The 46,030-nt window shown below is 67.5% G+C and carries 43 protein-coding genes and 2 tRNA genes; 15 read left to right on the top strand and 30 right to left on the bottom strand.

Annotation, left to right across the window (positions count from 1 at the left end; genetic code table 11):
• Positions 1–1,827: RNA degradosome polyphosphate kinase (locus tag GOPIP_RS17285; protein WP_006371037.1), on the top strand; the 1,827-nt coding region annotated here is incomplete at its 5' end.
• Between the two features lie 177 nt (positions 1,828–2,004).
• Entirely contained in the window at positions 2,005–2,943 is a 939-nt protein-coding gene (locus GOPIP_RS17280; RefSeq protein ID WP_006371036.1) for a bifunctional NUDIX hydrolase/histidine phosphatase family protein, read from the top strand.
• A gap of 137 nt (positions 2,944–3,080) precedes the next feature.
• Here the strand turns inward: GOPIP_RS17280 and GOPIP_RS17275 are convergent, their stop codons facing one another.
• The 3 genes from GOPIP_RS17275 to leuC form a co-directional block, all read right to left on the bottom strand.
• On the bottom strand, positions 3,081–3,680 hold the full coding sequence (locus tag GOPIP_RS17275; protein ID WP_006371035.1) for an HU family DNA-binding protein: 600 nt from the start codon (positions 3,678–3,680) through the stop codon (positions 3,081–3,083).
• Between the two features lie 189 nt (positions 3,681–3,869).
• The gene (gene leuD, locus GOPIP_RS17270) at positions 3,870–4,463 is read right to left on the bottom strand and encodes a 3-isopropylmalate dehydratase small subunit (RefSeq protein ID WP_006371034.1); all 594 of its coding nucleotides are present in this window, start codon (positions 4,461–4,463) and stop codon (positions 3,870–3,872) included.
• Between the two features lie 80 nt (positions 4,464–4,543).
• The gene (gene leuC / locus GOPIP_RS17265; RefSeq protein ID WP_006371033.1) at positions 4,544–6,022 is read right to left on the bottom strand and encodes a 3-isopropylmalate dehydratase large subunit; all 1,479 of its coding nucleotides are present in this window, start codon (positions 6,020–6,022) and stop codon (positions 4,544–4,546) included.
• A gap of 106 nt (positions 6,023–6,128) precedes the next feature.
• Between leuC and GOPIP_RS17260 the strand changes: the two genes are divergently transcribed.
• Positions 6,129–6,860, top strand: coding sequence for an IclR family transcriptional regulator (locus tag GOPIP_RS17260; protein WP_006371032.1), 732 nt, complete (start codon positions 6,129–6,131; stop codon positions 6,858–6,860).
• A gap of 113 nt (positions 6,861–6,973) precedes the next feature.
• Complete coding sequence (locus tag GOPIP_RS17255) at positions 6,974–7,471, top strand: PPOX class F420-dependent oxidoreductase (RefSeq protein ID WP_006371031.1); 498 nt, start codon at positions 6,974–6,976, stop codon at positions 7,469–7,471.
• Between the two features lie 89 nt (positions 7,472–7,560).
• Here the strand turns inward: GOPIP_RS17255 and GOPIP_RS17250 are convergent.
• From GOPIP_RS17250 to GOPIP_RS17230, 5 genes are all read right to left on the bottom strand, one after another.
• Positions 7,561–7,633 (bottom strand) — tRNA-Glu (locus GOPIP_RS17250).
• 17 nt (positions 7,634–7,650) lie between these two features.
• Positions 7,651–7,722: transfer RNA gene (locus GOPIP_RS17245), tRNA-Gln, on the bottom strand.
• 84 nt (positions 7,723–7,806) lie between these two features.
• Positions 7,807–9,315, bottom strand: a complete 1,509-nt coding sequence (gltX, locus tag GOPIP_RS17240) for a glutamate--tRNA ligase (protein WP_006371030.1) — start codon at positions 9,313–9,315, stop codon at positions 7,807–7,809.
• 34 nt (positions 9,316–9,349) lie between these two features.
• Complete coding sequence (locus tag GOPIP_RS17235) at positions 9,350–10,174, bottom strand: alpha/beta fold hydrolase (RefSeq protein ID WP_006371029.1); 825 nt, start codon at positions 10,172–10,174, stop codon at positions 9,350–9,352.
• Positions 10,171–10,944 carry a fumarylacetoacetate hydrolase family protein gene (locus GOPIP_RS17230; RefSeq protein WP_006371028.1) on the bottom strand — a complete coding sequence of 258 codons (774 nt, stop codon included), beginning with the start codon at positions 10,942–10,944 and terminating at the stop codon, positions 10,171–10,173. The genes GOPIP_RS17235 and GOPIP_RS17230 overlap by 4 nt, the downstream gene beginning before the upstream one ends.
• A 139-nt stretch (positions 10,945–11,083) precedes the next feature.
• Here GOPIP_RS17230 and GOPIP_RS17225 point away from each other — a divergent pair, with 139 nt between their 5' ends.
• Entirely contained in the window at positions 11,084–12,304 is a 1,221-nt protein-coding gene (locus GOPIP_RS17225; protein ID WP_020170782.1) for an MFS transporter, read from the top strand.
• A 7-nt stretch (positions 12,305–12,311) separates the two neighbouring features.
• Here the strand turns inward: GOPIP_RS17225 and GOPIP_RS17220 are convergent, their stop codons facing one another.
• The 4 genes from GOPIP_RS17220 to serA form a co-directional block, all read right to left on the bottom strand.
• Positions 12,312–13,304 carry a hypothetical protein gene (locus GOPIP_RS17220; protein ID WP_006371026.1) on the bottom strand — a complete coding sequence of 331 codons (993 nt, stop codon included), beginning with the start codon at positions 13,302–13,304 and terminating at the stop codon, positions 12,312–12,314.
• Positions 13,301–13,651 (bottom strand): GntR family transcriptional regulator, encoded by a 351-nt coding sequence (locus GOPIP_RS17215; protein WP_014360520.1) that lies wholly within the window; start codon positions 13,649–13,651, stop codon positions 13,301–13,303. The genes GOPIP_RS17220 and GOPIP_RS17215 overlap by 4 nt, the downstream gene beginning before the upstream one ends.
• A gap of 180 nt (positions 13,652–13,831) precedes the next feature.
• Complete coding sequence (locus tag GOPIP_RS17210; protein WP_006371024.1) at positions 13,832–14,842, bottom strand: 3-isopropylmalate dehydrogenase; 1,011 nt, start codon at positions 14,840–14,842, stop codon at positions 13,832–13,834.
• A complete protein-coding gene (gene serA / locus GOPIP_RS17205; protein ID WP_006371023.1) occupies positions 14,839–16,434 on the bottom strand; it encodes a phosphoglycerate dehydrogenase in 1,596 nt (531 codons plus the stop codon). The genes GOPIP_RS17210 and serA overlap by 4 nt, the downstream gene beginning before the upstream one ends.
• A 295-nt stretch (positions 16,435–16,729) precedes the next feature.
• Here serA and GOPIP_RS17200 point away from each other — a divergent pair, with 295 nt between their 5' ends.
• Positions 16,730–17,395, top strand: a complete 666-nt coding sequence (locus GOPIP_RS17200) for a chymotrypsin family serine protease (RefSeq protein WP_006371022.1) — start codon at positions 16,730–16,732, stop codon at positions 17,393–17,395.
• A 93-nt stretch (positions 17,396–17,488) separates the two neighbouring features.
• On the opposite strand, the gene GOPIP_RS17195 is transcribed toward GOPIP_RS17200, so the two are convergent.
• The 6 genes from GOPIP_RS17195 to GOPIP_RS17170 form a co-directional block, all read right to left on the bottom strand.
• Positions 17,489–17,887, bottom strand: a complete 399-nt coding sequence (locus GOPIP_RS17195; RefSeq protein ID WP_006371021.1) for a hypothetical protein — start codon at positions 17,885–17,887, stop codon at positions 17,489–17,491.
• Positions 17,880–20,006, bottom strand: coding sequence for a hypothetical protein (locus GOPIP_RS17190; RefSeq protein WP_035728300.1), 2,127 nt, complete (start codon positions 20,004–20,006; stop codon positions 17,880–17,882). Before GOPIP_RS17190 ends, GOPIP_RS17195 begins: the two co-directional genes overlap by 8 nt.
• Positions 20,003–20,302, bottom strand: a complete 300-nt coding sequence (locus GOPIP_RS17185) for a hypothetical protein (RefSeq protein ID WP_006371019.1) — start codon at positions 20,300–20,302, stop codon at positions 20,003–20,005. The genes GOPIP_RS17190 and GOPIP_RS17185 overlap by 4 nt, the downstream gene beginning before the upstream one ends.
• Before the next feature lie 151 nt (positions 20,303–20,453).
• A complete protein-coding gene (gene ilvC / locus GOPIP_RS17180) occupies positions 20,454–21,467 on the bottom strand; it encodes a ketol-acid reductoisomerase (RefSeq protein ID WP_006371018.1) in 1,014 nt (337 codons plus the stop codon).
• 78 nt (positions 21,468–21,545) lie between these two features.
• Positions 21,546–22,046 (bottom strand): acetolactate synthase small subunit, encoded by a 501-nt coding sequence (ilvN, locus tag GOPIP_RS17175; RefSeq protein ID WP_006371017.1) that lies wholly within the window; start codon positions 22,044–22,046, stop codon positions 21,546–21,548.
• Positions 22,043–23,974: an acetolactate synthase large subunit gene (locus tag GOPIP_RS17170; protein ID WP_170320224.1), complete on the bottom strand. Its 1,932-nt coding sequence runs from the start codon at positions 23,972–23,974 to the stop codon at positions 22,043–22,045. Before GOPIP_RS17170 ends, ilvN begins: the two co-directional genes overlap by 4 nt.
• Positions 23,975–24,342: 368 nt before the next feature.
• Here GOPIP_RS17170 and GOPIP_RS17165 point away from each other — a divergent pair, with 368 nt between their 5' ends.
• Together GOPIP_RS17165 and ilvD are read left to right on the top strand one after the other, a co-directional pair.
• On the top strand, positions 24,343–24,849 hold the full coding sequence (locus GOPIP_RS17165) for a PH domain-containing protein (protein WP_014360527.1): 507 nt from the start codon (positions 24,343–24,345) through the stop codon (positions 24,847–24,849).
• Between the two features lie 240 nt (positions 24,850–25,089).
• Entirely contained in the window at positions 25,090–26,934 is a 1,845-nt protein-coding gene (ilvD, locus tag GOPIP_RS17160) for a dihydroxy-acid dehydratase (protein ID WP_006371014.1), read from the top strand.
• 87 nt (positions 26,935–27,021) lie between these two features.
• Here ilvD and GOPIP_RS17155 read toward each other — a convergent pair whose 3' ends face one another.
• Positions 27,022–28,356 (bottom strand): DoxX family protein, encoded by a 1,335-nt coding sequence (locus GOPIP_RS17155; RefSeq protein WP_006371013.1) that lies wholly within the window; start codon positions 28,354–28,356, stop codon positions 27,022–27,024.
• Between the two features lie 139 nt (positions 28,357–28,495).
• Between GOPIP_RS17155 and GOPIP_RS17150 the strand changes: the two genes are divergently transcribed.
• Positions 28,496–29,635 carry a PQQ-dependent sugar dehydrogenase gene (locus tag GOPIP_RS17150; RefSeq protein ID WP_006371012.1) on the top strand — a complete coding sequence of 380 codons (1,140 nt, stop codon included), beginning with the start codon at positions 28,496–28,498 and terminating at the stop codon, positions 29,633–29,635.
• Positions 29,636–29,654: 19 nt separating this feature from the next.
• Here GOPIP_RS17150 and gatB read toward each other — a convergent pair whose 3' ends face one another.
• Complete coding sequence (gene gatB / locus GOPIP_RS17145) at positions 29,655–31,157, bottom strand: Asp-tRNA(Asn)/Glu-tRNA(Gln) amidotransferase subunit GatB (RefSeq protein WP_035728298.1); 1,503 nt, start codon at positions 31,155–31,157, stop codon at positions 29,655–29,657.
• Positions 31,158–31,285: 128 nt separating this feature from the next.
• Between gatB and GOPIP_RS17140 the strand changes: the two genes are divergently transcribed.
• Positions 31,286–31,513, top strand: coding sequence for a PspC domain-containing protein (locus GOPIP_RS17140; RefSeq protein WP_006371010.1), 228 nt, complete (start codon positions 31,286–31,288; stop codon positions 31,511–31,513).
• 13 nt (positions 31,514–31,526) lie between these two features.
• On the opposite strand, the gene GOPIP_RS17135 is transcribed toward GOPIP_RS17140, so the two are convergent.
• The 3 genes from GOPIP_RS17135 to GOPIP_RS17125 all read right to left on the bottom strand — a co-directional run bounded on the left by GOPIP_RS17135 (position 31,527) and on the right by GOPIP_RS17125 (position 34,694).
• A complete protein-coding gene (locus GOPIP_RS17135) occupies positions 31,527–32,561 on the bottom strand; it encodes a 6-phosphofructokinase (protein ID WP_006371009.1) in 1,035 nt (344 codons plus the stop codon).
• Positions 32,562–32,692: 131 nt separating this feature from the next.
• Positions 32,693–33,376 (bottom strand): LuxR C-terminal-related transcriptional regulator, encoded by a 684-nt coding sequence (locus GOPIP_RS17130; RefSeq protein WP_006371008.1) that lies wholly within the window; start codon positions 33,374–33,376, stop codon positions 32,693–32,695.
• 10 nt (positions 33,377–33,386) lie between these two features.
• Positions 33,387–34,694, bottom strand: coding sequence for a sensor histidine kinase (locus tag GOPIP_RS17125; protein WP_035728295.1), 1,308 nt, complete (start codon positions 34,692–34,694; stop codon positions 33,387–33,389).
• Positions 34,695–34,871: 177 nt separating this feature from the next.
• Between GOPIP_RS17125 and GOPIP_RS17120 the strand changes: the two genes are divergently transcribed.
• Together GOPIP_RS17120 and GOPIP_RS17115 are read left to right on the top strand one after the other, a co-directional pair.
• Positions 34,872–35,498 (top strand): hypothetical protein, encoded by a 627-nt coding sequence (locus GOPIP_RS17120; RefSeq protein ID WP_043456569.1) that lies wholly within the window; start codon positions 34,872–34,874, stop codon positions 35,496–35,498.
• A complete protein-coding gene (locus tag GOPIP_RS17115; protein ID WP_006371004.1) occupies positions 35,495–36,712 on the top strand; it encodes an alpha/beta-hydrolase family protein in 1,218 nt (405 codons plus the stop codon). Before GOPIP_RS17120 ends, GOPIP_RS17115 begins: the two co-directional genes overlap by 4 nt.
• 10 nt (positions 36,713–36,722) lie before the next feature.
• Here GOPIP_RS17115 and gatA read toward each other — a convergent pair whose 3' ends face one another.
• The 3 genes from gatA to GOPIP_RS17100 all read right to left on the bottom strand — a co-directional run bounded on the left by gatA (position 36,723) and on the right by GOPIP_RS17100 (position 39,293).
• A complete protein-coding gene (gene gatA, locus GOPIP_RS17110; protein ID WP_006371003.1) occupies positions 36,723–38,216 on the bottom strand; it encodes an Asp-tRNA(Asn)/Glu-tRNA(Gln) amidotransferase subunit GatA in 1,494 nt (497 codons plus the stop codon).
• On the bottom strand, positions 38,213–38,572 hold the full coding sequence (gene gatC, locus GOPIP_RS17105) for an Asp-tRNA(Asn)/Glu-tRNA(Gln) amidotransferase subunit GatC (RefSeq protein WP_006371002.1): 360 nt from the start codon (positions 38,570–38,572) through the stop codon (positions 38,213–38,215). Before gatC ends, gatA begins: the two co-directional genes overlap by 4 nt.
• A 109-nt stretch (positions 38,573–38,681) precedes the next feature.
• On the bottom strand, positions 38,682–39,293 hold the full coding sequence (locus GOPIP_RS17100; RefSeq protein WP_006371001.1) for an antibiotic biosynthesis monooxygenase: 612 nt from the start codon (positions 39,291–39,293) through the stop codon (positions 38,682–38,684).
• A 247-nt stretch (positions 39,294–39,540) separates the two neighbouring features.
• Here GOPIP_RS17100 and GOPIP_RS17095 point away from each other — a divergent pair, with 247 nt between their 5' ends.
• Together GOPIP_RS17095 and GOPIP_RS17090 are read left to right on the top strand one after the other, a co-directional pair.
• A complete protein-coding gene (locus tag GOPIP_RS17095; protein WP_006371000.1) occupies positions 39,541–40,209 on the top strand; it encodes an ACT domain-containing protein in 669 nt (222 codons plus the stop codon).
• Between the two features lie 6 nt (positions 40,210–40,215).
• Positions 40,216–40,725, top strand: a complete 510-nt coding sequence (locus tag GOPIP_RS17090) for an O-acetyl-ADP-ribose deacetylase (protein WP_006370999.1) — start codon at positions 40,216–40,218, stop codon at positions 40,723–40,725.
• A 26-nt stretch (positions 40,726–40,751) separates the two neighbouring features.
• Here the strand turns inward: GOPIP_RS17090 and GOPIP_RS17085 are convergent, their stop codons facing one another.
• Entirely contained in the window at positions 40,752–41,102 is a 351-nt protein-coding gene (locus GOPIP_RS17085) for a nuclear transport factor 2 family protein (RefSeq protein ID WP_006370998.1), read from the bottom strand.
• A 40-nt stretch (positions 41,103–41,142) separates the two neighbouring features.
• A complete protein-coding gene (locus GOPIP_RS17080; protein WP_006370997.1) occupies positions 41,143–41,925 on the bottom strand; it encodes an SDR family oxidoreductase in 783 nt (260 codons plus the stop codon).
• Positions 41,926–41,963: 38 nt separating this feature from the next.
• Here GOPIP_RS17080 and GOPIP_RS17075 point away from each other — a divergent pair, with 38 nt between their 5' ends.
• A complete protein-coding gene (locus tag GOPIP_RS17075) occupies positions 41,964–42,983 on the top strand; it encodes a LysR family transcriptional regulator (RefSeq protein ID WP_006370996.1) in 1,020 nt (339 codons plus the stop codon).
• Here GOPIP_RS17075 and ligA read toward each other — a convergent pair.
• A complete protein-coding gene (gene ligA / locus GOPIP_RS17070) occupies positions 42,943–45,024 on the bottom strand; it encodes an NAD-dependent DNA ligase LigA (RefSeq protein ID WP_020170767.1) in 2,082 nt (693 codons plus the stop codon). The genes GOPIP_RS17075 and ligA overlap by 41 nt on opposite strands.
• Positions 45,025–45,316: 292 nt before the next feature.
• The coding region (locus GOPIP_RS17065) for an HNH endonuclease signature motif containing protein (RefSeq protein WP_035728302.1) at positions 45,317–46,030 on the bottom strand (714 nt) is incomplete at its 5' end.

Below are 46,030 nucleotides of genomic sequence, written 5' to 3'. Positions count from 1 at the left end.
GCCGACCGGCATGCCCGCGTGTTCCTCGATTCGGTACGACCCGACTTGGCGGACAACGGAATTCACGTGGTGTCGTGGTCGGAGCTCGATGCCGATCAGCAGAAGCGGATGGTGGAGCACTTCCACGAGCAGGTCTTCCCGGTACTCACCCCGCTCGCCGTCGATCCGGCCCATCCGTTCCCCTACATCTCCGGGCTGTCGCTGAATCTGGCGGTGACGGTGAAGGACACGAACGAGGGCGGCGAGCACTTCGCGCGAGTCAAGGTGCCCGACAACGTCAATCGTTTCGTCCGCGTCGACCAGCTCGCTCCCGGGTCGGCGGTGGCCGACGGCCGCGGCCACCACCCCGCCGTGCTGTTGCCGATGGAAAACCTCATCGCCGCGAATCTGGAACATCTGTTCCCGGAGATGCAGATCGTCGAGCATCACGTCTTCCGGATCACCCGCAACGCCGATTTCGAGGTCGAGGAGGATCGCGACGAGGACCTGTTGCAGGCTCTCGAACGCGAACTCGCCCGTCGCCGTTTCGGTTCACCGGTGCGTCTCGAGGTCGCCGACGACATGAGCGAGCACATGCTCGAGTTGCTGCTGCGGGAACTCGACGTCAATCCGGCCGACGTCATCCAGGTACCCGGATTGCTCGACCTGTCCTCGCTGTTCGAGATCTACGGTCTGGATCGTCCGCACCTGAAGGATCGTCCGTTCGTTCCCGCAACACATCCGGCGTTCGGTGAACGCGAGACGCCCAAGAGTGTCTTCTCCACCCTGCGCGAAGGCGATGTGCTCGTCCATCATCCCTATGACTCGTTCTCGACCAGCGTTCAGCGGTTCATCGAACAGGCTGCTGCCGATCCGCACGTGTTGGCGATCAAGCAGACGCTGTACCGCACGTCGGGTGATTCGCCGATCGTCAACGCGCTCATCGACGCCGCCGAAGCGGGCAAGCAGGTCGTGGCGCTCGTGGAGATCAAGGCACGTTTCGACGAACAGGCCAACATCAAGTGGGCGCGTCAACTCGAGCAGGCCGGTGTCCACGTCGTCTATGGTCTGGTCGGCCTGAAGACGCACTGCAAGACCTGCCTGGTGGTGCGGCGTGAGGGTTCGACGATCAAGCGCTACTGCCACATCGGAACCGGCAACTACAATCCGAAGACCGCCCGGCTGTACGAGGACGTCGGGTTGCTCACCGCCGCACCGGATATCGGCGCCGACCTGACCGATCTGTTCAACACGCTGACCGGTTACTCGCGCAAGACCGAGTACCGCAACATCTTGGTCGCCCCGAACGGCATCCGTTCGGGAATCGTCGATCGGATCGATCGGGAGATCCTCGCTCATCACGAGGGCGACGAGCGCGCGCGGATTCGTTTGAAGGCCAACGCACTCGTCGACGAGCAGGTCATCGACGCCCTGTATCGGGCCTCGCAGAGCGGGGTTCCGGTGGAGATCGTGGTACGCGGGATCTGCGCATTGCGGCCGGGGATGCCGGGTGTGAGTGACAACATCGTGGTGCGCTCGATCCTGGGACAGTTCCTGGAGCATTCGCGCATCATGCATTTCGGGGCGCAGGACGAGTACTGGATCGGCAGCGCGGACATGATGCACCGCAACCTCGATCGTCGGATCGAGGTGATGGTGCAGGTGCGCGATGAGCGCCTCACCGGTGAACTCGCCGACATCTTCTCCTCCGCCCTCGATCCGCGAACCCGGTGCTGGGTGCTGCATTCCGACGGTAGCTGGGTGGCCTCCCCCGCCGCGGGTGAAGAGGTGCGCGATCATCAGCGACAGATGATGCGGCGGAATCGCCGCCGGGACTCGGGCGCATGATCCCGCCGGGACTCGGGCGCATGATCCCGCCGGGACTCGGGCGCATGATCCCGCCGGGACTCGGGCGCATGATCCTGCCGGGGTGGGTCGACACCGTCCGGTAACCGTGGTCGGTTACGATCGCCCGCGTCCCAGGGGTTCACGGGTGTCGACAAGAGCAGAGGTGTACACGAGGCGATGTCCAAGTCGGGCAAGTCGGATTCGCAGAAGAGCGCTCCCGCCAGGACCGTTTGGGCGGCCGGTGGGGTGTTGTGGCGCCGATCGAAGGGGACGGTGCAGATCGGGGTGGTGCACCGCCCGCGGTATGACGATTGGACGTTGCCCAAGGGCAAGCTCGACGCCGGTGAGACCCTGATCGATACCGCTGTCCGGGAGATCGACGAGGAGACCGGGCATGTGGTGCGTCTGGGTCGGCTGCTGACGACGGTGTCCTACGATCTGCCGCACGGCCGCAAGCATGTCCGGTACTGGTCGGCGGAGTCGGTGGGTGGGCGCTTCGAGGCCAATCATGAGGTCGACGAGCTGGATTGGTTGTCGACGGAGCAGGCGGCGGATCGCCTGAGCTATCGGCTGGATCGTTCCGTGCTGGAGGAGTTCACGCGGTTACCCGTCGAGCTCACGACGTTGCTGCTGGTGCGGCATGCGCGTGCGGGCAGTCGTTCTCGGTATCGGGGTGAGGACCGGACGCGCCCTCTCGACGCGGTGGGTCGGGAGCAGGCGCGGGCGCTGGTGCCCTTACTGGCGGCGTTCGGGGTGACCGAATTGCACAGTGCGAACCCGGTCCGTTGCGTCGAGACTCTCGCCCCGACCCGAGATCGTCTCGGGGGCACCATCATCGAGGAACCCACGTTGTCGGAGGCGGCCTATGCCGACGACCCGGCGCCGGCCCGTGCGCGGATCAGGGAACTCGCCGAGCCCGGGGATGGGCGGGTGCGTGCGGTGTGTAGTCAGGGCAAGGTGATTCCGCCGCTGATGCAGTGGTGGGCCGAGCACGACGGTCTCACTTTGCCGAAGGCGCGCAACCGCAAGGGAAGTGTGTGGGTGCTCTCGGCACTCGCCGGCACTCTGGTGGCGGCCGACCACATCGATTCTCCTCTCCCGCGTCTCGATCACTGAGCCGAAGGCGACTCGATCACTGAGCCGACCGCGACTCGTCGATGGCGGGGCCCCACACAGCAACTCACCCCTGACGAGGGAAGTTCGTCAGGGGTGAGTGCGATCGTGGTCGCCCCGGGTGTGCCCCGGTTGCGGGCTCAGCGCCGGGTGGTCTTCTTGGCGGGGGCCTTCTTGGCGGCGGTCTTCTTGGCGGGAGCCTTCTTTGCCGCGGTCTTCTTGGCGGGAGCCTTCTTGGCCGCCGTCTTCTTCGCTGCAGTGGTCTTGGCCGGCGCCTTCTTGGCGGCGGTCTTGGTTGCAGTGGTCTTGGCCGGGGCCTTCTTGGCGGCGGTCTTCTTGGCGGGAGCTTTCTTTGCCGCGGTCTTCTTGGCCGGGGCCTTCTTCGCCGCGGTCTTCTTCGCGGCGGTGGTGGTGCCCGCACCGCTTCCGCGCTTGACGGCCGGACCGGTCGCCGAGAGCTTCTGCTTGCCGGCGACGACGGCCTTGAACTGCGCGCCCGGACGGAACGCCGGAACCGAGGTGGCGCGCACCTTCACGGTCTCACCGGTACGCGGGTTGCGTGCGACGCGCGGTGCGCGACGACGCTTCTCGAAGACACCGAACCCGGTGATGGTGACACTCTCGCCGCGGTTCACCGCGCGGACGATGGTGTCGACGATCAGCTCGACCGCTTCGGTCGCGGTCTTGCGATCAGCGTCGAGCTTCTTGGTCAGCTCATCGATGAGCTCTGCCTTGTTCATTGATATACCTCCGCAAGCTGTTCTGGCCGTATCTGATATAGCCAGCTAACCCCACACGGTAAACGTCCGAGGCGAAAACGTCCATCTTCCACGCCAATCGACGGGACGTGTTGCGAAAATTTCAGGCCGCTAACACGTTCCGTCGATGGCGTTCGGGGCTTGCCGAGAGGTCGAACCCGGGAGCAGAACTCAGGCCGGCAGGGTCACCGGCTTGAAGGCGGGCCGCCCGTTCTCGTACTCGGAAATCGCGTCTACCTGCCGTAATGTCAGGCCGATGTCGTCGAGGCCCTCCATCAGACGCCACCGCGTGTAGTCATCAATTGTCAACGGCACCACGAGGTCTGCTGCGGTCACCGTCCGCTCGGGAAGGCTCACAGTCACTTCGAGGCCGGGCTGCTCCTCGAGTCGCTTCCACAGCAGTTCGACGTCGGATTGCTCGACCTGGGCGGCCACCAGGCCCGCTTTGCCCGCGTTACCCCGGAAGATGTCGGCGAACCGGGAGGAGATGACCACCCGAAAACCGAAGTCCGACAGCGCCCAGACGGCATGTTCGCGCGACGACCCGGTCCCGAAGTCGGGTCCGGCGACCAGGACCGAACCGCGATTCCAGGGTTCGGCGTTGAGGATGAAGTCCGGATCGGAGCGCCAGCCGGCGAAGAGTCCGTCCTCGAATCCGGTTCGGGTGACCCGTTTGAGGTAGACGGCGGGGATGATCTGGTCGGTGTCGACGTTGCTGCGGCGCAACGGCACGCCGATCCCGGTGTGCTCGATGAAGGGTTCCATGATGTGACTCCGGTCTGTGAATGAGAGGTGTGGCGGGCACTCGCCGGGAGTTCCCGCCGAAGGCCAAGACTTCTGGGGCGCTACAGGTCTGCGGGCGAGGACAAGGTGCCGCGCACCGCGGTGGCGGCGGCCACGGCCGGTGAGACGAGGTGAGTTCGCCCACCCTTACCCTGCCGGCCCTCGAAGTTGCGGTTGGAGGTCGAGGCACAGCGCTGACCCGGGGCGAGTTGGTCGGGGTTCATCCCGAGGCACATCGAGCATCCGGCCTGACGCCACTCGGCGCCTGCGGCAGTGAAGATCTCACCGAGACCCTCCTCCTCGGCCTGTGCACGCACGCGCATCGACCCGGGCACCACCAGCATCCGGAGTCCGTCTGCCACTTTGCGGCCCTTGAGGATTTCGGCAACGGCACGCAGATCCTCGATCCGTCCATTGGTGCACGAGCCCACGAACACGGTGTCGACGGCCACCTCGCGCAGCGGGGTGCCGGGCGTGAGGTCCATGTATTGCAGCGCCTTGGCTGCTGCGCCGGAGGCGGTTTCGTCGCCCATGTCGGCCGGATCGGGCACCGTCGCCGACAGTGGCGCGCCCTGGCCGGGATTGGTTCCCCAGGTCACGAACGGAGAGAGCGTGGCGGCGTCGATGCGGACCTCGGCGTCGAACTCCGCGCCGGGATCGGTGCGCAACGAATCCCAATAGGCCACCGCCGCATCCCAGTCGGCGCCGGTGGGGGCGTTGGGGCGGCCCCGCAGGTACTCGTAGGTGACGGCGTCGGGCGCGATCATCCCGGCGCGGGCGCCGGCCTCGATCGACATGTTGCAGATGGTCATCCGCGCTTCCATCGACAGTTTCTCGATGGCCGAGCCGCGGTATTCGAGGACGTAGCCCTGCCCGCCGCCGGTACCGATCTCGGCGATGACGGCCAGGATGAGGTCCTTGCTCGTGACGCCGGTCGGCAGATCACCGTCGACGGTGATGGCCATGGTCTTGAAGGGACGCAGGGAGAGCGTCTGGGTCGCGAGGACGTGCTCGACCTCGGAGGTGCCGATTCCCATTGCCAGCGCACCGAATGCGCCGTGGGTCGAGGTGTGCGAGTCGCCGCAGACCACCGTCATACCCGGCTGGGTCAGTCCCAGTTGCGGGCCGACGACGTGCACGATGCCCTGCTCGGCATCTCCCATGGGGTGCAGCCGGATACCGAATTCCTCGCAATTACGACGCAGGGTCTCGACCTGCGTGCGCGACACCGGGTCGGCGATGAGGTCGGTCTTGATCGTCGGGACGTTGTGATCCTCGGTGGCGATCGTCAGGTCGGGCCGGCGCACGGGACGGCCGGCGAGCCGCAGACCGTCGAAGGCCTGTGGACTGGTGACCTCGTGGACCAGATGGAGATCGATGTAGATCAGGTCGGGTTTCGACGCCCCGTCCCCGCGGACGACGACGTGGTCGTCCCAGACCTTCTCGGCGAGAGTGCGTGGCCCCGTTGGGGTGTTCGGGGTGTCCGCAGCGCTGTATGTCGCGCCCGCAGGGCTGTTCGATCCGGCTGGGTTGTTCGTCATGGCTGCACTCGCATCCGTCTCTGGCAAAGTCGCTGTCGGCGACCGGAATGGGCTGCGGATCACCGACCGACGTGCATCTCAGTATTTGGACAGCTAGTATCGTCCTATGGGAAAGGATAGCGCATCGGAGCCCAGCAGCGGAATCGGTGTCCTCGACAAGTCGGTCACCGTCCTGCGCGCCATCGCCGAGACCCCGTGCAATCTCACGGAATTGTGCGAACGCACCAGCCTGCCCCGGGCCACCGCGCATCGACTCGCGGTGGGACTCGAGACGCACCGCCTGCTCGCACGCAACGCCGCCGGCCGCTGGTATCCCGGGCCGGCCTTGGGCGAACTCGCCTCCTCGGCACATGATCCGGTGCGCGAGGCCGCACTGATGGTGCTGCCGCGACTGCGGGAGATCACCGGCGAATCGGTCCAGGTGTATCGCCGCGAAGGCTCCGAGCGGGTGTGTATCGCGGCGATGGAACCACCGACCGGCCTGCGGGACACCGTCCCGGTGGGCACCCGGTTCCCGATGACCGCCGGGTCGGCCGCGAAGGTCCTCGCGGCGTGGGCCGACACGAGCACACAGCGACACCTCTTGGCCGACAGTGCCTTCAGCGACCGCTCACTGCACGACATCCGACGACGCGGGTGGGCACAGAGTGCCGGTGAGCGTGCGGCGGGCGTCGCCAGCGTCTCGGCCCCGGTACGCGATGCGGCAGGCGAAGTCGTTGCCGCGATCTCGGTTTCGGGGCCGATCGACCGGATGGGACGCCGGCCCGGGGCCCGCTGGGCCGCGGATCTTCTTGCCGCCGCCGACGCCATCCACAAGAGGTTGGTGTCGGCCCGATAGGGCCACTGGGTTAGCGTCGGTGAGGAACCACAGGCACGAACCACACAGAGATGAACCACAGGAATCCGCGGACGGGTTTCCGGTCGCGGGCATGAGGAGGAAGTGACCGGGCAATGGGCACAAACCAGCGCACCCAGATCGTGATGAGTCCCGACGAGATCGAGGAGTTCATCGCCCGCAGCCGAACCGCCACCCTCGCCACGACCGGACCCGACGGCAGCATTCATCTCGTTGCCATGTGGTACGGGATCATCGACGGCGAGATCTGGTTCGAGACGAAGGCCAAGTCGCAGAAGGCCGTCAATCTCCGGCGCAACAATCGGTGTTCGGTTCTCATCGAGGACGGCGACACCTACGACACCTTGCGCGGCGTGGCCATCGAGGGCACCGCGGAGATCCTCGACGACGCCGATTCCTGCCTGCAGGTGGGTATCTCGGTGTGGGAGCGATACACCGCCCCGTACACCGAGGAATCCAAACCCTTCGTCGAGCAGATGATGAACAAGCGCGTCGCGGTACGCATCACCGGAAGCCGGACGCGCTCCTGGGATCACCGCAAGCTCGGTCTGCCACAGACGCCGGTGTCCGGATCGACGGCCCAGTATCTGTAGGCGCCGCTGCCTCCGGCGTCGATAACATCCCCGGCTGCACAAGCGAAAGGCGCCCTCCCCGGGATTACCGGGAAGGGCGCCTTTCTCTGTAGCCCCGACGGGATTCGAACCCGCGCTACCGCCTTGAGAGGGCGGCGTCCTAGGCCGCTAGACGACGGGGCCATAGACCTTGGTGGTCGCTGGGGTACCAGGACTCGAACCTAGAATGGCGGTACCAGAAACCGCTGTGTTGCCAATTACACCATACCCCAAGGTTTTCTCTTTTCCTCTCGGAAAAGAACCTGCGATAGATTAGCAGAGCACTACCCCTGGACCACAAATCGCCTGGTCAGTGGCTACTTTGCCGCCAACTCCCGGGCCGCGCGCAGACGCGCGAGGCTCACGTCGCGGCCCAGCAGTTCCATCGACTCGAACAGCGGCGGCGAGACCTGCGACCCGGTCACCGCAACCCGCACCGGACCGAACGCCTTGCGCGGTTTGAGGCCCAGATCGTCCACCAGCGCGGCGTTGAGGGCGTCGTGCAGTGCGGGCGTCTGCCACGACGACAGACCCTCCACGGCGGCGATGGTGGCGTCGAGGACCGGCACCGCGTCGGCACCGAGATTCTTGGCGGCGGCCTTCTCGTCAATGGTGAACTCCGCGTCGGAGACGTAGCAGAACGACATCAATGCCCACGCGTCGCCCAACACCTGGATTCGGGTCTGCACGAGTTCGGCGAGGGCGGTGAAGGTGGCGTCGTCGATCGGCTCCGACAGGTGACCGCGCTCGATGAGGTAGGCCTTGAGCCGCGCGGCGAAATCACCGAGTTCGAGCATCCGGATGTGCTCGGCGTTGATCGCGTCGGCCTTCTTCTGGTCGAACCGCGCGGGATTGGAGTTGACGTCGCGGACATCGAATTTGTCGATCATCTGCTCCAGGGTGAACACATCGGTCTCGTGCGAGTACCCCCAGCCGAGCAGCGCGAGGTAGTTCAGCAGACCCTCCGGCAGGAATCCGCGGTCCCGGTGATGGAACAGGTTGGACTGCGGATCGCGTTTGGAGAGTTTCTTGTTGCCCTCCCCCATGACGAACGGCAGATGCCCGAAGACGGGCACCGCCTCGGCCACCCCGATCCGGATCAGCGCCTCGTACAACGCGATCTGGCGCGGGGTGGACGAGAACAGGTCCTCGCCGCGCAACACATGGGTGATCCGCATCATCGCGTCGTCGACGGGATTGACGAGGGTGTAGAGCGGATCGCCGTTCGCACGGGTCAACGCGAAGTCGGGAACGGTACTCGACTTGATCGTCGTGGCGCCGCGGACGAGATCGTCCCAGGTGATGTCACGGTCGGGCATGCGAAGGCGCACAACGGGATTGCGGCCCTCGGCGCGATAGGCGGCACGCTGTTCGTCGGTGAGGTCGCGATCGAAGTTGTCGTAACCGAGCTTAGGGTCCCGGCCGGCCGCGCGATGCCGTGCCTCGACCTCCTCCGGGGTCGAGAACGCCTCGTAGGCCTCACCCGCCGCCAACAGACGCGCCACCACGTCGAGGTGGATTCCACGACGCTCCGATTGCCGGTACGGACCGTACGGTCCGCCGACCTCGGGGCCCTCGTCCCAGTCGAGTCCGAGCCATCGCAACGATTCCAGGATCGCGTCGTAGGACTCCTGGCTGTCGCGGGCGGCGTCGGTGTCCTCGATGCGGAAGACGAAGGTGCCCTTGTCGTGTCGCGCCTGCGCGAAGTTGAACAGCGCGGTGCGCACCATCCCGACGTGCGGGGTACCCGTGGGGGACGGGCAGAATCGGACGCGCACGGCGTCGGAGCCTGCGGGATCGGGGCGGGCGGAATCGGTACTGGCCATGCGGCTCAGCGTATCGAACCGACCACCCGGGGAGTCAGTCCCGGTGGCGGTCGCAGAAGTCGACGATGAGCCGATTCACCTCAGCCGGCTGTTCGAGATAACCGAAGTGCCCGGCCTTGGCCACCTCGGCGTACTCGGCTCCCGGGATCACCTCGGCCACCTCGCGTGCCAGCTTGACCGGCAACGTGCGATCGTCGGCGAATCCGACGACGAGCGCGGGCCGGGTGATGCGCCGGTATGCGTCGAGACGATTGGCCTCCCGGTGGTGCAGTCCGAGCTGAGCACGCACCCCGGGGGTCACGGTCTGCGGTGAGAACCCGATGATGTCGAGCCAGTCCTGTGCGGCCCGATCGTCGTCGAGGGTGTGCGGCGACAGGTTGAGGTGCGCGGTGATGGCGGCCTCGTACTCCGGAGGCAGGGTGATCTTCTGGTCGTAGAGCGCGCGCTCGCCGGCCGAGATCGCTTCCTGCAGCGGCGTGCTGCGGCCGTAGGTGGCCAACATCACCGCGCCGCGGACGAGGTCGGGCCGCGCCAGGGTGAGTTCCTGGGTGATGCGGGCACCCAACGAGGTCCCCACGACGAAAGCCGGTCCACCGAGATGCTCGATGAGTCCGGCGGTGTCGGCCACCATGTCCTCGAGCGTGAACCCGGCGGCGCACTCCGAGGACGGGGCGATGCCACGGTTGTCGAACAGGGCGACACGATAGCCGGCCTTGCGCAGGGCCGGCTCCTGATTTGCCTTCCACACCCGGCCCGGGCTGCCGGTGCCCATCACCATCACGACGAGCGGACCCTCGCCGGCGACCTCGTAGGACAGGTCGATCCCGTTGATCCGTGCGGTGCTCACCGGTGCCGTCACGGCTTGTCCACCACCGGATTGCTCAGTGTGCCCAGACCTTCGACGGTCACCGAAACCCGTTGTCCGGCAACCATCGGACCCACCCCCTCTGGGGTGCCGGTGAGGATTACGTCACCGGGCAGCAGCGTCATCACCCGGGAGATCCACTCGACGATGGCGCCGATGTCGTGCAGCATCAACGAGGTTCGGCTGCGCTGGCGCACCTCGCCGTCGAGTTCGGTGCGGATCTCGGCATCCGACGGATCGAAGGCGGTGTCGATCCACGGCCCCAGCGGGCAGAAGGTGTCATACCCCTTGCCGCGTGTCCACTGTCCGTCGGCCTGCTGCTGATCGCGGGCGGTCACGTCGTTGGCGACGGTGTATCCGAGGATGACCCCGGCCGCCTCGGAGGCCTTGACGTCCTTGCACGGACGACCGATCACCGCGGCAAGCTCACCCTCGAAATCGACACGGTCCGAGGACGGCGGGCGCACGATGGGGACCTCCGGCCCGATGATCGAGGTGTTCGGTTTGAGGAAGATCACCGGGTTCTCGGGAGCCGAGCCCCCCATCTCGGCCGCATGCGCGGCGTAGTTCTTGCCGATGCAGATGACCTTCGTCGCCAGGATCGGCGCGAGCAATCGGACATCGGCCAGCGGCCAACTCCGACCGGTGAACGTCGGGGTGCCGAAGGGATGCTCGGCGATCTCCTTGGCGACGACACCGTCACCGGAATCCTCGAGCGAGACAAAGGCGACACCATCGGGACTGGCGATTCGACCAAGACGCATGGCCCGAGGGTATCGCACCGGCATTGTCCACACTTCGGGACGTCGATTGGCATCCCGACGATCACGGGTTCTAAAATATGGGAGTCAATTCTCATATTATGAGACACGACCAGACCCGAGAGAGCTTCGAGGAGGCGACATGAATTCCCCCGACACCATCGGCACCACCCGCAGGTGGGCGATGCTCGCGTGTTCGCTGATCGCCGCGATGACCACGACCTGTGTGGTGTCCGGGATCGCCTACCTCATCCCCGCCCTGCACGCCGAGGGCATGAGCGTGTCGCGGGCGTCGGTGCTCGCCGCGGTTCCCACGGTCGGATTGATGATGGCCATCATCGGCTGGGGCAGCCTGCTCGATCGCCACGGCGAACGCGTGATCCTGACGATCTCGCTGTCGCTGACCTTGATGGCGGCGATCGCGACGGCAGTGGCGGCATGGCGATCGGCCCCGTTCACCGTGTTGGCGGCGTTGCTCTTCCTCGGCGGCCTGAGCTCCGGTGCCGCCAACGGCGCCAGCGGCCGGATCGTGGTCGGCTGGTTCCCCGCGGCCCAACGCGGCACGGCCATGGGCGTCCGGCAGATGGCCCAACCCCTGGGAATCGCGGTGTGCGCGTTGAGCATGCCCGCGATCGCCCAACACCGCGGCATCGCCGCAGCGCTGGTGGTCCCCATCGTGGTGACCGCGCTCGGGTTGCTCGCGTGCGTCCTGGGCATCGTCGACCCGCCGTCGGCTCGCTCGATCACCGCCGCACCAGCACGAAACCCGTACCGCGACAGCTGGTTCCTGGCACGCGTACACGCCGTCAGCGTGCTCCTGGTGATCCCGCAGTCGATGCTGTGGACCTTCGTGCCGACCTGGCTCATCGTGGCCCGCCACTGGTCTCCGGCCACGGCCGGTGTCCTCGTGACGATCACTCAGACGCTCGGCGCGCTGGGGCGCATCGCGGCCGGGCGATGGTCGGACGCATGGTTGTCCCGCATGCGGCCGATCCGGCTGATCGCCGTGGTCGCCGGTGTCGCGATGGGCGTTCTGGCACTGACCGATTGGGCCGACAGTCCGGTGTGCGTGGTTGTCATGATGGTGGCCTCGATCGTCTCCGTCGCCGACAACGGCCTGGCCTTCACCGCGATCGCCGAATTCGCCGGGCCGCGCTGGAGCGGACGTGGTCTCGGCATCCAGAACACCGCACAGTATCTGGCCACCGCCGCCACCACCCCGCTGTTCGGCGCCCTGATCACCGCGGTCGGCTTCCCGCTGGCCTTCGCCGCGAGTGCGGTGGCTCCGGTGATCGCGGCACCGTTGGTTCCGCGCGACCAGCTCCCGCAGCCGGAGCCGGTGTCGGTCGACACGCCCGGCTGAGAGTCGCTCAGCCCGGCAGACGTTGGGCGAGCACTGCATTGATCAGGCCGGCCGCGGTCGCGGCATCGTCGACGACGACGAAGTCGCGCCGGCCGTCGGTGCGAGTCACCATCACGGCCTCACCGGAGCGCACCACGAATCCCCACGCGCCCTTGCCCTCTCCCCGGATGGCCAGACGGCGGCCGTAACCGCCGGTGTCGCGCAAAGCGTGCACCGTGATGACCTCGGCACGGACGATGTCGGCCATGGCGATCTCCTGACGCGGCCACGGCAGCGCGCCGCGCACCGTCATCGCACTGCGATCGATCCGCACCCGCACGGTTCCCATCAGGACGGCGCCGAGGACGATCAGGGCGGGAACCACCAGCAGCCACCACACCCCGGTCACCGCGGTGATGATGACCAGCACCACCGCGGTGGCGGCCAAGAGGACGTCGGCGACCACCGAATTCCCCACCGAGCGTTGCCAATAGAAGCGTTCTCCGGAAGCGAGGTCTTCGGCGGGGACCGCACCCACGGGCCCGCCAACCGCGGTGGCCCACTGCGGGATGAGAACCCAACTCGCCGCCGCGACGACCGCCGCGATCGCAAGGGTGAGCAGGATCGGCACCACCGGTGTGGCAACGTCGTGGACGTCGGCCACTCCCCGCTGACCTGCCGCCACCGCGGGGATCACCCCGGCGATCGCGACCACGAGAAAGTTGATCAGCGCCACGCTCGCCCGGACCTGCCGGGGATGTGACATCGCGAGGGACGCCACGGTGTTCAGCGCAGCGGCGAGCACACACACGACCACCACCGTCACGATCGCGCCGGCGATGCTGCTCGTGCCGTCGACTCCCCCGGTACCCCAATGTGACGCCATCGGATCGGGAAGATCGCCACGCCATGCCGACAGCAACGACACTGCGACACCCAGCATGACGACTGACGGGACCACGCCCACCAGCGCGCACCGAAATCGTTGTTCCCGAGTGGGTTTCGACGCTGTCGCGGTCATGACATCCTCCTGGTGATCTCTGCCGACAATTCCGTGGGTCCGAGTCCCCACCGCTGCGCCACCCCGATGAGCCGATCGAGGGCCTCACCGATCTCGGCCTGTTCCGGCGCGCGATCGGACACCACCGCGCCCCGCCCGCGACGCAGTTCGACGAGCCCCTCATCCCGCAGGATCTGATAGCCGCGCAGCACCGTGTGGACGTTCACGTCCAACGAGGCGGCCAGTTCCCGCGCTGCGGGCAGCCGTTCACCGGCGCCGATGTCACCGCGGACGATGGCGCCGCGAACCGACGCCGCGATCTGGGCAAAGATCGGCGAACGATCGGTGGGATCGACTCGGATGAACACACTCTGATTGTATAGTTCTATTGAAACTAGAACAAGTGACGCCCGAGATCCCCATTCCACGGTCTCCGTCGGAGACCCCTCACGCCGACCACAGATGACGGTGGCCCGGTCCGGGGGTGGGGTCTCCTCGACCACCACACCACCGGACCGGGCCACCGGGCAAGTGCAGAATCCTATGCGCTACAAGCGCTCTCGAATACGCTTACCGATCTCCGAGGTCGACAGCTCCTGGCCGTCGCGGTCGAGCAGATCGTCGGCGACGGCCTGTTCAACACGTCGAGCGCCCTCGGCATCGTCGAGGTGATCGAGGAGCAGCGCCACCGACAGGATGGCGGCGGTGGGGTCCGCCTTGCCCTGACCGGCGATGTCGGGGGCGCTGCCGTGCACCGGTTCGAACATCGACGGATTGGTCCGCGTGGCATCGATGTTGCCCGACGCGGCGAGCCCGATCCCACCGGAGACCGCGGCCGCGATGTCGGTGATGATGTCGCCGAACAGGTTGTCGGTGACGATCACGTCGAACCGTCCGGGGTCGGTGACGAGGTAGATCGTCGCGGCGTCGACGTGGCAGTAGTCGGTGGTGACATCGGGGTACTCGGCACCGATCTCCGCGACCGCCCGACTCCACAACGATCCGGCGAAGGTCAGCACATTGGTCTTGTGGACCAATGTGAGGTGTTTGCGCCTGCGGCTCGCCCGCTCGAAGGCATCCCGGACGACGCGCTCGACGCCGAAGCGGGTGTTGACGCTGACCTCGGTGGCGACCTCGTGCGGGGTGCCCACACGGATCGAGCCACCGTTGCCGGTGTAGGGGCCTTCGGTGCCCTCACGGACGACGACGAAATCGATGTCGGGGTCCCCGGCGAGCGGCGAACTCACTCCGGGTAGCCGGCGCGAGGGCCGCAGGTTCACATGGTGATCGAGCGCGAAACGCATGGAGAGCAGCAGTCCGCGTTCGAGGACCCCCGACGGCACCGACGGATCACCGATCGCGCCGAGCAGGATCGCGTCGTGCTCGCGCAACGAATCCAGATCGGCCTCGGTCAGCAATTCACCGTTGCGGTGATAGCGCCGGGCACCGAGGTCGTACTCGGTGGTCTCGACGTCGGGAGTCACCACCCGCAGCACCTCGAGTGCCTCGGCGATGACCTCGGGGCCGATTCCGTCCCCGGCGATGACGGCGAGCTTCATGACAGATCCACCTGTTCGATCAGAGTTGCACCGACTGCGGACTCGATGGCCTCGACCACCGAGTCGTCGACCTCGCGGCTGACCCGCAAGATCATGGTGGCACCGGCACCTGCGGCGTCCTGGGAGAGCGCTGCGGCCAGGATGTCGATGCCCGCGTCGCCGAGCAGCGTACCGATCTTGCCCAGCGAGCCCGGCTGATCGGTGTAACTCACCAGGAGGTTGAGGCCCTCGGCGCGCATGTCGAAGTTGCGTCCGTTGATGTTGACGATCTTCTCCACCTGCCGCGGCTCCGACAGCGACCCGGCCACGTTGTGGACCGAGCCGTCGGCGAAGACCGCCTTGACGTCGACCACGCTGCGGTGATTGGGGCTCTCGGTGGCGGTGGTCACCTCGCTGGTGACACCGCGCTCCTGCGCCACCTTCGGGGCGTTGACGAAGGTGATCGGCTCGGTCAGGGCGGCCTCGAACAGGCCGCGCAGCGCCGACAACCCCAGCACGTCGACGTTGCTCGCGGCGAGTTCGCCGCGCACGTCGACGACCAGTGACGTCGGCAGTTCGGAGCTGATCGCCCCGACGAGCACACCGAGCTTGCGGGCCATCTCCAGCCACGGGGCGACCTCTTCGTCGACCGTGCCGCCGACGATGTTGACCGCGTCCGGGACGAAGTGGCCGGCCAGTGCCAGCCGCACACTCTTGGCGACATCGGTACCCGCGCGGTCCTGGGCCTCGCTGGTCGAGGCACCCAGGTGCGGTGTCACCACGACCTGCGGCAGCTCGAACAGCGGCGAGTCGGTGCACGGTTCGGTGGCGAAGACATCGAGGCCGGCGCCGCGGACCTGTCCGGCGACGATCGCGTCGGCCAGCGCCTGCTCGTCGATGAGCCCGCCACGGGCGGCGTTGACGATGATCACGCCCTTCTTGGTGCGGGCCAGCTGGTCGGCGCCGATGAGGCCGAGGGTCTCGGGCGTCTTGGGCAGATGCACCGTGATGAAGTCGGCGCGCTCGAGAAGCTCGTCGAGCGAGACCAATTCGATGCCGAGCTGGGCCGCACGCGCCGGCGACACGTAGGGGTCGTAGGCGATCACGTGGGTCTCGAAGGCGGCCAGTCGAGCAGCGACGAGCTGGCCGATCCGGCCGAGTCCGACCACGCCGACGGTCTTGTCGAAGATCTCGACACCGTTGAATGACGAACGCTTCCAGGTGTGTTCACGCAGGGTCGCATCGGCGGCCGGGATCTGACGGGCCGCCGAGAGCATCAGCGAGATGGCGTGCTCGGCGGCGGTGTGGATGTTGGAGGTGGGCGCGTTGACCACCATCACGCCGCGCTCGGTGGCGGCCGGCACGTCGACATTGTCGAGGCCGACGCCTGCGCGCGCGATGATCTTCAGTTTCTTGCCCGCGTCGAGGACCTCGGCGTCGACGGTGGTGGCCGAACGCACCAGGATCGCGTCGGCGTCGACGACGGCTTCGAGCAGTTTCGGGCGATCGGGTCCGTCCACCCAGCGCACCTCGACCCCGTCGCCGAGGGCTTCCACGGTCGAGGGGGCCAGTTTGTCGGCGATGAGAACGACCGGCAGGCCAGCTGAGGTCACAGTTTTTCTCCAGAATCGGTGGCGAGATCGGGCGCGATGCCGTAACGGCATCCGCAAGTCAGCTTAGAGACCTCTCCTGATGCGGCGAACAGCCGGGCGTCGACGCGACCGAGCGGCACAGGGTGGACGTGTACATTGTGAGCGGCATTACGGAAGTGTTGCGATGCGGCGGCAGAGTGTCGCCGAACCGCGGCACCCGTCGAATCCGCCGGTACGGTGGCGCTTCGGGTGATGTGTCAACAATCGATTCGGCGGTCGAGAAGCCGCGCCGGTCGGGTAGCAGAGTGGAGTATGGATGAAGAAGAAGCTGACAGTACTGTTGGCTGTCCTGGCAGCGACGGTACTCGCCGGCTGGGGGGCTCCCGGCGCCGCACAGGCGGCACCGGCGAAGATCTTCCTCGGCGGTGGATCAGGAATCCTGATCCTGCAGGGCGGTGACTCCGCCAAGGCGTGCACCCTGACCACGATCGGTCATGCGAAGACCGGTCAACTGATCGGCATCACCGCAGGACACTGCGGCCAGCCCGGGCAGCAGGTCCTCTCCGAGACGTTCCAGGATCGCGGTCAGGCCGGTGTGGTGACCTATTCCGACCCGAAGGACGATGTCGCGATCATCGAGTTCGACCCGTCGCGCGTCGTACCGCTGCGCACCGTGCGGTCGGTGACGATCCGCGGGATCGACACCCGCCCGATCGGTTTCCCGACCGTGGCGTGCAAGGAAGGCCGCACCACCGGCAGCACCTGCGGTGTCGCCTGGTTCTCCGACGGCGACGTGCACTTCTCCCAGATGTGCGTCATCGAGGGTGATTCCGGCAGCCCGGTGGTCGTCGGCGACAAACTCGTGGGCATGGTCAACGCCTACTACTTCCTCGGCTGCCTCGGCCCCGAGACCGGCACCAACATCGGGCCGATCCTCAACTACGTGAACCACACCAAGTACAAGGGCTTCTCGGTCTACTGACCCTGAACTCGCTCCATCGAGTGCGCCCCCTCCCCACCTCGGGAGGGGGCGCACTCGTCTGTGGGGTCGGGCGTGCGTGCAGATCTCGCCGATTCATCCGCCGGTACCGTGTCGTCGGCGATGATCGGCCATCTCGGCGTCGAATTCGCGCCGCGTCAGCTCGGCGATGCGCCGATGGTCCTCGGCGTCGATTCCGCCTGATCTCCACGACCATCCACCATTCTCGATCCAGTCGTCGAGAGCGGCGTCGATGCGCCGGCGCAGCTCCGCGTCACGGACTCGCCGGTCACGCCAGAACAGTGCATGGTCATCGGGGCGCCAGGTGCTCGGCAACGGAAGGACGGCGTCGATCAGGCCCGCTTCGACCCCTGTGACGCCGTCGAGTCCGGCGACCATGCTCCGGATCTCCTCGGTGCGTTCGGGCTCGTGCGCCAGATCTCGCAGCACCGCAACGTATTCCGGAGGCAACGGTGAGTGGGCCCGATCAGACATCGGCTCGACCGTCGTCGACGAGTGATCCGTCACGCAGGCGCCGCAACACCCGGGCGTCGGCGAGTTCATCGCGCAGTTCCGGATGCCGCCGGTAGAAGTCCAGAAGCCAGAAGGTCGTCGGCGCTCCGAGCCGCACGACGTTCAGGCGTAGCCGCGGTTCCTCGTCCGCGCCGATGGCCAGCCATGCGTCGGCACCCCTGCGACGTCTGCCCACATCGGTGGGCATCGGCTCGGTGCGTTCGAGGTCGGTCCAGGCGATCGCGCCCCGTGGACCGAGTCTCTTGCCGACGACCAGGGCGTGCGGGGTCAGCACCAGAGGGTCGGGCCGGCGCCGAACCATTTCCCAGACGAGACCGACCGCACCGGTGACAGCGACGGCCAGAAAGGTGAACGGCGAGACCGGCCGCGGCGAGTGTTGCACGAAGGAGAGATCGAGTTCTCCGGAGCACACGGCGTAGAACGCCCCGGCACCGCCGAGGGCGAACGCCGCCGGCAACGCAATGTCCACCGCACGTTCGCGGTCATCGACACGAATCACCAATGCCGCCCCCGCGATTCGCACGCCGCGGAGGTCCGGTCGGGTCGCGCCCGTGCGCATCCACCGGAGTTCTTCGGACAACAGCAGCAGGGCGACCCCCGCGGCGCCGGACGCGGCCGCCACCGCCACGACGACGCTGCCGCCGAAAGCCGACATCACCGACGCCCCCGCGAAGATCGAGCAGACAACAGCCCAGAAGACCCTGCCCACCCACAGACGCCACCGCGCTCCCTGCCAGGCACGTGGGCATCGATGGTATGCAGGCCGCTTGCCGACCACCTCGAGATTCCTCATCGACACAGCACCTGCCCCACGATGTTGCCCACCGTGGACCCCCCCAAGACTCACGATTGCGCCGGTCCAGAAGGCCCGCAGCGGACTCATCTCCGGGGCCAATGCCAGCAGTGCCAGATCGGCGCCCAACCCGACACCGCCGGCCACGCCTGCCACACACCGTTCGTAGCCGTTCTCCGCCGTGGCGACCCCCATCGCCGTACCGAGCAGCGTCAGACCCGGCCCGGCCGCTTTCGCACCGATCTCCAGGCGCGCAACCTGGGCCTGGGTGAGGTAGGGAAGCCCGCGTGCCACGGCGGATTCGGTCGCGGACATGCCACCCGCGGCCAGGGCGATCGCATAGTCACGGGAGGACGGGATGGGGAAGGTGATCCCGTCGACGACCGCCTCGGTCGTACCGTCGGGGCGCTCGGTCACGACGGCGGGCGACTTGCCCGGACGAGTCAACGACACGGTTGCCGTGCCATCGCCCGCGACGGTGCGCGTGGCGGTCAGAACACCTTCCGGACTGCGGAATTCGGTCCGGTTCACTCCGGGACCGCTGGTGTAGGTCTGCCGGGAGCCGTCGAGCATCCTCACCGTCGTCGTCGTGGTGTCACCGGCGGTGGTGGTCTCGGTCTCGACGACCGTACCGGTCATGTGCTCGAGCAGTCGCGCACGTTGCAGGCCGCGGCCGAACTCGGGGTTGGTGCCTCCGGTGTTGTCACCGTGCGGGGCTTCGGTGAAGTCCTTGGGCGCGTGGGGATCCGCGTCGATCTCGGGAAGGGCCAGGCCGAGACCATCGCCCATCAGTTTTCGGCGCACAAACGCGCCGATGTCGTGATCGGCTCGGCTCAGGTCGACCAGGGCGGGATTGAGTTGCACCTGAAAGGTGTCGGCGACGGTCGCCAGCGTCGCGGCCAACGTCGCCGGGTAGTTCTTGACGCGCGGCAGCACGAGCCAGTCATCGGTGACGAACAGGTCGCCGGATTCGATGACCGTCAACAGGTTTCGAATCCTCGACGCCGCCGCGGTGAGGTCCGGAGCGGACCGGGCGACACCGATCGCCGAGTTGCGCGCGACGGCGCTCAGCGCGGTGGCCCGGCGGCAGCCGACGTCGGTCGCCGTCTCACCGGACTGCGCGGCCACGCCGGACCACAGACCGTCTTGCGCCACACGCGAGATGGCGTACCGGGCGCCCGAGACCTCGTCGTCGAGTGCTTCGCCGCTGTCTCCCAGCGTGTGGCCGGCAGCCCCCACCGATTCGGTCCGCCAGGTGTCGAACACCGTGCGGCTGGGAATCATCACGCCCTCCCGGGGGCAGGGACGCGACCGAACCGGTCGGCCAGTGCGGCATCGGAGGTCTCGTACTCACCGGCCGCGGTGTACACGGCCGCCGACACCTGCTCGAAGTAGTGGCCCACACCGGCCAACAACGGCCGCATCGCCGAGGCGGCGGTCTGTGCGGCGTACGCCGTGGTGGAGCCGGGCATCAGGGCCGCGAGGGCGTCGAAGTGGTGCGGCATGGGCGACGCGGAGCACTGTGCACCTACCTCATCGACCCGAGTGGCGAACTGCCGCAACGCTTCCGGATTGACATCCATGACTCTCCCCCATCACGATCGACACCGATGGGCCAAGCGTAGAACAGATGCATCGACGGGCCGAGAATTCATCCACAGCCCACTCGCCTGCCGCCCGAGACGAACGTGGCCCCGTTCCCATCGGGAACGGGGCCACGAATCACGCTTGTGTTCAGGCGGTTTCGGTGATCGGGCGATCCACCCAGCTCATCAGGTCGCGCAGCTTCTTGCCGGTGACCTCGATCGGGTGCTCGGCATTCTTCTTACGCAGGTCCTCGAGCTCCTTGTTGCCGCCCTCGACGTTGGCGACGAGACGCTTGACGAAGCTCCCGTCCTGGATGTCGGAGAGGATGGCGCGCATCCGGTCCTTGGTGTCGGCGTCGATGACCCGCGGACCCGAGAGGTAACCACCGAACTCGGCGGTGTCGCTGACCGAGTAGTTCATGCGGGCGATGCCGCCCTCGTAGATCAGATCGACGATGAGCTTGAGCTCGTGCAGCACCTCGAAGTAGGCCATCTCCGGGGCGTAACCCGCCTCGACCATCACCTCGAAGCCGGTCTTGATCAGTTCCTCGGTGCCGCCGCACAGCACGGCCTGCTCGCCGAAGAGATCGGTCTCGGTCTCCTCCTTGAAGGTGGTCTTGATGACGCCGGCACGGCCGCCACCGATCGCACTCGCGTAGCTGAGCGCCAGCGCCTGACCCTCACCCTTCGGATCCTGGTCGATCGCGATCAGGCAGGGCACACCCTTGCCGTCGACGAACTGCCGGCGCACGAGGTGACCGGGGCCCTTCGGGGCGACCATGCCGACGGTGACGTTGGCCGGCGGCTTGATCAGACCAAAGTGGATGTTGAGACCGTGGCCGAAGAACAGCGCGTCGCCGTCCTTGAGGTTGGGCTCGATGTCCTCGGTGAAGATCTGCGCCTGGCTGGTGTCGGGGGCCAGCATCATGATCACGTCGGCCCAGGCGGCGGCCTCGGCGGCGGTCATCACCTTCAGGCCCTGCTCGGCGGCCTTCTCCCGCGACTTGCTGCCCTCGCGCAGGCCGATCGCGACGTCGACACCCGAATCACGCAGCGACAGCGAATGCGCATGCCCCTGGCTGCCGTAGCCGATCACCGCGACCTTGCGGCCCTGGATGAGCGACAGATCGGCGTCGTCGTCATAGAACAATTCGATCGCCACAGTTGACTTCCCTTCGATATGTGTTGTGCCCCAAACGAATCGGTTATCCCGCGTGGGGCGCGTTGTGACTTGCGTGCGTCAGCGGTTGGCCGACATGCTCTTCGGGCCGCGTCCCAGGGTGACCGCGCCGGATTGCGCGATCTCCCGGATGCCGTACGGATCGAGCATCCGCAGCAGCGCCTCGAGTTTCTCGGCGGTGCCGGTCGCCTCCACGGTCAGCGACTCCGGGGAGACGTCGATCACCTTGGCGCGGAACAGATTCACGACCTCGATGACCTCCGAGCGCACCGTGGAGTCGGCGCGCACCTTGACCATCATCAGCTCACGTGAGACCGAGCTCGACGGGTCCTGCTCGACGATCTTGATCACGTTGATCAGCTTGTTGAGCTGCTTGGTGACCTGCTCGAGCGGGAAGTCCTCGACGGAGACCATGATCGTCATCCGCGAGACACCCTTGAGCTCGGTGGGCCCCACGGCGAGGGACTCGATGTTGAATCCGCGCCGGGAGAACAATCCCGACACGCGGGCCAGGACGCCCGGACGGTCCTCGACGAGGACGCTGAGGGTATGGGTACTCACTTCTGCTCGCCCTCCTGGCCGAGATTGGTGCTCTGATTGACCACTTCGTGGATGTCGGCGGGATCGGAGGCCGACGCATCGTCGTCGAACAGCGGCCGGATGTCGCGGGCCGCCATGATCTCGTCATTGCCGGTTCCGGCAGCCACCATCGGCCACACCTGCGCGTCGGCACCGACGATGAAATCGATGACGACCGGGCGGTCGTTGATCTCGCGGGCCTTGGCGATGACCTCGTCGACCTCTGCCTCGTTCTCCACCCGGAACGCCGCACAGCCCAGCGCCTCGGCCAACTTGACGAAGTCGGGGATGCGCATCGAGTGGGTCGCCAGGTCGGTGTTGGAGTAGCGCTCCTCGTAGAAGAGGGTCTGCCACTGCCGCACCATGCCGAGGTTGCCGTTGTTGATCAGGGCAACCTTGATCGGGATGCCCTCGATCGCACACGTGGCCAGCTCCTGATTGGTCATCTGGAAGCAGCCGTCGCCGTCGATGGCCCACACCTCGGTGTCGGGCGCGGCCATCTTGGCACCCATCGCGGCGGGCACCGCGTACCCCATCGTGCCGAGTCCGCCGGAGTTGAGCCAGGTCCGCGGCTTCTCGTAGGAGATGAACTGCGCCGCCCACATCTGGTGCTGACCGACGCCTGCGCAGTACACGGCGTCGGGGCCGGCGAGCTTGCCGATCTGGGAGATCACGAACTCCGGCGACATCGAGCCGTCGGCGGGACGGTCGTAACTCAGCGGATAGGTACGGCGGATGCCGTCGAGGTAGTCCCACCACTCCTCGAGCTCCGGCGTGGTGCCGGTGGTGGCCCGTTCGGCACGCAGTGTGTCGAGCAGATCGAGGATGACCGCTTTGCAGTCGCCGACGATCGGCACGTCCGCGTGGCGGTTCTTGCCGATCTCCGCCGGGTCGATGTCGGCGTGAATGACCTTGGCGCCTTGGGCGAATGACGAGAGCTGGCCGGTCACCCGGTCATCGAAGCGGGCGCCGAGCGTGATCAGCAGGTCGCTGCGCTGCAACGCGGCGACGGCCGCGACGGTGCCGTGCATCCCCGGCATGCCCAGGTGCTGCGGATGCGAGTCGGGGAACGCGCCGCGCGCCATCAGGGTGGTGACGACGGGGATGCCGGTGAGCTCGGCGAGTTCGAGCAACTCCGCCGAGGCGTTGGCCTTGATGACCCCGCCGCCGACGTAGAGCACCGGGTTCTTGGCGGCGTTGATCATCCGCGCCGCCTCCCGCACCTGCTTGCCGTGCGGCTTGGTCACCGGCCGGTAGCCGGGCAGGTCGATCTGCGGCGGCCACGAGAAGGTCGTTTGGGCCTGGAGGATGTCCTTGGGGATGTCGACCAGCACCGCACCGGGACGACCGCTCTCGGCGATGTGGAAGGCCTCGGCGATGACCCGCGGGATGTCGATCGCGTTGTACACCAAGAAGTTGTGCTTGGTGACCGGCATGGTGATACCGGAGATGTCGGCCTCCTGGAAGGCGTCGGTGCCGATGAGCGCGCGACCGACCTGGCCGGTGATCGCGACGACGGGCACCGAGTCCATCTGCGCGTCGGCGAGCGGGGTGACGAGGTTGGTGGCGCCGGGACCCGACGTCGCCATCATCACCCCGGCGCGGCCGGTGACCTGTGCATAACCGGTGGCCGCGTGTCCCGCCCCCTGCTCGTGACGGACGAGCACGTGGCGGACCTTGCGCGAATCGAGCAGCGGGTCGTACACCGGGAGCACCGCACCGCCGGGAATACCGAAGACCACCTCGACACCGAGTTCTTCCAGCGAACGGACCACCGACTGCGCGCCGCTGACGCGCTCGGGGGCGACGGTGTTCTGCCGTACCGCGCGGAGGCTGCCCGCCGCCGGCGATTCCTGACGCGACCCGGCGCCCGGAGTGGTCGTGTCCGTACGTGCTGTTGGTGCGCTCACTGCACGGTCCTTCGTGTTCATGGTCGACGGTCGTCGTTCTCAGTCGCAGGTGGACTGCCGTACTGGTCTGTACTACCGCTCAACCGGGGATTCGGGGTCAATGGGGGTGGGCAACAAAAAACCCCCGACAGCGGTTGCTGTTCGAGGGTGGCGCGTCGATGCTTGGAGGTCGATGAAGTGACCGGTCAGGCGACGACGCGCCGGCCGATTACTACGAGAAGCTCGTTGTGCATCACGTCAATCACGGTAGGACTGCAGATAGTGCAGAGTCAAACTCGTCTCCCCCGCGTCCCAGATCCTGGGAAATCACTGGTCCTCGGCACCCCCGCACGTCAAGAGCACCGACGCCCGGATGCCACAATGGGATCGTGACTCGTTCTTCCTCCGGCGCTCGGTCGTCCACCCCGTCCTCGTCCGATTCGGCACGGTCGACCCCGGCGGAGTCGACCACGGCAACATCGTCGGAGCAGACGTCCGACGCCGTCGCGTTGCCGCAGGAGTTCAAGGTCAGCAAGCTCGCCTATTTCGCCGTGCCCGCGACCTTCCTGGTGGTGCTGATCCTGGCCGGCACCAGCCTCGCGTGGTTCGGCTGGACCTTCGCGGTCCCGGTCCTGCTCGCGGTGTGGATCTGGCGCATCAAGACCGTGGTGACCGAGGACGGGCTGCGCGCGGTCGGCACCTTCGGTTCCAGGGAGGTCGCCTGGCCCGACATCGAGGGCCTGCAGTTCAGCCGGTGGGGCCCGGTGCGGGCGGTGCTCACCGACGGCGATCGTGTCCGCCTGCCCGCCATCACCTTCCAGGACATGCCGCGACTCTCGGCGGCCAGCGCCGGCCGGATTCCCGACCCCTTCGCCGCCGCCCGCGACGCACGCTGAGGCGAGCGGGAACTGTTTTGTTCGCGCACGTCAGCGAGGAGTACCGTGGACGCGGCTGATCGTCCACGCCATCGTGTCGACGGTCGCGGTCAGCGCCGGCGGCGAGGAAACAAGCCCACCCCCACCTCCTGAGTCGGACCCGCTCGCGAACACCCTCGAGCGGTTCGCGCGCTGACCCCACGTCAGTGCCGTGTGCGTCCGCAATGCGGGCGCCCAAGCGAACCCGATCGAGGAAACCCCATGCCACCCTTGCGGTCCCGAACCACCACCGTCGGACGCGAAGCCGCCGGCGCCCGCTCCCTGTGGCGCGCCACCGGAATGACCGACGACGACTTCGGCAAGCCGATCGTCGCGATCGCCAACTCCTACACGCAGTTCGTCCCTGGGCACGTTCATCTCAAGGACGTGGGTGAGATCGTGGCCGAGGCCGTCCGCGCCGCCGGCGGGGTGCCCCGCGAGTTCCACACGATCGCCGTCGACGACGGGATCGCGATGGGCCACGGCGGCATGCTCTACTCGCTGCCGAGCCGCGAGATCATCGCCGACAGCGTCGAATACATGGTCAACGCCCACACCGCCGACGCCCTGGTGTGTATCTCCAACTGCGACAAGATCACCCCGGGCATGCTCAATGCCGCGATGCGCCTGAACATCCCGACGGTCTTCGTCTCCGGTGGACCGATGGAGGCGGGCAAGGCCGTCGTCGTCGACGGCGTCGCGCATGCGCCCACCGACCTCATCACCGCCATCTCGGCGTCGGCCAACAGCGACGTCGACGAGGCCGGGCTCGGCGAGGTCGAGCGCTCGGCGTGCCCGACCTGCGGGTCGTGCTCGGGCATGTTCACCGCCAACTCGATGAACTGCCTCACCGAGGCGCTGGGTCTGGCCCTGCCGGGCAACGGTTCGACCCTGGCCACCCACGAGGCCCGTCGGGCGCTGTTCTCCCGAGCCGGTCGTGTCGTCGTCGAGGCCGCCCAGAAGTGGTACCGCGACGACGATGCCTCGGTGCTGCCCCGCAGCATCGCGGGCCCGACCGCCTTCCGCAACGCCATGGCCCTCGACGTCGCCATGGGCGGGTCGACGAACACCGTGCTGCACATCCTCGCCGCCGCGCAGGAGGGTGAGGTCGCCGATTTCGATCTGTCTGTCATCGACGAGATCAGCCGCGGAGTGCCCTGCCTGTCGAAGGTCGCGCCCAATTCGGACTATCACATGGAAGACGTGCACCGGGCCGGTGGCATCCCGGCCATCCTCGGCGAACTGCGTCGTGCCGGGCTGATCGACGACTCGGCGCCGACCGTGCACTCCCCGAGTATCGCGGCGTTCCTCGACGACTGGGACATCCGCGGCGGCAAGGCGACCGACGAGGCCATCGAACTGTTCCATGCCGCGCCGGGCGGGGTGCGTACCACCACCCCGTTCTCGACCGCCAACCGGTGGGACGAGCTCGACACCGACGCCCACGGCGGCTGCATCCGCGACAAGGACCACGCCTACACCGTCGAGGGTGGGCTCTGTGTGCTGCGCGGCAACCTCGCGCAGGACGGTGCCGTCCTCAAAACCGCGGGGATCGACGAGGATCTGTGGCACTTCGAGGGCCCGGCGCGCGTCGTGGAATCCCAGGAGGAGGCCGTGCAGGTCATCCTGTCCAAGACGCTGCAGGCCGGCGAGGTGCTCGTCGTCCGCTACGAAGGGCCGTCCGGCGGGCCGGGCATGCAGGAGATGCTGCACCCGACGGCCTTCATGAAGGGCACCGGGATGGGCAAGAAGTGCGGCCTGATCACCGACGGCCGGTTCTCCGGCGGCTCGTCGGGTCTGTCGGTCGGTCACATCTCCCCGGAGGCGGCCGCCGGCGGCGTCATCGGGCTCATCGAGGACGGCGACCCGATCGTCATCGACGTCAAGACGCGACAGCTCGCCGTTCTCGTCGACGACGAGGTGCTCGCGGAGCGCCGCGCCAAGATGGAGGCCTCCGAACGGCCGTGGCAGCCCAAGGACCGGCAGCGCACGGTGACCACGGCGTTGCGCGCCTACGCCAAGCTGGCCACCTCGGCCGACAAGGGCGCGGTCCGTCAGGTCGACTGAATCCAGTTCTTCCCGAGCCAGTCGGTTCTTTCTCGGGAGACTTCCCGGGGAAGAACCGACGGCTCGGGGACGAACGTGTCATTCGCGCTACCGCGGGTTGCCGGCTGAGTTGAGCGGGTTGGTCCCGTTGAACAGCATCCACACCGCGACCGCGGCGGCGATGCCCACGATCAGCCAGGCGACGGACCCGAGGAACGGCCGACGCGCCCAGCCTCGGGAGGCGTCGAAGGCGTAGAGCCCCGGACCGGTCAGCACCAGGGCGGCGGCCGCCACCGCGAGGACGAGCTCGTACTCGATGCCACCGGCTGCGGCGAAGAACGCGAATCCACCGGCCAGCGTCGTCTTGTAGGCCGCGGCCAGGAGCATCACCGAGACGATCGCACACGCTCCGATCGGGGTGAACAGGCCCAGGACGACCATCGCGCCGCCGATGGTCTCGGCCAGCGCGCCGACGATCGCCAGCGGCCGGGTGACATCGGCATGGAACCCGATCGTCGGGTTGGGATTGTTGGCGAGCATCTCCTGATATCCCGACAACCCCGGACCACCCCAGAGCCCGAACAACTTTTGCAGACCGTGCGCGACGGCGACGATGCCGATGGCCACCCGCAGCAGGAGCAGGCCCAGATCGAGGGTGCCGCGCGGGGCCGTCACGGTGATCGGTTCGGCACGGGCGGCCTCGAGGGTGGGTGCATCGTCGGCATGGTCGGCGTCGGCGGCATCGAGGTCGGCGGCATCGAGGTCGGAGGCGCGCCGGCCGAACAGACCCCGCCGCCGGCGGCCGGTCTCGGGCTGATCGTCGCGATCGGTACCGGCCCGCGCATCATCGTCGGTATCCGCGACGTCGCCGTCGAGATCGTCGCCGGCCGGCTCTTGCTCACCCAGCGCCCGGGTGGTCGGCAACGGCTCCTCACCGTGCAGGAGTGCTCGGGTGGGCGTCTCCGCCGGCTGCGCGCGTTTGCGCGACAGCTCGGGGAACGTCTCCTCCACCGACGGGATCGGTGTCGCGGGAAGTTTCTCGGTCGCCGGCTCCGGCTGGGTCGATGTCGCACCAGTCGATGTCGCGCCGGTCGGCTTCTCGATGGCCGCCGTCTCCGCGTCCGCTGCAGCCCCCGGGTTTTCAGCCATCACGGGTGGGATCGGCACGGGATTGCGGCGCGGTGGGCGCTGCTGCGGTATGCCGATCGGCCGGGTCTCCACCTCACCCGGGTCCAGGTCGTCGAGCGAATCCACCCGCGACAACCGTCCGGGTCGACGATGGTGCCGCTCATAGAAGGCGTCGCGGTCGGCGTCGCTCACTTCCGGGCCGGTGCTCTCGGGTCCGGCGCTCTCGGGTCGGCGAAACGCTCCCGTCGGTTCGTCGTAGGGGCTCGGTGGCTGGAACGTCTTGTCCGGCGCGTCGGGATGTTCGCGATCGGTCACATGGCCGATGCTAGAGGTTTCCGACCCTCGGGCGGCCGATCGCCGCGCGGTCGGCGCATCGCAATCGCCTACTGTGGTGGGCATGCGAGAGGGGCGGCGAATGCAGCGACGAGGGGCCGGGCCCGGCCGGCGTCGTCGGATGCTCGTCGCGTGTCGCCACCGGGTGACCGTGCTGATCGGTGTCCTCGCAGTGATGCTGACCGTCGCCGCCTGTGCGGATTTCTCGCAGCAGGATCGTGATCAGGCCGCTGGTCCGTTCAGCCCGAACAACGAGTCGTTCGAAGTGCAGTCGACCCAGCCTCCGCAGTCGACACCGGAGAACCCGGGACAGGAGAGCCCTCCCCCGCCGGGACCCTGCGTCGATCCCGATCCCGCCGTGATCGCGACGTGCCTCGCCTCCACCGGCGGCGTGCGCGCGGGCGACGACGAGGGCGCGGTCACCGTCGTCGCCGAACGCACGACCGGCAAGATCATCACCACCAAAAGGTATGGGCCACAACGGGTCGTGGCGTCCTTCGACGTGGACGGATCGGGTGACGGAGGGTTGATCGACTTCGCCTTCTCCCCGACCTATCAGCAGGATCAGCTGATCTACGCGTTGATCACCACGCCCACCGACAATCGGGTGGTACGCCTCGCCCCCGGTGACGTCGCCAAACCGATTCTGACCGGAATCCCCAAGGGCGCCACCGGAAACATGGGCGCGCTACTGTTCGCCTCGCCCTCGGAGCTGCTGGTGGCGACCGGAAACGCCGGCAACCCCGCGGCCGCCGGCGATCCCGGATCGCTCGCCGGTAAACTCCTCGCGGTCACCGACCTCTCCTCCGGATCGACCACCCGGCCCAAGATCCTGGCCTCCGGCCTCGGCGCGAATGTCGCGTTGTGCCCGAGCGCCTCCGGTGGTCTGTACATGACGGATCAGGGTCCGACCGAGGACCGCCTGCAATCGGTCGAGGAGTCGGGGGCGACGACGGTGCTGTGGACCTGGCCCGACAAACCGCAGATCGCCGGCTGCGCCGCGACCGGCGGACAGATCTTCGTCACCGAGACGCGGACCCAGCGCATCGAAGCGATCAACGAACCCACCAGGCAGCGCCCGACCATCACTCCGCCGACCGTCGTGCTGGAGAAACGCTACGGAGCGCTGGGCCGGATCACCGCGCTGGACAACGGGGTCGTGCAATTCGCGACGGTGAACCGCGCCTACGGGCAGCCGGTGAGCACCGATGACCGCGTCGTACGGTTCATCCCGCCGGCGGGGTCGGAGAGCAACACCTGAGTCGAGCCGCCCCGGGCCCCTACTGGCAGGCGGCCAGCACGAGCTCCTGAACGCGCGCCGGATCCGCTTGTCCGCGCGTCGCTTTCATGACATCGCCGACGATCTTGCCGGCCGCTTTCACCTTGCCCCCGCGGATCTTCTCGACGATGTCGGGGTTGGCGGCCAATGCATCGTCGATTGCCTTCTGCAACGCCGAGTCGTCGCGCACCACCTCGAGCCCGCGATCGGCGACGATCTGTGCCGGTTGGCCTTCGCCGTCGAGTACCGCGACGGCCACCTGCTGGGCGAGTTTGGTGGTCAGCTTGCCCTCGTCGACGAGTCCGATGATCTCGGCGACCTGCTCGGGGGTGATGGGCAGATCGGCGAGGTCGCTACCGCGACTGTTGGCCTGCTGGGCCAGGAACGACACCCACCACCCGCGTGCGGCTTCCGGTGCGGCGCCGGCGTCGACGGTTGCGATGATCAGGTCGACCGCCCCGACATTGACCAGGTCACGCATGACCTCGTCGGACACGCCCCACTCCTGCTGGATACGGGCGCGGCGCACCCACGGCAGCTCCGGCAGGGTCGCGCGGATCTCCTCGATCCACTCCGCGGCCGGCTGCACCGGCGGCAGGTCGGGCTCGGGGAAGTAGCGATAGTCCTCGGCGGTCTCCTTGCGTCGTCCGGGCGAGGTGGTGCCGTCGGTCTCGTGGTAGTGCCGGGTCTCCTGCACGATCTGTCCGCCGGCGGTGAGCACCGCGGCCTGCCTGCGCATCTCGAAGGTCACCGCCGTCTCGACACTCTTGAGCGAGTTGACGTTCTTGGTTTCGGTACGGGTACCGAATTCGCTTGCGCCCTTGCGCATCAGGGACACGTTGGCGTCGCAACGCAGCGACCCCTGATCCATCCGCACGTCGGAGACCCCGAGCGACTTCAGCAGATCCCGAAGCGCGGTCACATAGGCGCGGGCCACCTCGGGCGCGCGCGCTCCGGCACCGACGATGGGTTTGGTGACGATCTCCACGAGTGGCACCCCGGCCCGGTTGTAGTCGAGCAAGGAGTGATCGGCCCCGTGGATGCGCCCGGCGCCACCGATGTGCAGCGACTTGCCGGTGTCCTCCTCCATGTGTGCGCGCTCGATCTCCACGCGCCAGGTGGTGCCATCGGAGAGTGCGACGTCGAGGTGACCTTCGTAGGCGATCGGCTCGTCGTACTGACTGATCTGGTAGTTCTTCGGCTGATCGGGATAGAAGTAGTTCTTGCGGGCGAACACGCTCGAGGGACGAATCGAGCAGTTCAGTGCGAGACCGATACGGATCGCGTATTCGACGGCGGTGGCGTTGACCACCGGGAGTGAGCCCGGCAGGCCGATGCACACCGGGCAGACCTGGGTGTTGGGGTCGGCCCCGAACGCTGTGGGGCAGCCGCAGAACATCTTGGTCGTGGTACCGAGTTCGACGTGGACCTCGAGTCCCATCACCGGATCGAATTCGTCGATGACCTGGTCGTAGTCCATCAATTCGGCAGCTGCGGCAGTCATGGCCACCAGTTTATGCGGCCGCGGGTCGGGACAAATCTCGGGGACGAAAGCAGGGACGTCCCCGATGCCACCGGCGCCGCAGACACCTAGCGTTTCAGGTGTCAGATGCCCCGGCGAAAGGACGCCCGATGACCATTCACCAGACACCGCACACCACACCGGTTCCCACCGCACGCCGGCTCACGCGCTCACGCGGCGACGCCTGGCTGGGCGGAGTGTGCGGCGGCATCGCCGCACGCTACGGATGGGATGCGTCCCTGGTCCGCGCGGCGTTCGTCGCCTCGATCCTGCTGCCCGGTCCGCAGGTGCTGCTGTATCTGCTGCTGTGGATCGTGATCCCCCGCGACCCGGCGTGAACCGGGCCGCACCTCAGCCGAAGATGACCCGGATCTCCTGATACTGGTCCAGCGGCACCGTCTTGGGGTTGGCCAGCGCCTCGTCGAAGGTGATCCGGTGCATCTCGGTGCCGCGCAGCGCGATCATGTGACCCCAGTACTTGTCGGCGACGAGGTCGGCGGTGGCCATACCCATGCGAGTGGCCAGCACCCGGTCGAACGAGGTGGGCGTGCCGCCGCGCTGGATGTGTCCGAGCACGGTCGCGCGGGTCTCGATGCCGGTGCGCTCCTCGATCATCGGTGCCAGCACCTCGGCGATACCGCCGAGGCGCGGACGGTTGAACCCGTCGAGCCCCTTGGTGGAGTGGGCTTCTCCCATGTCGGGCAACTTGAAGCCCTCGGCGACGACGACCATCGGCGCGCGGCCACGATTCTTGACGCTGGTCACCCACGCGCAGATCTGATTCATGCTCTCGGGCTGCTCCGGGATCAGGATCGCGTGCGCGCCGCCGGCGATCCCCGAATGCAGGGCGATCCAGCCCGCGTGACGTCCCATCACCTCGAGCACCATGCAGCGTTTGTGCGAGTTGCCCGTGGTCCGCAGCCGGTCGATCGCCTCGGTGGCGATGTTGACCGCGGTGTCGAAGCCGAACGTGTAGTCGGTGGCGTTGATGTCGTTGTCGATCGTCTTGGGGACGCCGACGATGTTGATGCCGTCGGTGTAGAGACGTTTGGCCGCCGATGCGGTGCCCTCACCGCCGATGGCGATGACACCGTCGATCCCGAGGTTCTTGAGAACCTTCTTGATGGCGTCGGGGCCACCGTCGGGTTCGGAGTACGGGCCGAACCGGCTCGTGCCGAGGATGGTGCCGCCCTGGTTGGACAGGCCGCGCACCACCGAGCGGTCGAGTTCCATGATGTCGCCATAGACGAGGCCGTACCAGCCGTCGCGGAAGCCGACGAACTCGTGGCCGTAGACCGTCTCACCCTTGAGTACTGCGCCGCGGATCACCGCGTTCAGTCCGGGGCAGTCGCCGCCGGATGTGAGAATCCCGAATCTCTTGGCCATACCGCTGTGAGCCTCCTGCCCGTTGGAGCCGGGATCGCCGGAATTCCGCGCGACCCCGCGTCTGCACACAATCTAGTGCCGACGGCGCCCTCGTGCCCGCCGTCGGGACCCGCGCGGCGGGCTCGCGGTCCTCACTTGAGCCCGTTCTCGTAGGCGAAGACGACCGCCTGGGCGCGATCGCGCAACGACAACTTGGTCAGGACGCTGCTCACATGGGTTTTCACGGTCTGTTCGGCGACGAACAGGTCGGTGGCGATCTCCTGGTTCGATTTGCCATCGGCGACGAGATCGAGCACCTCACGCTCCCGCGGGGTCAACGTCTCCACCGCCGCGTCGGAACGGGGGCGCGCCCGGCGCCCGGTGACCTCACGGATGAGGCGGCGGGTGATCGACGGCGCCAGCAGTGCCTCGCCCGCGGCGACCACCCGTACCGCCCGGACGAGTTCGTCGGCGGGGGCGTCCTTCAACAAGAAACCCGACGCACCGATCCGCAACGCCTCGTACACATAGTCGTCGATGTCGAAGGTGGTCAACATCAGCACCTTCGTGCGGCCTGCGACGCCGTCGGCGGGTAGTTGCACCTCGTCGGCGCCACGCGCACCGAGAATCTGTGCGGCCGCCCACAACCCGTCGCGGCGCGGCATCCGCACATCCATCAGGACCACATCGGGATGGACCCGGCGACACAATTCCACGGCCTCGATGCCGTCGGCGGCGTCACCGAGCACCGACAGATCGGGTTGCGCGGCGAGCAGGGCCGAGAATCCTTGACGGACCATCGCCTGGTCATCGGCGACGACGAGCGTGATCGGCACGGCCGCAACGTTACCCGTTGGCGGGGAGCTCCGGCACCGCACCATGCGACACCGCGAGCGACGACATCACCGGAGTCCGTGCCGAGGCGGGGATGTGGGCGCGCACCGCGAATCCGCCGTCGGATGTGGGTGTGGCGGTCAGGGATCCGGCCACCGCCCGCGCCCGGTCGCCCATACCCGCGATACCCACCCCGGCCCCGGACAGGTGCAGGGGAGGTTCGGTCGGGGCGGTGTTGACGACGCTGACCTGTGCGGCGGGACCCGCGTACGGCTCGCCGACGACCGGGGTCAGACGCACCTCGATGTCGCCGCCCGGCGCATGCCGCGTCGCGTTGGCCAGGCATTCCTGCACGATGCGATAGATCACCAGCGCCGACGACTCGGCGAACACCGGGTGGTCGAGTTCGTCGGTGAAGTCGATTCGCGCGCCGGCCCGGCGGGTCTGGCTGATCAGCGCGTCGATGTCGGCGAGGCCGGGACTCGGGGCGGGCGCCACCTCCCCTCCATCGCCGGCTCCCGACACCCGCAGGACGCCGAGCAATTGCCGCACCTCGTCGAGTGAGGTGCGCGCGGCCTGCGCGATCGCCTCGAACTCGGCCGCGCAGACCTCGTCGACGTCGGGCAGCCGGTACCGCGCGGTCTGGGCCATCACGACGACCATCGACATGCGATGTGCCACAACGTCGTGCAGGTCTCGAGCGATCCGGGCACGTTCCTGCAGCACCGCGCTGGTCGACTCGGCGACCTTGGTCTCCTCGGTGCGCACGGCGAGTTGCCTGCGCGAGGTGAGCAACCCGCGCAGCAGGGCCACGACGACGGCCATGAAGGTCAGTCCGACCACCCAGCCGACCCGCGCGCCCGGCGGTGCCGCGAACGCCATCACCAGCGACGCGCAGATCCACACCGGCGCGAGCAACCGCAACGGGCAGCGCAGATACGCCATGAACGTCAGGATCAGGAACGCGATGATGTGGGTGACCTGAATCGTCCACGGCCACCCCGGTGCCGCGGGGATGAACAGCCCGATGAGCTGCGCCCCGATCACCGAGATCGCCCAGCCCAGCATCGGCGCACTCCACGCCATCGCCACCGGCCACGCCGCCACCGCAGCCAGAATCGGCCAGGCGTACGCCGGAACATTCAGTGTCAGAGGCATTGTCGGCCACGACACCGCGAACAGCACCCCCGCGAAGATCGCGAAGAACCAGTTACCCGGAGACCGCACCCAGGCACGCACGCCCGGGTGCGCCACGACCGGCAACGTGCGCAGTTCATCCACGGCCGCAGCGCGTGCCGCTCGGACCATCCGTCCCATCATGTGATCACCTCGACCTCCACGCTAGGCGGCGTATCGGTCGAAGTCCTCATACTGCGGAGTGGGATCCGCACGCTACCCAAGAGCCAGACCGGTCCACAGTCACCCTCTACGGAGCCGACACCGATCGGCTCGCGCGGGCGATGTGCCCACGTGATCATCGTTCCTAGCGTCAGCGGCATGACTTCTGACGATGCTCGACGAACACGGCGGCGACGTGGCTTCCGTCCGGTGATGTGGATTCTGATCGGCCTGACCGTGATGGCGTTGCACGTGATGGCCGCCGGAAGGGCATCGGCGGTGCTCGATCACTCCCCGACCGACGCCACCGCCGCGGAGCAGACGGTTCGCACGCTCGTCGGCCCCCATCCGGAGAGCGTGCAGCGTGTTCTCCCCACGGATTTCGCGGCCGTCATGGGTTATCGACCAGTGCTCGAGAGCGGCTACCCGGCCAACCCCGACGGCGGCTGCTCATCGCCGATCCCCTTACCCGAGCGGTTTGAGAATGCTTGTCGCACACACGATTTCGGCTATGATCTGCTGCGCTACGCGCAGCGCACCGGCCGCCCGCTGGGCCCGTGGGCCCGACCGGCCCTCGATCACATGCTCATCGAGCGGATGCACGCGGCGTGCCACGATCCCGTGTGTTCGGCTGCCGCCGAGCTCAGTCGCGCCGGCCTGGCCCTGAACACGTGGCGGCAGTACTCCGGCCCGCCGGCACCGTCGGAGTCGATGACGACGATCGCGGCGTCGACCGCCGTTCGGGTCATCGCCGAGGTCGGTGGCCACAGCGGGGTGGCGCGATGACCTCCGCCGTCGACACCGTCGCACCGAACCGACGAGCACTGGGCCGACGAGCGCTGGTCCGACGAGCACTGGGCCGACTCTCCCCACCGGGTTCGCTCACCGTGGTCGGCGGGCTCATCGGCGCGCTCATCGCCTTGTGGCCGGGCTCGTTGCCACGGGATGTCGTCACCGCAGCCGTCCTGACCGGCGTGTGCGTGGCGGTGATGACGGCGGTGGGTCGTGCACTCGGGTCGGCACGGCCCGAACGCCTCATCACCTCGTGGGCGGTTGCCGCTCTCGCGGTCGCCGTCCTGATGGCCGGGTCGATTGCAAACACGTTGTGGCAGAACATTCTCCGCAGCGATATCGGAATCGCAGGCGTGGGGCCCGCATACCCTGCGGCGCCGGCCGCGGCCGGATGTGCGGGGTTCGTCGCGGTCGCATGGTTCGGGCGCCGCGCTGCGATGGCGGCAACCGCAGCACTCGCCACGGTCGTACTGTTCGCCACGCCCGCGACCTCGGCTGCCGCATCGATCGATGCCACACCCACGGCTGCCGACATCGACCGAGCAGCAACCGTTCTCACCGACACGTGGGTTCGCGAGGGCGGTTTGCGCCGCGGCGCGGTGGTGATCGCGGTACCCACCGGATCGGGGTGGGTCGACCCGCAGGCGACGACGGCGATGCGCGCACGTCTGCACGACGATGTGGAGTTCTTGTCGTTGCCGTACGCATCGGCCTCGTCCTGGCGGGTCTTCGTCTCCGACCGCGGTTCGGCCACAACCGCAACCGTGGCCCTGTTACGCCACGTCCTCGACGCCCGCGACTCGCTGCCGCCGGGTGTCGCTCGACCGCGGGTGTACCTCTACGGACAGAGTCTGGGCGCCCTCGGCGCCGACCGTGCGCGGGAGTGGGCCAATACCCGCCATCCGGGTGCGGTGGCGGGCACCGTGCTGGCCGGGGTCCCCGCCGACACCGTCGATCCGCGGGGCGGCGGGTCGTCGCGCATCGTGTTCGCCAACTCGTCCGACCCGGTCACCCGATGGTCGACGGCAGCGGTGTGGCGCCCACCGACACGCCCGGCGCAGACCCGGATCGTGGGTGCGCGGATGCACACCCCGCCGTGGCTGCCGGTGGTGTCGTTCGTGCAGACGTCGGTGGATCTGCTCGGCGCCCTCGACGGCCCCGCCGGGACCGGGCACCGCTACGGGCCCGAACAGGGCGCGCTGCCGTGATGCCGGGAAGTTACGCGATCGGTCCGCGGGCGGCTTCGTAGGCCGCCCCCACACGGTAGAGCCGGTCGTCGGCGAGTGCTGGAGCCATGATCTGCAACCCGACGGGCAGCCCGTCGTCGGCGGAGACACCGGACGGCACCGACATCGCCGCGACACCGGCGAGGTTCACCGGGAGCGTCGCCAGGTCGAACAGATACATCGCGAGCGGATCGTCGACCCTCTCGCCGATCCGGAACGCGGTCGTCGGGGTGGTCGGTGAGACCAGGACGTCGACCTTCTCGAAGGCGGCGTCGAAGTCGGCGGCGATGAGGGTTCGCACCTTCTGGGCCTGACCGTAGTAGGCGTCGTAGTAGCCCGAGGACAGTGCGTAGGTGCCGATCATGATGCGGCGCTTGACCTCCGGGCCGAAACCGGCTTCCCGGGTGAGCGCCATGACCTCTTCGGCGCTGTGGTGGCCGTCGTCGCCGACGCGCAGTCCGTAGCGCATGGCGTCGAAGCGCGCGAGGTTGCTCGACACCTCGCTGGGCAGGATCAGGTAGTACGCGCCGAGCGCGTAGGTGAAGTGCGGGCACGACACCTCGACGACCTGCGCCCCGCGCGCGGTCAGCTCGGCAACGGCCTGTTCGAAGGAGGCGAGCACCCCGGACTGGTAGCCCTCCCCCTGCAGTTCGCGGACAACGCCCACGCGCACGCCACTCAGATCGCCCGCCGCACCGGCCTTGGCCGCGCCGACCACATCCGGGACCGGGGCGTCGATCGAGGTGGAGTCGCGCGGGTCGTGACCGGCGATGATCTCGTGGAGCAGCGCGGTGTCGAGCACGGTGCGCGCACACGGCCCACCCTGGTCGAGCGACGACGCGCACGCGACGAGCCCGTACCGGGAGACGGTGCCGTAGGTCGGCTTGACGCCGACGGTGGCGGTGACCGCTGCGGGTTGGCGGATCGATCCACCGGTGTCGGTGCCGATGGCCAGCGGGGCCTGGAACGAGGCGAGTGCCGCAGCACTACCGCCGCCCGAGCCGCCGGGAATCCTGGTGACGTCCCAGGGATTTCGCGTCACCTGGTAGGCGGAGTTCTCGGTGGAACTGCCCATCGCGAACTCGTCCATGTTGGTCTTGCCGAGGATCGGCAGACCCGCCGAGCGCAGCCGCTCGGTGACGGTCGCGTCGTACGGGGGCACCCAGCCTTCGAGGATCTTCGACCCGCAGGTGGTCGGCGCATCGGTGGTGGTGAACACGTCCTTGAGGGCGATCGGTACACCGGCAAGCGGCGACCGCACCTCGCCCGCGGCGATGGCGTCGTCGGCCGCCTTGGCCGCCACCAGCGCTTGCGGACCACTGACGTGCAGGAATGCGCCCAGTTGGTTGTCGATCTCGGCGATGCGATCGAGATGCGCCGAGGTCACCTCGACCGAGGACACCTCGCGGGCGGCGATCTTGGCGCCCAGTTCGGCGGCGGTCAGGCCGGTGATCTCGGTGGACGTACGGGTCGACGGCGCGCTCACTGTTCCTCCCCCAGGATCTGCGGGACCGCGAAACGATCCTGCTCGACGGCGGGCGCCCCGGACAGCGCCTGCTCGGTGGTCAGCCCCGGTACGGCCACATCGGGACGCAGCACATTGGCCAGCGCCGCCGGATGGGCGGTCGGTGGCACGTCGTCGGCGGCCACCTCCGACACCTGCGCGACATGGGCGAGAATCGAATCGAGTTGCTGCGCATAGACGTCGAGTTCGTCCTCGCTCAGCGCCAGCCGCGACAGCCGGGCCAGATGCGCAACCTCGTCGCGGGTGATCGCAGATCCGGTGGCCGCGGATCCGGTGTCCACAGACCCCGTGCTCGCGGACTCTGAGTCCCCTGCCATGTCGATCGTGTCCTTCCGTGCCGGATCTCGCCGGGCCCGATGCGTCGCCGGGCCCGATGTCGCTGCGGTCGGTCTACCGACCGGCAACCCCGTCAAGCCTAGGCCACGGTCAGCGCAGCCATCGCGCCAGGCGGGCGGTGATCCACGGCAGCAGCACGTACACCATCACCGGGGTGCTGATCAGCGTGGCGATCAGCGTCTTGAGCACCAGCGGCAGATCACCGAGATGGGCAACCACCAGATAATTGATCAGCACCGACAACGGGAAGAATCCCAGCCAGATGGTGATCGCCTGCTTCCAGCGCGGCGGCGGCGCACCGAGCACGCGGACCGCATGCGTCAGATGGGATTGCGGTTCGAACCATCCCTCGATACCCGAGAGTCGATGCGTGGCGTGTTCGACCGCCACGCCCTCGCCTCGCGTCAGCCATGCCCGGCGAACCGGAGACCTGTCCCAGTCGTCGAGCGCCGACCCGTCGGCGAACCGATAGACGACGTAGTACTCGTCGGGCCGTTTTGCCGACCGTAGCCAGCCGCCCCCGAGAAATCCGGGAAAGGTTCGCGCCAACGCGATTCCGGCGTCGGTCCACGTGACGAAGTCATGTTCTCGGCCCGGCTCGATGCGCCGGGCCACCGATGTGGTCACATGCGCCGCCTCACGGTCGGGTGCGTGCGCGCCGGACCGGTCGCCGGGTTCTGTGTCGTCGTTGGTGTCGGCCACGGTTCCATCGTGGCGTCGGTTCGGTCACCGTGCAGCGTCGCCGCGTCGGGAAGTGATTAGACGGGCGTAGGATCGCCGGCGTGATCATCGTCACGAGCGCGTCGCTCGCATGCTGCCGAACGTGCGCCCGCACCGCATTCGCCATCGCCGATGACCGTGCTCGGGGATTCGCGTGACCGGCATCGTCGCCGACCGCACCCGGGCACCGGCGGCCCGTCCTCGGCAGCACCGCTGGGCCGGTGCGACAATGGCGGCCGTGTCCTACCTGCTTCGGGTGTACCTCCAAGACCGGCCGGGAAGTCTCGGTCTGCTCGCCGTCCAGCTCGGCTCGGTCGGCGCCGACATCTTGTCCCTCGAGGTCGTCGAACGTGCGGACGGCTATGCGGTCGATGACCTCGTGGTCGAGGTGGCGCCCGGCTCACTGCCGGACACGCTGATCACCGCCGCAGAGAAGGTCAAGGGCGTCCGGGTGGACTCGATCCGCCCGTACTCCGGAGTGCTCGACACCCATCGCGAGCTGGAGTTGGTCGATCAGGTCGCCACCGCACTCGATGACCGATTGCAGGTACTGGTCGACAATGCGCCTCGCGTGCTGCGGGTGTCGTGGGCGACGGTGCTGACCCGGGCCGCGGGTGGTGTGCTGCAGTTGTTCGGCAGTTCCGGTGCGCCCGAGACGCATGCGACAACTGTGGACTGGCTCCCGCTGCAGAGCGCCGTCCGGCTCGACTCCGAAGCCGACTGGGTACCCGAGGGTTGGCAGGAGATGGACACCCGGTTGGCGGCCGCTCCGCTCGGTGACGGATCGAAGGCAATTCTGTTGGGACGCATCGGCGGACCGGACTTCCGTCCGTCGGAGATCGCGCGACTCGGTTATCTCGCCGGGATCGTGTCCACGGTGTTGCGCGCGGAATCCTGAGCGCCCGTGCCCGAGATCACCGTGGTACGCGGCGACATCACCGACGAGTCGGTGGATGCGATCGTCAACGCCGCCAACTCCTCGCTCCTCGGTGGCGGCGGGGTCGACGGAGCGATTCATCGCAGAGGTGGCCCGGCCATTCTCACCGCCTGTCGGGAATTGCGCGCGAGCACCTATCCCGACGGATTGCCGACCGGCGCGGCAGCGGCGACGACCGCCGGCGACCTCGACGCCCGATGGGTCATCCACACCGTCGGGCCGGTGTACTCCACCTCCGACGACCGCTCGCCACTACTCGCTTCGTGTTATCGCGAATCCCTACGTGTCGCCGACGATCTCGGCGCCCAGACGGTGGCCTTCCCAGCCATCTCGACCGGGATCTACCGATGGCCCGTCGAGGGCGGCGCACGGATCGCCGTGCAGACCGTCCGCGAATCGTCGACGGCGGTGCGATCCGTGCGATTCGTGGTTTTCGACGATATCGCCCACCGAGCCTTCGACGCCGCCCTGGGCTGAGCCAGGCCGCCATTCGCGCATCCGCCCTATTCGCGGATCTGCATGAGCGTCACCGCGGCGCCCTCGTCACCGTCGATTCGGTAGGTGAACGTCGACGGACCGTTGAACCCGTCGCCACCGACGGAGGCCTTGACGACGACCGTGCGCACGTCGGGGAACTCGGCCGAGAGCACCTCGAGTGTCATGTTCTTGCCGATGTACTCGGCGTCACTCCATGCGGCGATCGGCTCCCGACCGGTGAAGGTGCGACCCCAATCATCCACCGCCCCATCGGGTGTGAATGTCGCGAGAAAGGCGGCGAGATCACCCGCATTGGTTGCCTCGATCGACGCGCGGACAGGTGCGGGTAGGGAGCTGATGGGCGGGGCGTCGGTCATGGGTGTCGCCTCCTCGGGTTCGTTGCGGCTCGATCGGCACTCACCGGGTGGTGTAGCCGCCGTTGGCGAACAGAGTCTGTCCGGTGATCCAATGCCCATCGGTGGCAAGGAATTTCACGATCGGTGCGATATCGGAGATCTCCGTCAGCCGCCCACCCATGGCCTGCGACTTGTGGAACTCGACACGCTCGGGGGTCTCCTGCGGATAGAAGAACGGGGTGTCCATGGGCCCGGGCGCGATGTTGTTGACCGAGATCCCGCGGTCGGCGAATTCCTTTGCCGCCGCGCGGGTGAAGTGCTCCACGGGACTCTTGCTGCCGGCATACGTCGAGTACCCGTCGGTGAATGCGGCCAGCAGCGAGGTGACGATGGTGACCACCGATCCGTTGTCGGACAACCGTTTACCGGCTTCGGCGAGGAAGAAGAAGGCGCTCTTGGCATTGATGTCGAACATCGAATCGTATTCGGCCTCGGTGACCTCGACCAGCGGTTTCCGCAGTACCTTGCCGACGGTGTTGACCGCCAGATCGACGCTGCCGAAGGCGTCGATGGCGGCGTCGAAGAGCGCGGTGACCGCGGCCGGACGAGTGAGATCGCCGGCGACCGTGATCGCCTCGGCGCCCAGCGCCGCGATCTCGGCGACGGTGCGCTCGGCATCTGCACGTGAGGAGTCACCATGATGGTGGACGACCACGTTGGCGCCGGATCGCGCGAGTTCGGTCGAGATCAGTCCACCGAGATTCTTGGCGCCGGCCGCAACGACGGCGGTCTTGCCGGACAGATCCTCATGTGTGATCGCCGAGTGCGTGACGGTGCCGGTCATGCGCCCCCATTTCGTTGCCTCGTCCCTACGCGATCGGCATGTCGCCTCTCGCCTGTGATCATTCACGCTACGAGCAGCAATACACAAACACCATCGATTTGTATTGGTATTCGATCAACTACCATTTGTATATGCCCGACGCTTCCGAGTTTTCCCTGCCATTGCCGGACATTCGTCGACTCGAACAATTCGTCGCGGTAGCCGAATCGGATACCCTCGCGGACGCGGCGACCAGGGTCTTCGTCACCCAGCAGGCCCTGTCGACCGCCATCCGACGGCTCGAGAACGAGTTGGGCGTATCCCTGTTCAATCGGGAGCATCGCGGGCTGACGCTGACCCCGGCCGGCGAGGATCTCCTGCGCAATGCACGTGCGATCCTCACCGGCGCGCGCCATCTCACCCGCTCGGTGCGGGCCGTGGCGCAACAGCGTCCACCGGTTTTCGTCGTCGGACATTCGCCGGCTCTCTCCGGCGCCGAGGTCTTCTCTATCGTCGAATCCGCTGTCCAGCGTCACGAGGACATCCCGGTGACCGCCCGACCGGTGTTTCCGGCACAGTTCGTCGATGATCTGCTGCAGAACCGGGTCGATCTGGTCCTGCGCCGCGGCATCGACACCCCATCCGAACTGATCTCAGCCGTGATCGGCTATCAGGAACTCCGTCTGGCGGTGACGATCGATCACCCACTGGCCACCCTCGATCGGATCTCGATGTCCGACGTCGCCGAACACCCGGTGATCGTCTGGGCACCCGAACGTCACTCGTATTACACCGATTTCCTCGTCGCGCATTGTCGGCGGTCGGGGTTCGAACCGATCCTGCGGATCAATCGGGTCCAGGGCACGCCACCGACCACCGCTGTGCTCGTGGACACCACGGCGTGCGCCTTCGTGACCGCGCCTGCAGGCCCGGCGCACGGCGGCCGGGTGATGGTCAAGGAGTTCACCGACCCTCCGCTGTCTCCCATCCAGGCACTGTGGCTGCCGCACACGGTCTCCGATTTCCGGACCGCGATTCTCAATTCGGCGCCGGCTCGCCTGTCTCCAGAAGGTGCTTGAAGCCGTCCTCGTCGAGGATGGGTACCCCGAGTTGTTCGGCCTTGTCGGCCTTGGAGCCGGGCGAATCCCCCACCACCACGAAGTCGGTCTTCTTCGACACCGATCCCGATGCCTTACCGCCGCGGACGAGGATCGCTTCCTTGGCGCCGTCGCGCGAGAAATCCTGCAATGACCCGGTGACGACGATCGTCTTGCCCTCCAATGTGCGCTCGATCGACTCGTCTCGCTCGTCCTCCATGGAAACGCCTGCAGCACGCCACTTCTCGACGATCTCGCGATGCCAGTCGACGGTGAACCAATCGTGAATGCTCTGCGCGAGGGTGGGACCGACCCCCTCGACGGCGGCCAGGCGTTCCGGGTCGGCGTCCTCGATCGCCTGCAAGGAGCCGAATTCGGTCGCCAGCGCACGAGCCGTGGGCGGGCCGACGTGGCGGATCGACAGGCCGACGAGCACCCGCCACAGGGGCACCTCTTTCGCCTTGTCGAGATTGGCCAGCAGGCGCGTACCGTTCGCCGACAACGTGCCCTTCTTGGTGGTGAACAATGCGGTCTTCGCAAGATCATCTGCGTTGAGCGAGAACAGGTCTCCCTCATCGGTGATCACCCCAGCACTCAGCAACGCGCCGGCCGCCTCGTACCCGAGGGCCTCGATGTCGAAGGAACTGCGTCCGGCGAGGTGAAACAGTCGCTCACGCAGCTGCGCCGGGCACGACCGCGCGTTGGGACAACGGATGTCGGCGTCGCTGTCCTTCTCCGGCCGCAGCACCGAACCGCACTCGGGACATGTGTCGGGCATCTCGAAGGCGTACTCGCTGCCGTCACGCAGGTCGACGACGGGACCGAGGACCTCGGGGATCACGTCACCGGCCTTGCGGATGGTGACCGTGTCGCCGATGAGCACGCCCTTGCGCTTGACCTCCGACCCGTTGTGCAGGGTGGCCCGTGACACGGTGGAACCGGCGACGAGCACCGGCGCGAGCACCGCGAACGGGGTGACCCGGCCGGTGCGTCCGACATTGACCTCGATGCCGAGCAGTTCGGTGGTGACCTCCTCGGGCGGGTACTTGTAGGCGATCGCCCAGCGGGGTGCGCGCGAGGTGGCACCGAGTCGGCGTTGCAGCGTGACGTCGTCGACTTTGACGACGATGCCGTCGATCTCGTGCTCGACATCGTGGCGGTGCTCACCCCAGTAGGCGATCTTGTCGAGAATCGCCTCTGCGCCAACGAGTTTGGTGGTGTGCGAGGACACCGGCAGCCCCCAGGCACCGAGCGCGAGGTAGGCGTCGTGCAGTGACGCCGGGCGCCATCCTTCGGTGTGGCCGATGCCGTGGCAGATCATCCGCAGCCGACGTCGCGCGGTGATCTGGGGATTCTTCTGTCGCAGCGAACCCGCTGCGGAATTGCGCGGATTCGCGAACGGCGGCTTACCGTCGGCCACCAACGAGGCGTTGAGAGTCTCGAAGTCCTCCACTCGGAAGAAGACCTCACCGCGTACTTCGAGGACGTGCGGTATCGGGTACTCGTCGGAGGCGGTCAGGCGTTGCGGGACATCGGTGATGGTGCGCGCGTTGAGGGTGACGTCTTCGCCGGTGCGACCGTCACCGCGGGTGGTGGCGTGATCGAGCACGCCGTCGCGGTACACCAACGCCAGCGCGACCCCGTCGATCTTGAGCTCGCACAGGTACTCGGTTCCAGAGCCCACCTCGTCGGCCACCCGGGCGACCCACGCTCGCATCTCGTCGGCGTCGAAGACGTTGTCCAGCGACAACATTCGCTCAAGATGGTCGACGGGCGTGAACGCGGTGGAGAATCCTCCGCCGACGAGCTTGGTCGGCGAGTCGGCAGTGGCCAGCTCCGGATGCGCCTCCTCGAGTTCCTGCAGACGCCGCAACAGCCGGTCGAACTCGCCGTCGGAGATGATCGGTGCGTCTTTGACGTAGTACCGGAACTGATGTTCACGGATCTCCTCGGCCAACGTCGACCACTGTTCTCGCACGTCGGCGGACGGACCGTCGTTTGCCACCTGATCTGCTTCTGCCACCCACCGAGCGTATCGAAACACCCCGACAGTTCTCCTCGAGCGTTCCGGCAAACATGTGCGCAGCGTGCGATGCCGGTCTCGGCCGTCGGGGGTGTCGAGGCCTCGACCATCGGGAGGGGGCTTCCTTACCGGGCGGAGGATCCCTTTTAGTCGGTGGTCGAGGTGCCGAGGAGCGTTAGCGGAGTTCCCTTTTCTTCCGGTGGTCGAGGTGTCGAGGAGCGTTAGCGACGAGCCTCGAGACCTGTTGCGCCGCTGCTGGTTTCCGACCCCGAACGGAAGCACGTGACGGGGTCTAGAGTCCGCGGTCACCGAGTAGGTGGGCGAGTTGGGTTTCGATCGGCGAGTCCGGGCTGGGGTCGGGGGTGAGGATTTCGACGAGGTCGTAGTAGCCGTGCCCGATCGGGATTCGGGTGCGGCGGATTCGGTTGGTGGGCAGCATCGAGTCCCGGTCGTCGCGCTCGGCGAGATCGGTATCGGTATCACCCGGTGTCGGGTCGGGTGGTGGATGTAATTCCGCGCGGATGCGGGCCAGCGCGTCGGTGTAGGTGGCCCCGACGTCGGGGAGTGCGTTGGTGCGTTTGGGGTTCGGTGTCGCTGCGCCGACGGGGGTGTTTTTGCGCCACCAGCATCGTCCGGCCCACGGCCCGTCCCCATAGATGCCGGTCGTGAATTGTCCGGGTTTGTCGCCGACCATCCGGTTGTGTTTGCCGCAGGCGGGGGCGAGGTCACCGATGTTGGTGAGCCCGCCTTTCGCGTGGTCTTTGGTGGCGTGATGGATTTCGACGTGCGCGGCGGGCTGAGTACATCCGGGAAACGAGCAGTACTCGCCGCCGTCTTTGGCGAACAACGCGATCCGTTGTCCTTGACTCGCCAGGCGTGCCCGACCCAAATACAGGGGCAGACTGGTGTGGTCGTCGAACACCGCCAGCCACGGCTGGCACTGGGCGGCGAGGGCGATGACATCGGTGATCGGGAGCAGGGTGCCGGTCGTGCTCACCCCCATTCC

Origin of the sequence: Gordonia polyisoprenivorans NBRC 16320 = JCM 10675, assembly GCF_000241325.1 — a bacterium.
Taxonomy (GTDB): Bacteria; Actinomycetota; Actinomycetes; order Mycobacteriales; family Mycobacteriaceae; genus Gordonia; species Gordonia polyisoprenivorans.
The sequence above is the reverse complement of the archived record's forward strand: the minus strand, read 5'-3'. Positions and strand labels throughout refer to the sequence as shown.

Excerpts from the sequence above, each read along its gene's own strand:
- GOPIP_RS17115 (WP_006371004.1), top strand. The coding sequence starts at position 35,495 with ATGACCTCCGCCGTCGACACCGTCGCACCGAACCGACGAGCACTGGGC.
- leuD (WP_006371034.1), bottom strand. The coding sequence starts at position 4,463 with ATGGAACCCTTCATCGAGCACACCGGGATCGGCGTGCCGTTGCGCCGC.
- GOPIP_RS17140 (WP_006371010.1), top strand. The coding sequence starts at position 31,286 with ATGACCATTCACCAGACACCGCACACCACACCGGTTCCCACCGCACGC.
- GOPIP_RS17075 (WP_006370996.1), top strand. The coding sequence starts at position 41,964 with ATGTCGCCTCTCGCCTGTGATCATTCACGCTACGAGCAGCAATACACA.
- GOPIP_RS17230 (WP_006371028.1), bottom strand. The coding sequence starts at position 10,944 with ATGCGTCTTGGTCGAATCGCCAGTCCCGATGGTGTCGCCTTTGTCTCG.
- GOPIP_RS17095 (WP_006371000.1), top strand. The coding sequence starts at position 39,541 with ATGGCGGCCGTGTCCTACCTGCTTCGGGTGTACCTCCAAGACCGGCCG.
- GOPIP_RS17200 (WP_006371022.1), top strand. The coding sequence starts at position 16,730 with ATGAAGAAGAAGCTGACAGTACTGTTGGCTGTCCTGGCAGCGACGGTA.
- GOPIP_RS17225 (WP_020170782.1), top strand. The coding sequence starts at position 11,084 with ATGAATTCCCCCGACACCATCGGCACCACCCGCAGGTGGGCGATGCTC.
- leuC (WP_006371033.1), bottom strand. The coding sequence starts at position 6,022 with ATGACGAACAACCCAGCCGGATCGAACAGCCCTGCGGGCGCGACATAC.
- GOPIP_RS17210 (WP_006371024.1), bottom strand. The coding sequence starts at position 14,842 with ATGAAGCTCGCCGTCATCGCCGGGGACGGAATCGGCCCCGAGGTCATC.
- gatC (WP_006371002.1), bottom strand. The coding sequence starts at position 38,572 with ATGGCAGGGGACTCAGAGTCCGCGAGCACGGGGTCTGTGGACACCGGA.
- GOPIP_RS17135 (WP_006371009.1), bottom strand. The coding sequence starts at position 32,561 with ATGGCCAAGAGATTCGGGATTCTCACATCCGGCGGCGACTGCCCCGGA.
- GOPIP_RS17260 (WP_006371032.1), top strand. The coding sequence starts at position 6,129 with ATGGGAAAGGATAGCGCATCGGAGCCCAGCAGCGGAATCGGTGTCCTC.
- gltX (WP_006371030.1), bottom strand. The coding sequence starts at position 9,315 with ATGGCCAGTACCGATTCCGCCCGCCCCGATCCCGCAGGCTCCGACGCC.
- GOPIP_RS17125 (WP_035728295.1), bottom strand. The coding sequence starts at position 34,694 with ATGATGGGACGGATGGTCCGAGCGGCACGCGCTGCGGCCGTGGATGAA.
- GOPIP_RS17220 (WP_006371026.1), bottom strand. The coding sequence starts at position 13,304 with ATGACCGCGACAGCGTCGAAACCCACTCGGGAACAACGATTTCGGTGC.
- ilvD (WP_006371014.1), top strand. The coding sequence starts at position 25,090 with ATGCCACCCTTGCGGTCCCGAACCACCACCGTCGGACGCGAAGCCGCC.
- GOPIP_RS17120 (WP_043456569.1), top strand. The coding sequence starts at position 34,872 with ATGACTTCTGACGATGCTCGACGAACACGGCGGCGACGTGGCTTCCGT.
- gatB (WP_035728298.1), bottom strand. The coding sequence starts at position 31,157 with ATGACTGCCGCAGCTGCCGAATTGATGGACTACGACCAGGTCATCGAC.
- GOPIP_RS17150 (WP_006371012.1), top strand. The coding sequence starts at position 28,496 with ATGCTCGTCGCGTGTCGCCACCGGGTGACCGTGCTGATCGGTGTCCTC.
- GOPIP_RS17195 (WP_006371021.1), bottom strand. The coding sequence starts at position 17,887 with ATGTCTGATCGGGCCCACTCACCGTTGCCTCCGGAATACGTTGCGGTG.
- GOPIP_RS17085 (WP_006370998.1), bottom strand. The coding sequence starts at position 41,102 with ATGACCGACGCCCCGCCCATCAGCTCCCTACCCGCACCTGTCCGCGCG.
- GOPIP_RS17185 (WP_006371019.1), bottom strand. The coding sequence starts at position 20,302 with ATGGATGTCAATCCGGAAGCGTTGCGGCAGTTCGCCACTCGGGTCGAT.
- GOPIP_RS17275 (WP_006371035.1), bottom strand. The coding sequence starts at position 3,680 with ATGAACAAGGCAGAGCTCATCGATGAGCTGACCAAGAAGCTCGACGCT.
- GOPIP_RS17255 (WP_006371031.1), top strand. The coding sequence starts at position 6,974 with ATGGGCACAAACCAGCGCACCCAGATCGTGATGAGTCCCGACGAGATC.
- GOPIP_RS17080 (WP_006370997.1), bottom strand. The coding sequence starts at position 41,925 with ATGACCGGCACCGTCACGCACTCGGCGATCACACATGAGGATCTGTCC.
- GOPIP_RS17280 (WP_006371036.1), top strand. The coding sequence starts at position 2,005 with ATGTCCAAGTCGGGCAAGTCGGATTCGCAGAAGAGCGCTCCCGCCAGG.